Annotated in this window: 53 protein-coding genes and 1 tRNA gene (2 of these 54 running past the window's edge); 27 read left to right on the top strand and 27 right to left on the bottom strand. The window is 58.3% G+C overall.

All coding sequences use genetic code 11. From position 1 onward, the window contains the following. The 4 genes from ACMYSP_RS13040 to ACMYSP_RS13025 all read left to right on the top strand — a co-directional run. Window positions 1-1,090 carry the 3' portion of a nucleobase:cation symporter-2 family protein gene (locus ACMYSP_RS13040; protein WP_434582500.1) on the top strand. 302 nt of this gene lie to the left of the window's left edge, so the window shows 1,090 of its 1,392 coding nt (coding positions 303-1,392); its start codon lies beyond the left edge, outside the window; it ends in the stop codon at window positions 1,088-1,090. Between the two features lie 157 nt (window positions 1,091-1,247). After that, window positions 1,248-2,957, top strand: coding sequence for an AsmA family protein (locus ACMYSP_RS13035; protein ID WP_434582499.1), 1,710 nt, complete (start codon window positions 1,248-1,250; stop codon window positions 2,955-2,957). 204 nt (window positions 2,958-3,161) lie between these two features. Further along, window positions 3,162-4,721: a PTS transporter subunit EIIC gene (locus tag ACMYSP_RS13030; RefSeq protein WP_434582498.1), complete on the top strand. Its 1,560-nt coding sequence runs from the start codon at window positions 3,162-3,164 to the stop codon at window positions 4,719-4,721. Between the two features lie 13 nt (window positions 4,722-4,734). After that, entirely contained in the window at window positions 4,735-6,114 is a 1,380-nt protein-coding gene (locus tag ACMYSP_RS13025; protein ID WP_434582497.1) for a glycoside hydrolase, read from the top strand. Between the two features lie 79 nt (window positions 6,115-6,193). On the opposite strand, the gene ACMYSP_RS13020 is transcribed toward ACMYSP_RS13025, so the two are convergent. The 3 genes from ACMYSP_RS13020 to ACMYSP_RS13010 form a co-directional block, all read right to left on the bottom strand. After that, window positions 6,194-6,925: a MurR/RpiR family transcriptional regulator gene (locus ACMYSP_RS13020; RefSeq protein ID WP_434582495.1), complete on the bottom strand. Its 732-nt coding sequence runs from the start codon at window positions 6,923-6,925 to the stop codon at window positions 6,194-6,196. 158 nt (window positions 6,926-7,083) lie between these two features. Then, window positions 7,084-9,402, bottom strand: coding sequence for an alpha-xylosidase (gene yicI / locus ACMYSP_RS13015; protein ID WP_434582494.1), 2,319 nt, complete (start codon window positions 9,400-9,402; stop codon window positions 7,084-7,086). Window positions 9,403-9,561: 159 nt separating this feature from the next. Next, complete coding sequence (locus tag ACMYSP_RS13010; protein WP_434582492.1) at window positions 9,562-10,956, bottom strand: glycoside-pentoside-hexuronide family transporter; 1,395 nt, start codon at window positions 10,954-10,956, stop codon at window positions 9,562-9,564. 292 nt (window positions 10,957-11,248) lie between these two features. On the opposite strand from ACMYSP_RS13010, the gene ACMYSP_RS13005 reads away from it, so the two are divergent. Further along, window positions 11,249-11,343, top strand: a tRNA-Sec gene (locus tag ACMYSP_RS13005). An 89-nt stretch (window positions 11,344-11,432) separates the two neighbouring features. Here ACMYSP_RS13005 and ACMYSP_RS13000 read toward each other — a convergent pair. Both ACMYSP_RS13000 and ACMYSP_RS12995 read right to left on the bottom strand, forming a co-directional pair. Continuing rightward, window positions 11,433-12,008, bottom strand: coding sequence for a PIN domain-containing protein (locus tag ACMYSP_RS13000; protein ID WP_434582491.1), 576 nt, complete (start codon window positions 12,006-12,008; stop codon window positions 11,433-11,435). After that, window positions 12,008-12,463 carry a helix-turn-helix domain-containing protein gene (locus ACMYSP_RS12995; RefSeq protein ID WP_434582489.1) on the bottom strand — a complete coding sequence of 152 codons (456 nt, stop codon included), beginning with the start codon at window positions 12,461-12,463 and terminating at the stop codon, window positions 12,008-12,010. The genes ACMYSP_RS13000 and ACMYSP_RS12995 overlap by 1 nt, the downstream gene beginning before the upstream one ends. 263 nt (window positions 12,464-12,726) lie before the next feature. Between ACMYSP_RS12995 and ACMYSP_RS12990 the strand changes: the two genes are divergently transcribed. The 3 genes from ACMYSP_RS12990 (at window position 12,727) to ACMYSP_RS12980 (ending at window position 15,270) form a co-directional block, all read left to right on the top strand. Then, a complete protein-coding gene (locus tag ACMYSP_RS12990) occupies window positions 12,727-13,734 on the top strand; it encodes a zinc-binding alcohol dehydrogenase family protein (RefSeq protein WP_434582488.1) in 1,008 nt (335 codons plus the stop codon). Between the two features lies 1 nt (window position 13,735). Continuing rightward, the gene (locus ACMYSP_RS12985) at window positions 13,736-14,035 is read left to right on the top strand and encodes a putative quinol monooxygenase (RefSeq protein ID WP_434582486.1); all 300 of its coding nucleotides are present in this window, start codon (window positions 13,736-13,738) and stop codon (window positions 14,033-14,035) included. 185 nt (window positions 14,036-14,220) lie between these two features. Then, window positions 14,221-15,270: an NAD(P)-dependent alcohol dehydrogenase gene (locus tag ACMYSP_RS12980; protein ID WP_434582484.1), complete on the top strand. Its 1,050-nt coding sequence runs from the start codon at window positions 14,221-14,223 to the stop codon at window positions 15,268-15,270. Here ACMYSP_RS12980 and ACMYSP_RS12975 read toward each other — a convergent pair. After that, window positions 15,267-16,220, bottom strand: a complete 954-nt coding sequence (locus ACMYSP_RS12975; protein WP_434582483.1) for a GlxA family transcriptional regulator — start codon at window positions 16,218-16,220, stop codon at window positions 15,267-15,269. The genes ACMYSP_RS12980 and ACMYSP_RS12975 overlap by 4 nt on opposite strands. Window positions 16,221-16,245: 25 nt before the next feature. Beyond that, the gene (locus tag ACMYSP_RS12970; protein ID WP_434582481.1) at window positions 16,246-17,025 is read right to left on the bottom strand and encodes an MBL fold metallo-hydrolase; all 780 of its coding nucleotides are present in this window, start codon (window positions 17,023-17,025) and stop codon (window positions 16,246-16,248) included. Window positions 17,026-17,192: 167 nt separating this feature from the next. On the opposite strand from ACMYSP_RS12970, the gene ACMYSP_RS12965 reads away from it, so the two are divergent. Further along, complete coding sequence (locus ACMYSP_RS12965) at window positions 17,193-17,747, top strand: NUDIX domain-containing protein (protein WP_434582480.1); 555 nt, start codon at window positions 17,193-17,195, stop codon at window positions 17,745-17,747. 24 nt (window positions 17,748-17,771) lie between these two features. Here ACMYSP_RS12965 and nlpA read toward each other — a convergent pair whose 3' ends face one another. The 4 genes from nlpA to ACMYSP_RS12945 form a co-directional block, all read right to left on the bottom strand. After that, window positions 17,772-18,581 carry a lipoprotein NlpA gene (nlpA, locus tag ACMYSP_RS12960; RefSeq protein ID WP_434587081.1) on the bottom strand — a complete coding sequence of 270 codons (810 nt, stop codon included), beginning with the start codon at window positions 18,579-18,581 and terminating at the stop codon, window positions 17,772-17,774. 111 nt (window positions 18,582-18,692) lie between these two features. After that, window positions 18,693-19,739, bottom strand: coding sequence for a bifunctional transcriptional activator/DNA repair enzyme AdaA (locus ACMYSP_RS12955; protein WP_434582478.1), 1,047 nt, complete (start codon window positions 19,737-19,739; stop codon window positions 18,693-18,695). Further along, complete coding sequence (locus ACMYSP_RS12950) at window positions 19,726-20,499, bottom strand: isocitrate lyase/PEP mutase family protein (RefSeq protein ID WP_434582477.1); 774 nt, start codon at window positions 20,497-20,499, stop codon at window positions 19,726-19,728. The genes ACMYSP_RS12955 and ACMYSP_RS12950 overlap by 14 nt, the downstream gene beginning before the upstream one ends. A gap of 89 nt (window positions 20,500-20,588) precedes the next feature. Next, window positions 20,589-21,494, bottom strand: a complete 906-nt coding sequence (locus tag ACMYSP_RS12945) for an AraC family transcriptional regulator (protein WP_434582476.1) — start codon at window positions 21,492-21,494, stop codon at window positions 20,589-20,591. 118 nt (window positions 21,495-21,612) lie between these two features. On the opposite strand from ACMYSP_RS12945, the gene ACMYSP_RS12940 reads away from it, so the two are divergent. After that, window positions 21,613-22,149: a carboxymuconolactone decarboxylase family protein gene (locus ACMYSP_RS12940; RefSeq protein ID WP_434582475.1), complete on the top strand. Its 537-nt coding sequence runs from the start codon at window positions 21,613-21,615 to the stop codon at window positions 22,147-22,149. A gap of 16 nt (window positions 22,150-22,165) precedes the next feature. Here ACMYSP_RS12940 and ACMYSP_RS12935 read toward each other — a convergent pair whose 3' ends face one another. Together ACMYSP_RS12935 and ACMYSP_RS12930 are read right to left on the bottom strand one after the other, a co-directional pair. Next, a complete protein-coding gene (locus ACMYSP_RS12935) occupies window positions 22,166-22,636 on the bottom strand; it encodes a DUF1348 family protein (protein WP_434587080.1) in 471 nt (156 codons plus the stop codon). Beyond that, a complete protein-coding gene (locus ACMYSP_RS12930) occupies window positions 22,636-23,265 on the bottom strand; it encodes a pyridoxamine 5'-phosphate oxidase family protein (RefSeq protein ID WP_434582474.1) in 630 nt (209 codons plus the stop codon). The genes ACMYSP_RS12935 and ACMYSP_RS12930 overlap by 1 nt, the downstream gene beginning before the upstream one ends. Before the next feature lie 102 nt (window positions 23,266-23,367). Between ACMYSP_RS12930 and ACMYSP_RS12925 the strand changes: the two genes are divergently transcribed. Further along, window positions 23,368-24,282 carry a LysR family transcriptional regulator gene (locus ACMYSP_RS12925; protein WP_434582473.1) on the top strand — a complete coding sequence of 305 codons (915 nt, stop codon included), beginning with the start codon at window positions 23,368-23,370 and terminating at the stop codon, window positions 24,280-24,282. On the opposite strand, the gene ACMYSP_RS12920 is transcribed toward ACMYSP_RS12925, so the two are convergent. Then, window positions 24,279-25,772 (bottom strand): MDR family MFS transporter, encoded by a 1,494-nt coding sequence (locus tag ACMYSP_RS12920; protein WP_434582472.1) that lies wholly within the window; start codon window positions 25,770-25,772, stop codon window positions 24,279-24,281. The genes ACMYSP_RS12925 and ACMYSP_RS12920 overlap by 4 nt on opposite strands. Window positions 25,773-25,852: 80 nt before the next feature. Here ACMYSP_RS12920 and ACMYSP_RS12915 point away from each other — a divergent pair, with 80 nt between their 5' ends. Then, window positions 25,853-26,500 carry a TetR/AcrR family transcriptional regulator gene (locus ACMYSP_RS12915; protein WP_434582471.1) on the top strand — a complete coding sequence of 216 codons (648 nt, stop codon included), beginning with the start codon at window positions 25,853-25,855 and terminating at the stop codon, window positions 26,498-26,500. Between the two features lie 3 nt (window positions 26,501-26,503). Here the strand turns inward: ACMYSP_RS12915 and ACMYSP_RS12910 are convergent, their stop codons facing one another. Then, window positions 26,504-26,920 carry a GNAT family N-acetyltransferase gene (locus ACMYSP_RS12910; RefSeq protein WP_434582469.1) on the bottom strand — a complete coding sequence of 139 codons (417 nt, stop codon included), beginning with the start codon at window positions 26,918-26,920 and terminating at the stop codon, window positions 26,504-26,506. 199 nt (window positions 26,921-27,119) lie between these two features. Between ACMYSP_RS12910 and ACMYSP_RS12905 the strand changes: the two genes are divergently transcribed. From ACMYSP_RS12905 to ACMYSP_RS12865, 9 genes are all read left to right on the top strand, one after another. Then, on the top strand, window positions 27,120-27,689 hold the full coding sequence (locus ACMYSP_RS12905; protein WP_434582468.1) for a TetR/AcrR family transcriptional regulator: 570 nt from the start codon (window positions 27,120-27,122) through the stop codon (window positions 27,687-27,689). A 131-nt stretch (window positions 27,690-27,820) separates the two neighbouring features. Next, window positions 27,821-28,945 (top strand): efflux RND transporter periplasmic adaptor subunit, encoded by a 1,125-nt coding sequence (locus ACMYSP_RS12900; protein WP_434582467.1) that lies wholly within the window; start codon window positions 27,821-27,823, stop codon window positions 28,943-28,945. Next, window positions 28,945-32,052 carry an efflux RND transporter permease subunit gene (locus ACMYSP_RS12895; protein ID WP_434582466.1) on the top strand — a complete coding sequence of 1,036 codons (3,108 nt, stop codon included), beginning with the start codon at window positions 28,945-28,947 and terminating at the stop codon, window positions 32,050-32,052. The genes ACMYSP_RS12900 and ACMYSP_RS12895 overlap by 1 nt, the downstream gene beginning before the upstream one ends. A gap of 3 nt (window positions 32,053-32,055) precedes the next feature. Beyond that, on the top strand, window positions 32,056-33,420 hold the full coding sequence (locus ACMYSP_RS12890; protein WP_434582465.1) for an efflux transporter outer membrane subunit: 1,365 nt from the start codon (window positions 32,056-32,058) through the stop codon (window positions 33,418-33,420). Between the two features lie 67 nt (window positions 33,421-33,487). Then, a complete protein-coding gene (locus ACMYSP_RS12885) occupies window positions 33,488-34,651 on the top strand; it encodes a multidrug effflux MFS transporter (RefSeq protein ID WP_434582464.1) in 1,164 nt (387 codons plus the stop codon). Between the two features lie 164 nt (window positions 34,652-34,815). Continuing rightward, a complete protein-coding gene (gene murQ, locus ACMYSP_RS12880) occupies window positions 34,816-35,718 on the top strand; it encodes an N-acetylmuramic acid 6-phosphate etherase (protein WP_434587079.1) in 903 nt (300 codons plus the stop codon). A 24-nt stretch (window positions 35,719-35,742) separates the two neighbouring features. After that, on the top strand, window positions 35,743-37,176 hold the full coding sequence (murP, locus tag ACMYSP_RS12875; RefSeq protein WP_434582462.1) for a PTS N-acetylmuramic acid transporter subunit IIBC: 1,434 nt from the start codon (window positions 35,743-35,745) through the stop codon (window positions 37,174-37,176). Between the two features lie 219 nt (window positions 37,177-37,395). Then, the gene (locus ACMYSP_RS12870; RefSeq protein WP_434582460.1) at window positions 37,396-38,298 is read left to right on the top strand and encodes an EamA family transporter; all 903 of its coding nucleotides are present in this window, start codon (window positions 37,396-37,398) and stop codon (window positions 38,296-38,298) included. 102 nt (window positions 38,299-38,400) lie between these two features. After that, window positions 38,401-38,691, top strand: coding sequence for a YicS family protein (locus ACMYSP_RS12865; RefSeq protein WP_434582459.1), 291 nt, complete (start codon window positions 38,401-38,403; stop codon window positions 38,689-38,691). Here the strand turns inward: ACMYSP_RS12865 and ACMYSP_RS12860 are convergent, their stop codons facing one another. Genes ACMYSP_RS12860 through galB form a run of 4 tightly spaced genes read right to left on the bottom strand, consistent with a single transcriptional unit; the run spans window position 38,692 to window position 42,098 of the window. Further along, window positions 38,692-39,558: a DUF1932 domain-containing protein gene (locus tag ACMYSP_RS12860; RefSeq protein WP_434582458.1), complete on the bottom strand. Its 867-nt coding sequence runs from the start codon at window positions 39,556-39,558 to the stop codon at window positions 38,692-38,694. Between the two features lie 2 nt (window positions 39,559-39,560). Further along, window positions 39,561-40,646, bottom strand: a complete 1,086-nt coding sequence (locus tag ACMYSP_RS12855; RefSeq protein WP_434582457.1) for a 4-oxalomesaconate tautomerase — start codon at window positions 40,644-40,646, stop codon at window positions 39,561-39,563. A gap of 1 nt (window position 40,647) precedes the next feature. Further along, window positions 40,648-41,361, bottom strand: a complete 714-nt coding sequence (locus ACMYSP_RS12850) for a 4-carboxy-4-hydroxy-2-oxoadipate aldolase/oxaloacetate decarboxylase (protein ID WP_434582456.1) — start codon at window positions 41,359-41,361, stop codon at window positions 40,648-40,650. After that, window positions 41,358-42,098, bottom strand: a complete 741-nt coding sequence (galB, locus tag ACMYSP_RS12845) for a 4-oxalmesaconate hydratase (protein ID WP_434582455.1) — start codon at window positions 42,096-42,098, stop codon at window positions 41,358-41,360. Before galB ends, ACMYSP_RS12850 begins: the two co-directional genes overlap by 4 nt. 127 nt (window positions 42,099-42,225) lie before the next feature. On the opposite strand from galB, the gene ACMYSP_RS12840 reads away from it, so the two are divergent. Further along, window positions 42,226-43,452, top strand: a complete 1,227-nt coding sequence (locus ACMYSP_RS12840; RefSeq protein ID WP_434582454.1) for a LysR family transcriptional regulator — start codon at window positions 42,226-42,228, stop codon at window positions 43,450-43,452. Here the strand turns inward: ACMYSP_RS12840 and ACMYSP_RS12835 are convergent. The 3 genes from ACMYSP_RS12835 to ACMYSP_RS12825 form a co-directional block, all read right to left on the bottom strand. Next, entirely contained in the window at window positions 43,449-44,711 is a 1,263-nt protein-coding gene (locus ACMYSP_RS12835; RefSeq protein ID WP_434582452.1) for a gallate dioxygenase, read from the bottom strand. The two genes, ACMYSP_RS12840 and ACMYSP_RS12835, sit on opposite strands and share 4 nt — an antisense overlap. 13 nt (window positions 44,712-44,724) lie before the next feature. Continuing rightward, complete coding sequence (locus ACMYSP_RS12830; RefSeq protein ID WP_434582450.1) at window positions 44,725-46,095, bottom strand: MFS transporter; 1,371 nt, start codon at window positions 46,093-46,095, stop codon at window positions 44,725-44,727. Between the two features lie 232 nt (window positions 46,096-46,327). Beyond that, complete coding sequence (locus ACMYSP_RS12825) at window positions 46,328-47,269, bottom strand: LacI family DNA-binding transcriptional regulator (RefSeq protein WP_123757046.1); 942 nt, start codon at window positions 47,267-47,269, stop codon at window positions 46,328-46,330. A 293-nt stretch (window positions 47,270-47,562) separates the two neighbouring features. On the opposite strand from ACMYSP_RS12825, the gene ACMYSP_RS12820 reads away from it, so the two are divergent. The 4 genes from ACMYSP_RS12820 to ACMYSP_RS12805 all read left to right on the top strand — a co-directional run bounded on the left by ACMYSP_RS12820 (window position 47,563) and on the right by ACMYSP_RS12805 (window position 51,189). Further along, window positions 47,563-47,877, top strand: coding sequence for a PTS sugar transporter subunit IIB (locus tag ACMYSP_RS12820; RefSeq protein WP_123757045.1), 315 nt, complete (start codon window positions 47,563-47,565; stop codon window positions 47,875-47,877). Between the two features lie 11 nt (window positions 47,878-47,888). After that, complete coding sequence (locus tag ACMYSP_RS12815) at window positions 47,889-49,214, top strand: PTS sugar transporter subunit IIC (protein WP_434582448.1); 1,326 nt, start codon at window positions 47,889-47,891, stop codon at window positions 49,212-49,214. 136 nt (window positions 49,215-49,350) lie between these two features. Continuing rightward, window positions 49,351-49,653 carry a PTS lactose/cellobiose transporter subunit IIA gene (locus ACMYSP_RS12810; RefSeq protein ID WP_434582447.1) on the top strand — a complete coding sequence of 101 codons (303 nt, stop codon included), beginning with the start codon at window positions 49,351-49,353 and terminating at the stop codon, window positions 49,651-49,653. Window positions 49,654-49,809: 156 nt separating this feature from the next. Next, entirely contained in the window at window positions 49,810-51,189 is a 1,380-nt protein-coding gene (locus ACMYSP_RS12805; RefSeq protein WP_434582445.1) for a carbohydrate porin, read from the top strand. A 67-nt stretch (window positions 51,190-51,256) separates the two neighbouring features. Here the strand turns inward: ACMYSP_RS12805 and phnV are convergent, their stop codons facing one another. From phnV to phnR, 5 genes are all read right to left on the bottom strand, one after another. Beyond that, window positions 51,257-52,054 (bottom strand): 2-aminoethylphosphonate ABC transport system, membrane component PhnV, encoded by a 798-nt coding sequence (phnV, locus tag ACMYSP_RS12800; RefSeq protein WP_434582443.1) that lies wholly within the window; start codon window positions 52,052-52,054, stop codon window positions 51,257-51,259. Window positions 52,055-52,056: 2 nt separating this feature from the next. Further along, window positions 52,057-52,917, bottom strand: coding sequence for a 2-aminoethylphosphonate ABC transporter permease subunit (gene phnU, locus ACMYSP_RS12795; RefSeq protein ID WP_434582441.1), 861 nt, complete (start codon window positions 52,915-52,917; stop codon window positions 52,057-52,059). 2 nt (window positions 52,918-52,919) lie between these two features. Further along, a complete protein-coding gene (phnT, locus tag ACMYSP_RS12790; protein ID WP_434582440.1) occupies window positions 52,920-54,029 on the bottom strand; it encodes a 2-aminoethylphosphonate ABC transport system ATP-binding subunit PhnT in 1,110 nt (369 codons plus the stop codon). Window positions 54,030-54,034: 5 nt separating this feature from the next. Then, entirely contained in the window at window positions 54,035-55,048 is a 1,014-nt protein-coding gene (phnS, locus tag ACMYSP_RS12785; protein ID WP_434582438.1) for a 2-aminoethylphosphonate ABC transporter substrate-binding protein, read from the bottom strand. Between the two features lie 264 nt (window positions 55,049-55,312). Next, entirely contained in the window at window positions 55,313-56,032 is a 720-nt protein-coding gene (gene phnR, locus ACMYSP_RS12780; RefSeq protein ID WP_434582436.1) for a phosphonate utilization transcriptional regulator PhnR, read from the bottom strand. Window positions 56,033-56,174: 142 nt separating this feature from the next. On the opposite strand from phnR, the gene phnW reads away from it, so the two are divergent. Beyond that, window positions 56,175-56,487 carry the beginning of a 2-aminoethylphosphonate--pyruvate transaminase gene (gene phnW / locus ACMYSP_RS12775; protein ID WP_434582435.1) on the top strand. Its footprint extends 791 nt past the window's final position, so 313 of the gene's 1,104 nt are visible here — the first part of the coding sequence; it begins with the start codon at window positions 56,175-56,177; the stop codon falls past the right edge of the window.

Here is a 56,487-nt window from a genome sequence, read left to right as displayed (position 1 = left end):
GGGCACCAGTTTTAACTTCGTCGCCCCGCTGATTATGGGCGGAACCGCGCTAAAAACCGGCGGCGCCGACGTGCCAACGATGATGGCAGCGCTGTTCGGCACCCTGATGCTGGCAAGCTGCACGGAAATGGTCATTTCCCGCGTGCTGCACCTGGCCCGGCGAGTGATCACCCCGCTGGTCTCTGGCGTAGTGGTGATGATTATCGGCCTGTCGCTGATTCAGGTCGGCCTGACCTCAATTGGCGGCGGCTACGCGGCCATGGCGGACCATACTTTTGGCGCGCCGAAAAACCTGCTGCTGGCGGGCATCGTGCTGGCACTGATTATTATTCTTAACCGTCAGCGCAACCCGTACCTGCGCATCGCATCGCTGGTGATCGCCATGGCGGCGGGCTATCTGGCAGCCTGGCTGCTCGATATGCTGCCGACCAATGCCGCTCCGGCCAACGACAGCCTGATCATGGTTCCAACGCCGCTCTACTACGGCCTCGGCATTGACTGGAGCCTGCTGCTGCCGCTGATGCTGGTGTTTATGATCACCTCGCTGGAAACCATCGGCGACATCACCGCGACCTCCGACGTTTCCGAGCAGCCGGTTTCCGGCCCGCTGTATATGAAACGCCTGAAAGGTGGCGTGCTGGCGAACGGTCTGAACTCCTTTGTTTCTGCCGTCTTCAACACCTTCCCGAACTCCTGTTTTGGCCAGAATAACGGCGTGATCCAGCTGACCGGTGTAGCCAGCCGCTATGTCGGTTTTGTGGTGGCGCTGATGCTGATCGTGCTTGGCCTGTTCCCGGCGGTCAGCGGCTTTGTGCAGCACATTCCTGAGCCGGTACTGGGCGGCGCCACGCTGGTTATGTTCGGTACCATCGCCGCGTCCGGCGTGCGTATCGTCTCCCGCGAGCCGCTGAACCGTCGCGCGATCCTGATTATCGCCCTGTCGCTGGCCGTCGGTCTCGGCGTGTCCCAGCAGCCGCTGATTTTGCAGTTCGCCCCTGACTGGTTGAAGAACCTGCTCTCCTCCGGGATTGCTGCCGGCGGTATTACGGCGATTGTCCTGAACCTGGTCTTCCCACCAGAGAAAAACTGATCCTGCCTTAATTTCCCCGGTCGCATTCGGCGGCCGGGGCAACCTGCGTATGACCCCTGCGATAACCTCACATCATCTGATTACACAATTCCTGTCTTGAGGATTGCGCATAATTCGGGCATAACAGCCTTATGTACCTCGCTCAGGATGTAAGACCATGAAATTGCCTGGAAAGTTACTGCTCTGGCTGCTGACCGCCCTGCTGGTCGCGATCGTCGCCGCCTGGTTCCTGCTGCAGACCCATTGGGGGGCGCGTCAGGCCAGCGCCTGGCTGAGTGACGGCACCGGCTGGCAGGTCTCCTTTGACGAGATGGATCACGACTTCTCTTCACCGCTGCATCTGCAGCTGAAAAATGTGACGTTCGGGCGCGACGGCAAGCCGCCTACGCTGGTCGCCAAAACGGTCGATATTGGCTTCAGTACCCGCCAGTTCAGCGACCCGCTGCACGCCGACGAGATTGTGCTGAGCGACGGGACATTAAACCTTTCCCCCTCTTCTGCCTCCTTGCCTTTTGCCGCCGACCGCCTGCAGTTGCGCAATATGGCGTTTAACAGCCCGGAAACCGGCTGGGACCTGAGCGCCCAGCGCGTCACCGGCGGCGTCAGCCCCTGGGCGCCGGAAGCAGGCAATGTGCTGGGTAAAAAGGCGCAGATTCAGATGAGCGCCGGTTCGTTGACCCTCAACGGCGTTGATGCCAGCAACGTGTTGATTCAGGGCAGCCTCGATAACGGCGAGGTCACGCTCTCCACCCTCGGCGCCGATGTCGCGCGCGGGACGCTGACCGGTAACGCCAGACGCAACGCCGACGGCAGCTGGTTGGTGGATAATCTACAGCTCAACGAAATTCGCCTGCAGAGCGATAAATCACTGGCGGACTTCTTCACCCCGCTGACCAGCATTCCTTCGCTGCAAATTGGCCGCCTCGATATGACCGATGCGCGCCTGCAGGGGCCGGACTGGGCGGTGACGGACCTCGACCTTAACCTGCGGAACCTGACCCTGAGCCACGGCGACTGGCAGAGCGAAGAGGGAACCCTGTCGATGAACGCCAGCGAGTTCATTAACGGCTCGCTGCATCTGCTCGACCCGATCGCTAATGCCGAATTCTCCCCTCAGGGGATTGCCCTGCGCCAGTTTACGTCGCGCTGGGAAGGAGGAATGGTGCGCACTTCCGGTAACTGGTTACGCGCCGGTAACGCGTTGGTGCTGGATGACGCTGCCTTTGCCGGGCTGGAGTACACCCTTCCTGAGAACTGGAAACAGCTGTGGATGGAGCCGCTGCCAGCCTGGCTGCAAAGCCTGACGCTGAAAAAATTCAGCGCCAGCCGTAACCTGGTGATCGACATCGATCCTACGTTCCCGTGGCAGATCACCGCCCTTGACGGTTACGGTGGCGAATTGCAGCTGGTGAAAGATCGTCGCTGGGGCGTCTGGAACGGTAACGCCACGCTGAATGCCGCTGCCGCGACCTTTAACCGCGTGGATGTCCGTCGCCCCTCGTTAAAACTGAGCGCCAACGCCTCCACGGTCAATATTAATGAGCTGAGCGCCTTTACCGAGCGCGGCATTCTGCAGGCTACCGCCGCGGTATCGCAGCTTCCCCAGCGCCAGGTCACCCTGAGCCTCAACGGCCGCGGCGTGCCGCTGAATATTCTGCAACAGTGGGGCTGGCCGGCCTTGCCGATTACCGGCGATGGTAACTTCCAGCTGACCGCTGGCGGCAGCGTGCTGGCAGAGGCGCCGCTGAAACCGACGGTAAACGGCCAGCTCAGTGCAGTAAATATGGATAAACAGCCGGTTGCGCAGACCATGCGCAACGGCGAGGTCACGACCGCCCAGGCCGCGCCAGCCCCTGTCGCCCCTTAAATCGTTCTTTCTTTCAGCCTTCTCCCCACCGGGAGAAGGCCTCTCATGCCGTCCCGTCACTGAAACCTGTTGCCATATTGCGGCTGTTTGTACCTATTTCCCGCAACCTGTTCCTTTCAAATAGCGGAATTGCTATAACAAAAATACTGGAAGTAAAAAAAAATAATTAAAGTCCCTGTATCTACAAAAATAAAAGGAACAACTATGTCTGTAATACGTCAACATGCTCTGGAGAATATGCAAAAATTCTCCAGAGCAATGATCGGTGCAGTATTGTTCTTGCCAGTTATCGGTTTAATTCTGGCACTCAGCTCTGTCTTAACGAACCCCACATTAATTTCTGAAACCAGTTTCTTACATCAGCTTGGTCAGTTACTCGGCGATACCTTCTGGCCATTATTCGGCAATCTCGGATTACTGTTTTGCGTCGGTATTAGCTACGGTCTGGCAAAAGATAAAAAAACTGAAGTGGCACTGGTTTCGGTAATGTGCTTTATCATGTTCCTGGGCGCCAACCATTCGTGGCTGGAGCATACTCACGGCATTGCCGAAAAAATTAACGGCGAATATTACGGCACCGGCCAGACACAGCTTTTAGGGTTTGTGGTGGTCGATATGGGGGTTTTCCTCGGCATTATTCTCGGCTGCACTATCGCCTGGGTCCATAATAAAGTCTCAACGATAGAACTGCCCGGCGCGCTGTCGATGTACGGCGGCGCCAAGCTGACGCTGGTAGCCATGACGCCGGTGATCATCTTCTATGCTATCGCCTTCACCTGGATCTGGCCGTTTATGACGCACGGCATTGCGGCATTAACCGGGTTTATGAAAAATGCCGGCGTTGCGGGCGTCTTCGTCTACGGTTTCTTTGAAAAATTCCTCATCCCGACCGGCCTGCACCATTTCGTGTGGTCGCCGTTCCAGTTAACGCAAATCGGCGGCACGCTGAACGTTGACGGCCAGGTCGTTTCCGGCACCCAGGCCATTTTCCTCGCCTATATGCGCCATCCGGATCTGACCCCGGTGATGAACGACGCCCTACGCTTCTCGCAGCAAGGGATGACCACCATCTTCGGCCTTGCCGGAGCCTCACTGGCGTTCTACCACACCGCAAAACCCGAGAAGAAAATGCTGGCCAAAGCGATTCTGCTGCCCGCCATCATCACCTCAATGCTGACCGGTATTACCGAACCCATTGAGTTCACCTTCCTGTTTGTTTCACCGCTGCTGTGGGTTATTCACGCCACGCTCACCGCCGCATCCCAGGCAATTTGCGACATCTTTACCGTTCGTCCGTGGGGCGCATCAGGGTTGATCGAATTCCTGATTTATAACCTGCCACTGCCCGTGTCATTAACACGCTGGCCTGGCTATGTTCTTATCGGTATCGGCCAGTTTGGCGTCTACTACGTTATTTTCCGTACTCTGGTGGTTAAGCTGAATCTGAAAACACCAGGCCGCGAAGATGATGAAAACGTGAAGCTATATAGCAAAGCCGATTATCGCCAGAAGATGAATGATAAATCGGCGGTGACAGATGAGATTATTAATGGCTTAGGCGGTAAAGATAATATTATTTCCGTGGACAATTGTTTTACCCGCCTGCGGGTTGCAATACGGAATATGGATCTGGTTGACGATGTCATATTAAAAAGCACCGGTGCTAACGGCGTCGTGCGCAACAGAAATGAAGTACAGGTTATTTATGGCGTCAAAGTGGGACAAGTCCGTTCCCGGGTTGATAGCTGGCTTGCAGAAAATTAATCAGGAGTTATGTATGAAATTAACCGTATTAGGCGGGGGCGGCGTTCGCTCTGCGTTCCTGGCAAAGTCACTGGCTTATAACGCGCACCGCATTGGTTTAACGGAAGTGGTATTTCTCGACAGCTCCGCTGATAACCTGGCCATTTTTGGTGAGATCGCCCGCTATGTCTTTCAGGCTATCCGCCCGGATATTCATTTTAGCATTACCCGCGATCCGGTCGCGGCACTGACCGCAACTAACTACGTCATTACCACCCTAAGAGTGGGCGGCGATGAGAGCCGTATTCGCGACGAGCGTATTGCGCTGGAGCATAATACGTTGGGCCAGGAGACTACCGGTGCCGGTGGTTTTGCCATGGCGATGCGTTCGATACCGGCGATTCTGGACTACTGTCGCCTGATTGAAGAGCACGCCGCCGACGATGCGATTCTGTTTAACTTCACCAATCCGTCAGGGCTGGTGACCGAAGCGATTATCAAGTCGGGCTTTAAGCGCCGCGTGTACGGTATCTGCGATGCGCCATCGGAGCTGATCCGCGAGCTGCCTGAGATTCTGGGCTGCGACGAGCGTGACCTTAGCGTCGAGTGCTATGGCCTGAACCATTTCTCATGGTTTACCCACTTCACGGTGCGTGGGGAGGACGTAACCGAACGGCTGATCGCCAGCCCGGAGCTGTACCATAAAACGGCGATGCAGTATTTCTCGCCGGAGCTGGTGAAGCTGTGTGATAACCAGCTACTGAACGAATATCTCTATTACTACTACTACCGCGAAGTGGCGTTAAAGGCGATTCAGGACGCGCCGGAAACCCGCGGCGAACAGATCGCCCGCATCAACCGCGATATGCGCGATGAGCTGCACACCGTGGATGTCCATACCAACCCGGAAGCGGCGTTTAATATCTGGATGAAGCACTACCTGCGCCGGGAAAATAGCTATATGCAAAATGAGTCGCAGCAGGAGAAGTTCCATACCCGTGAACCGCTCACCCTGCAGCAGTTTATCGAAGAGCCGGATACCGGCGGCTACGCGGGCGTGGCGCTGGATATTCTCGAGGCGGTCAACAGCACCACCACCAAACGGATTGTCGTCTCGATATCCAATAACACCACCCTCGATTTTTTACGCCCTGATGACGTCATTGAGATCAGCTGCGATCTGAGCAGAGAAGGTCTGAAGCCGGTCACCCCGGCACAGGTGCCAACGGCGCAGAAGAACATGATCGCCTGCGTCAAAGAGTATGAACGTCTGGCGGTGGCGGCCATTCTACAGCGGGACAAATCGCTGGCGATCCGGGCATTGATGGCCCATCCGCTGGTCGGTTCCTGGTCGCTGGCGCAGAAGCTGGCTAACGCCTACCTCGACGATAAACTGTTTGCCGACTGGCAATAACGCCCCCTCCCGGTGGCGCTGCGCTGACCGGGCTACCGGCTCAGCGCGATGTTGTGACCTTGTAGCCCGGACAGGCGCATTAAGCGCCGCCTCCGGGGATCCCCATCTGGATAAACCACATCTTCAGAAAGCGCTCAAAACCTAATATGCAGTAGCCAAAAAACGGGTTGCTCCAGTAAATATCATCATCAAATTTCTGCGGGTCGTGGATAATGAACGCGGTATCCGCCGCCTGGGCCAGCGGGCTTTGATAATCGCCGGTAAAGCAGACCAGGTTAATCTCCTTGCCCTCCAGCGCCTTCACCCAATTTAGCGCCGAACTACTGCGTCCTGATTTAGAAATTATCCAGATAGAGTCAAATTTGGCGGCGTTCTTTTGCTCGAGAATTTCATAATCCGGCCACAGGGCGAGGCTGGCATTTACGCCGGTTACCAGGAACTTATTATAAATATATTGGGCAATCAGCTGCGAAAAGCCGCTGCCGTGGATCAGGATGCGATGCTGCTGAAGGCTTTCCAGCAGCGGGGTGACCTGCTCCGCCGGGAGAATGCTCATATAGTCGATATCATTGGTGACATCGAGCTTAGGCATCGTGATGTTGAATTTAATGAAATAGACCAGCTCCAGCCAGCCGCTGAACTTCAGCTTCTTTGCCAGACGCACCAGCGACGAAGGATTGCTGTAGCAACGCTCAGCAACCGCGCGGATCCCCTCTCGCACGCACTGTTCAGGATCGTTCTGAATAAAGCGCAGAACGGTCATTTCTGTTTTATTCAGCTTCACGTCACGAAAGATATTTTCTAAATCCATTCCTGGCTCCTCTCAGCGGCAAAGTACGCTATCACCGAACGACGGTACTGTCTGTGGGATCAATCACCGGAATGAAACAAACGTTACTTTCTTAGATAAAATGGAATAAAAAAACCCTCTCCGGCGACGAAGAGGGTCTCAGACGTTGATGAATTAACTCACAACATAATGGTCAACGCGTTGCCCTGCGCGGTCACCACCACGCCCAGCTCACTGCCGGTCTGCGTACCACCCTGCACGCCGGCAATCTGCGCAATATTACGCAGGCACAGCGTCCAGTCGCTGACCGTACCGTCGCCGCTGACGGCGATCGTGTTGCCCTGACGTTTCGCCCGCAGGGTGAAGACCACCGTGCCGTCCGCCGCCGGGAGCTGGCATACCGCCTCATGCCCGTCCGCCAGATGGAACAGCTGGAAGGCAGTGCCTTCGTTCCAGGCGTAATCCGGTTTCTGGTCGTTATTGCCCAGCGCCAGCAGGGTATTCTCGCGCACGTACACCGGCAGGCTCAGCACATCATGGGTCTGTTTAAGCCAGCGGCTACCCGACACTTCATCGTTGTGCCACAGGTGCGTCCAGCGGCCTTCCGGCAGGTAGAACTGCACCTCGCCCGCTTCGCTAAACACCGGAGCCACCAGCACCGAATCCCCCAGCATGTATTGACGATCCAGATAGTCACAGGCCGGGTCGTCCGGGAACTCGAGCATCATCGACCGCAGCATCGGCGTCCCGCACTCGCTGGCCAGTGCTGCCTGGCGATAGAGGTACGGCATCATGCGGCATTTCAGCTGCGTGAAGTGGCGCACCACATCGCAGGATTCATCATCATAAGCCCATGGCACCCGATAGGATTTGCTGCCATGCAGCCGGCTGTGGCTGGAGAGCAGACCGAACGCGCACCAGCGCTTGTAGACATGGGCCGGCGCGGTGTTTTCGAAGCCCCCGATATCGTGGCTCCAGAAGCCAAAGCCGGACATACCGATCGACAACCCGCCGCGCAGGCTCTCTGCCATCGATTCGTAGTTAGCGTAGCAGTCGCCGCCCCAGTGCACCGGGAACTGTTGCGCACCCACCGAAGCGGAACGGGCGAACAGCACCGCTTCTTGCTCACCAAGGTTGTCTTTCAGCACGTTCCACACCAGTTCGTTGTAGATAAAGGCGTAATGGTTATGCATTTTCTGCGGATCGGAACCGTCAAACCACTGCACATCGGTCGGGATACGCTCGCCAAAGTCGGTTTTGAAGCAGTCAACGCCGATGTCTATCAGGCCTTTCAGCTTATCGGCGTACCACTGGCAGGCTTCCGGGTTAGTGAAATCATAGATCGCCAGACCCGGCTGCCACTTATCCCACTGCCAGAGCGATCCGTCCGGGCGCTTGAGCAGATAGCCCTTCTCTTTCAGCTCTTTAAACACCGGCGAGCGCTGGCCGATGTAGGGGTTAATCCATACGCAGACCTTCAGTCCTTTGTCTTTCAACCGTTTGATCATCCCTTCCGGGTCCGGGAAAGTCACTGGATCCCACTCGAAATCGCACCACTGGAAGGCTTTCATCCAGAAGCAGTCGAAGTGGAACACGTGCAGCGGCAGGTTTCGCTCCGCCATTCCGTCGATAAAACTGTTCACCGTCGCTTCGTCATAGTTGGTGGTGAACGAGGTGGTCAGCCACAGGCCAAAGGACCAGGCCGGCGGCAGCGCCGGGCGCCCGGTAAAGCGGGTGTAGCGGTCGAGCACCGCTTTCGGCGTCGGGCCATCGATAACGAAATACTCGAGATACTCGCCTTCGACGCTGAACTGCACCTTAGAGACCTTCTCCGACCCGACCTCAAAGGAGACGCGCTGCGGATGGTTGACCAGCACGCCGTAGCCCCGGTTGGTCAGATAAAACGGGATATTTTTGTAGGATTGCTCGGTACTGGTGCCGCCATCTTCGTTCCAGGTTTCCACCGTCTGTCCGTTGCGAACCAGGGCGGTAAAGCGCTCACCGAGCCCGTAAACGGTTTCACCGACGCCAAGATCGAGGCGTTCAAACAGGTAATGACGGTTGGTGTTCGTATCCTGCACGTAGCCGTTGTTTTTCAGCTGGCTGCCGGTAATACGCACGCCGTTGCGCAAGAAATCCAGCGCCCAGAACTCCCCTTTCGTCACCCGTACGCTCAGGTTGCCGCTTTTCAGCTCGGCGAACGCTTCGGTGTTTTGGATCTCAACGTCGACATCGGGGAGGACATTCAGCGGATAGTGTGGGCCGTTATCCAGCGCCCCCTGGAAATGCTCCATCCGTACGCCGATGATGCCCGCCTGCGGAGAGAAAAAGCGCAGGGTAAACAGCGGGGTATCCAGCTGCCAGGTGCGTTCACGGACATCACGCGGAGCAGCATAGACCACCATCTCATTGCCCTGCTGTTCCACCTCGTAGACCTGTACGGGTTGGATCAGATTGAGTCCCGGTTGAATAAGCCAGTTTCCATCACTGATTTTCATTAAAACGTCCTCTTAGGGCCTATCTCGGTAGGCATACATTGTTGCAGCCAGTTTGGCCACGGACAGCGCGGAACCACCGGAGCGTACACGCAGTACGTGAGATGGCGAGCACTGACCAGGGCCAAAACGGCAAATAAAATAGCCTGATGGGCCAGGCTCTTAGTTTTGCAATTCTTTGCCGATCGGTGCTGAAGCGAAATCTTGTTCGTTACGACGTGCGCCCTGGGCCAGTTCGGCCATGATTTTTACCAGGAACGGCGTTTTCAGCGTGTAGTAGCGTTTGGCGATAACCGCGCTCAGCGCATAGCAGACTGCCGGTACGAGGGTAAAGAGCGCGATAATAATGGTGATGGTCGCGCCATTTTGGGTTTTGGCCGCCGCATCATAGCCACCGCCGGCCAGCATCCAGCCAATCATCGCGCCGCCCAGCGCCAGACCGAGCTTGAGCACAAACAGGGTGCCCGCGAAGCTGATACCCGTCAGCCGTTTACCGTTGCACCATTCGCCGTAGTCAACGGTGTCGGACATCATTACCCACTGAATAGGCGTAACCAGCTGGTGCAGCACACCAATCGCGAAGATAAAGACGAACATGGTGATTTCCGCATCGATCGGCACGAAGAACATCGCCACGCTCAGCACCGCCAGAATCGCGTTGGTCCACCAGAACACGCTGACTTTGCATTTCCAGTCCGTGAGCGGTTTTGCCAGTGCGGAGCCGATCAGGTTGCCGACGCAGTAAGTGGTCAGGAAGACGGTAAACAACGCCGCTGAGCCCATAATCCAGGTGGTGTAGTACATCATGGCGCCACCGCGGACGCAGACCGCGAGGATATTCAGGATGGTCAGCACGCCGACCACACGCCACTGGTCGTTGCGCCAGATGTCGCGCAGGTCTTCACGCATGGAGGTGGTGCTCGGTGGCGCCTGCACGCGCTCTTTGGTGGTAAAGAAGCAGAAGGTCAGCATCAGGAAGGCGATGACGGAGAGCACCGCAATGCCGCCCTGGAAGCCAAGCGCTTTGTCGTCGCCGCCGATAAAGTTGACCAGCGGCATCATCAGCACGGTGGAGAGCATGCCGCCCGCCGTCGCCAGCACGAAGCGCCAGGACTGCAGCGAGATACGCTGGGTTGGGTTATCGGTAATGACGCCGCCCAGCGCGCAGTAGGGAATATTCACCACGGTATAGAGCAGGGTCAGCAGGGTATAGGTGACGGCGGCGTAGATCAGTTTGCCGTTGTGGCTGAGGTCCGGTGAGCTGTAGGCCAGTACGCAGACCAGGCCAAACGGGATCGCGCCGAAGAGGATCCACGGGCGGAATTTCCCCCAGCGGCTGCGGGTACGGTCGGCGAGCAGCCCCATGCAGGGATCAGAAATCGCGTCCAACGCACGCGCCAGCAGGAACATGGTGCCAACAAAACCAGCGGGAATACCAAAAATATCGGTGTAGAAAAACATCATGTACAACATGACGTTATCAAAAATGATGTGGCTGGCGGCGTCACCCATGCCGTAGCCAATCTTCTCTTTGACGGACAATATATGTTCTTTCATGTGCGCACTCTTCCCCAAACGGTATCACGGGTTGGTACCGGTTACAGAATTTGTAAACGATCCGCTGAGTAAGATGAATTGCGATATCTCGTTATCAAATTATGTTTCTTGTTTTCTGTGATCGCGGTAGGCCGAATGCAGACGAAAAAGTGTAACCCTCGGATTTCGAAAGGGTTTATGTAAGACTGTTCTGTAATGTCCAGTTTTAACAGTAAAAAAGTGCGTTTAGGTATGTGGTAAATGGCGGAAAGTAGCTATAATGCGCCCCGCCTCCATGTAGCAATCGAGGCGCGGAAGATCGTCATCTCCGGTGAGGTGGCTGGACTTCAAATCCAGTTGGGGCCGCCAGCGGTCCCGGGCAGGTTCAACTCCTGTGATCTTCCGCCAGTTTGCTCCCCCTGGTTAGTCCTCCGTCGTACACCACACGAATCAATCATCTAAATATCAATGCGTTATTGATAGTCGTTTTTATCGATTTAAATGGCGTACGGATAATTCATCAGCGCTTTCACCGTCATGGGCAATCCCTGCTTTAACAGCATCGTGAGGAACTCATCTACCGTCATCGGTGGATTTTTTAGGGACTGCCGCTGACGCCTTACGGCCTCCAGTGCCAGGGCATGATTGAGGTCGAATAAATCAGAAATAAAGACATCCGGGTGAAGCGCTTCTATTTCAAAAGGGCGCAGCACTTCTGGCGGAAAGTCTTTGTGGTTAAGCGTGACGATAATTTCAGCTTTGGCTCTTATCGCTACTGCCAGCACATGCCTGTCGTGGGGATCGGGCATTTCCAGGCCCTTTATCAATCCCTTATATCCCGTCACATTGGCATCTGGTAAAGCAGAATTCATCAGTTTTACGGTCCGCTGAAGTGCCTGGGACGGGATGTCTGGCCGATTAGCGATCAGGTTTCTGCACCATTCATCCTGAATAGCATGACTCCATTTAGGCTGATAGAGCCCGGCAATCCCCAGGTGCATCAGCAAATCCCTGAGTCGCGCCGGATATAACACACACGCATCTAAAATCACCGGGTATGGTGAATGTCGCATTAATACATCCCTAAATCCTGCGCCTGATCGGCCAGCGACTGCATCGCGTCCAGGCTCTCCTGTTCCCTGCGTTTTTTATACGCCATAAGATCGGCGAACAACACCCGGCGATGCCGCCCCGTTTTGTGAAATGGAAGCTGCCTCGCTTCCAGCAGCTTCACCATATGCGGGCGAGAGACATTCAGTAAATTTGCCGCCTCCTGCGTGGTCAGTTCAGCTTGCACGGGAACGATCTGTACCGCATTACCGCAAGCCAGCTCCCCGAGGATATCCATCAGCAGAGTCAACGCGCTGGTCGGTAGCTCGATCGGATGGGCTTTATCATCCTCGCCGAGGATGGCAATACGCTGTGTTTCCAGCCCGCTAGAAAGATAGGCGGCGAGTTCACGCTGCCCGCGCTGCGCAAGTTCGCTTTCCTGGCGATCGGGAAGGCTGATATTCGTCAGTGTGGTCATAGATTGGACTCCTCTGGATCATGCTGGCGAGTATATTCGAAATAATCGAAATCCTCAATATTCGAAATAAACGAAACCACTCTGTCACTGACAGCCACTGTACAACGAACTCAATGACGCCTTTCTGCCTGAACCCACGCTCCCCCCTGATTTTCACTTTCTGCATATAACTGTTATCGCCGCCGGGGCGTTTTTCCCCTTCTCCCACCGGTCTATCCTTGATGCATGCCATTGATAAACCCTATTCCTTCTGCGGAGAAAATATGAAAGCGATCGCCATTACCCGTGCCGCCACAGACGGCAGCAACATTCCTTTTTTACGTGATATTGAACTACCGGTGCCGGTTGCCGTAGGGCATGACCTGCTGATCGAAATCAAGGCCATTTCCGTTAACCCGGTGGACACCAAAGTCCGCGCCGGGTTTACCGGCGATACCCCGCGCGTGCTGGGCTGGGACGCGGTTGGGGTAGTTAAGTCGGTCGGCGAAGCGGTCACGCTGTTCACGCCGGGGGATGAAGTCTGGTACGCCGGTGCGCTGGGCCGCGCGGGAAGCAACAGCGAGTTTCAGCTCGTTGATGAACGCCTGGTCGCGCTGAAGCCGCGCTCGCTGGATAACGCCTCTGCCGCCGCCCTGCCGCTGACCGCCATTACCGCATGGGAACTGCTGTTTGACCGGCTTGGCGTACAGGAAGGCGGCAATAGCGGGGACACGCTGCTGATTGTCGGCGCGGCGGGCGGCGTCGGTTCGATTCTCACCCAGTTGGCCAGCAAACTGACCGGAATGACGGTGATCGGCACCGCCTCGCGGCCGGAAAGCCAGAAATGGGTACGTGATGCGGGCGCGCACCATGTTATCGATCACAGCAAGCCGCTCAGCGAAGAGCTGGCGCGGATTGGGATCCCCGCGGTCACCCATGTCGCCAGCCTCAACAACACCGAACAGCATTACGCCCAGCTGATCGCCGCCCTCGCGCCGCAGGGTAAACTGGCGCTGATCGACGATCCGGAAACCCTCGATGCCCGGCCGCTGAAGGCCAAAAGCATCTCACTGCACTGGGAATTTATGTTCACCCGCTCGATGTTCACCACGCCGGATATGATTGCCCAACACCAGCTGCTGACCCGGGTTGCCAGCCTGATTGACGACCAGACCATCAAAACCACCCTGGGCGAGCATTACGGGCCAATTAACGCCAGCAACCTGCAAAAGGCCCATGCTCAGCTGGAAACCGGCCGCGCTGTCGGCAAAATCGTGCTGGAAGGCTTTTAAGATGAGCCACGACGCGATCTCGATTCTGGCGGTATTAAAAGCCAAACCAGGCCAGGTTGACGCACTTGGCAAAGCGCTGCAGGCACTCCTGCAGCCAACCCGCCAGGAGCCGGGCAACCTCGATTACGCCCTGTTCCAGCTGCGCGATGCCCCGGACACGTTCTATATGCGCGAATCGTGGCGCGACGCCTCCGCGCTGGAAACCCATATCTCGCTGCCGCATTTTCAGGCCTTTATCGCGCAGATGAACAGCCTGCTGGCCGAACCGTTGCGCCTGGACTACCTGACGCCGATCGAATAAACCTCCCGGCATGACGGATCCCCTGCCACGCGGGGGATTTGCCGTTGGTGCCGCCTTTTTCTTTTTAACACTCTGAGCTAATCGCGCCACGTCCGGCGCTGACCAGGCTACGCTTACCGTTGCCAACAACGATTCGTTCCCCCCTCCGGTTTCTTCAGCTCGTTCATTCAGAAAGAGGTTTCGCTATGCAGATCAACGCTATTGGTACGTACTCCGCCACCCAACCGCTGAAAGCAATGGCCATCTCACGCCGCGACCCAGGCCCTCATGATGTGCAGATCGCCATCGATTTCTGCGGCGTCTGCCACTCGGACCTGCATCAGGCGCGTTCCGAATGGGCCGGCACGCTCTACCCTTGCGTGCCGGGGCACGAAATCGTCGGCCAGGTCACCGCCATCGGCAATCAGGTCACGGGATTTAGCGTCGGCGACCTGGTGGGCGTCGGCTGCATGGTCGACAGCTGCAAAGCCTGTGAAGAGTGCGAAGCGGGGCTGGAAAACTACTGCGACCACATGGTGCTAACCTACAACGGTCCGACGGCCGATGAGCCCGGACACACTCTCGGCGGCTATTCGCAGCAGGTGGTGGTACACGAGCGCTATGTGCTCCACGTCCGCCATCCGAAAGCCCAACTCGCCGCCGTGGCACCGCTGCTCTGCGCCGGGATCACCACCTACTCTCCGCTGCGCCACTGGAAGGTCGGGCCGGGGAAAAAAGTCGGTATCGTTGGCATTGGCGGGTTAGGGCATATGGGGATCAAGTTGGCCCACGCCATGGGGGCCCACGTGGTGGCCTTCACCACCTCGGAATCCAAGCGTGAAGCGGCGAAAGAGCTGGGCGCCGATGAGGTAGTCGTCTCGCGCAACGACGACGAAATGGCCGCGCACCTGAAAAGCTTCGATTTTATTCTCAACACCGTGGCGGCACCGCACAACCTTGATGCCTTCACCACGCTGCTCAAGCGCGACGGTACGATGACCCTGGTTGGCGCCCCGGCGACCCCGCATCCGTCACCGGAAATCTTCAATTTGATCTTCCGCCGCCGCGCGATTGCCGGCTCGATGATTGGTGGGATCCCGGAAACCCAGGAGATGCTCGACTTCTGCGCCGAACACGACATCGTCGCCGATATCGAACTGATTCGCGGCGATCAGATCAACGAAGCCTGGGAGAGAATGGTCAAAGGGGACGTGAAGTATCGCTTCGTGATCGACAGCGCCACCCTCGCCGGTTAAGGGCCGCGCCGAAAGGTACGTCGCCACTCCCTCGGGCTCACGCCGAAGCGGGATTTAAATTGCTGGCGCCAGGTGACGGCGGAACGGAAGCCGACCATTTCCGCCACCTGCTCCACCGGCATATCTCCCGCTTCAAGCAGAAGCTGGCTGCGCCGCAGACGCTCGGCGGTCAGCCAGTCAGCGATGCTCATGCCGGTGGCGTGGGCGAAATGGCGGGTGAGCGTCCGGCGGCTCATCGCCACCACCTGCGCCAGCGTGTCGAGGTTGTGCGGCTCGTGAATATGCTGCTGGAGATACTCCAGCAGGCCATTAATCCGCGCATCGCGGGTGTTTTTCGGCACCGGTTGGGCAATAAACTGCGCCTGGCCGCCCTCGCGATGGGGCGGAACGATCAGCCGTCGGGCAATCTGGTTTGCCGCCAGGCTGCCAAAGCGCTGGCGGATAATGTACAGGCAGCAGTCCAGCGCCGCCGCCGTGCCCGCGGAGGTAATCATTCTCTGGTCATCCACGTACAGCGCGTTGATATCCAGCTGCACCTGAGGAAACAACTGCTGAAACGCCTGCTCAAACTCCCAGTGGGTGGCCGCCCGTTTGCCGTCCAGCAGCCCGGCATAGCCCAGCACAAAGGCGCCCAGGCACAGGCCGACAATCTCAGCGCCGTGCGCTCTGGCCCGCACCAGGCTGTCCAGCAGCGACTGCGGCGGGCGCTGATGCACCGCGCCCCAAAACGGCACCACCACGATATCGGCCTGCTCGAGAGCCTTAAAATCGGCGCTGGCGTTCAACGCAAAACCGTCGCGGGCGGTCAATAATCCCGGCTGCTCGGCACAAATCTGCAGGTTGAAACGCCGGGTGTCCGAAACACTGTCGCCAAACACCATGCAGGGAACCGAGTAGTGAAAAGGGCTAAAGCCGTCCACGGCGACAATCGCAACATCGGTGAGTTTCATGGTGCCCTCCGCTCCCTACAACCGGCTAAAAGAAAAGACTTTCTCCATCCTGCGGGATACTGACGACATCGGCAATCTGATTGTCAGCCACATACTCACGCAGCTCCGCGCGACTCAGCAAGCAGTGGTTAACCGCTTCGAGATGGATAGCCACAATATTTGCCTCCGGCAGCGTGAAATGCGCTTTCAGCACATCCTCTTTGCCCATGATGATCGGGCCAAAACCGATCACATGCGCGTAACCGGCGTTCAGCACCACCACGTCAGGGTGCAGTCGCCGCATGTCGGCTTCAACCTCCGGGCGCCAGATGGTATCGCCTACCAGCCACAGCGTTTTCTCCTGCGGATGGCGGAACACCACGCCGCAGGCCTCACCCAGGCGCTCCGCCATCGCTGGTACCGCGTAGGTGCGGTCGCTGCCGTGCTGCCCGGAGGTGGTTTTTTGTAGCACCACCCCGTCGAATTCGCTGTGCTCAGACAGCAGACGAACATCGCTGAACCCCTGTCCCCGCAGCAGCCCGGCATCGCCTTCATGCTGCACGAATACCGGCAGCGTTTTCGGGATCGCCGCGATCGCCGCCTCGTCCCAGTGATCTTCGTGGGTGTGGGTGACGATCGCGGCATCGACATCCACCAGCGTATCGACGGAAACAGGCAGTCCCACCAGCGGGTTACGCCGTTCGGCACGGGCGGTGCCGGCAAATCCAGGCCAGGCACCCTGCTGCGCCAGCATCGGGTCAATCAGGAATTTTTTACCTGCATACTCAATCAGTTGCGTTGCATTACGAATATGGGTCATTTTCATGATGTTCACTCCTCTTCACGGTCATCTGGCGAACATCGTACGTCCCACCAGCCTGGTACAATATGGGCATTTGGGCAATGATCGATGATATTGGGCCAACTTTGCGCGGTTGCCATCTGCCCCTGGCTATGGTGTTCTGAATATTCATGTTCTGAGGAAAAGTGACGATGAAAAAGAGACTGACCGCCGCCGATATGCACGATGCGGAAGTGATGGCGCAAACCCCGTGGTTCAGCATGCGTAAGGTGGCGATCGATATCACCGACAGCGAGCGCCGCGACTTTTACTCAATCCATTACCCGCGCCCGGCGGTGGGTATTGTGGCTATCCAGCAGGACAAAGTGCTGCTGATCCGCCACTACCGTTATCTGATCGATCAGGTGATGTGGGCCATTCCCTCCGGCGGCATTGATGAAGGGGAAGAGCCGCAAGCCGCCGCCCTGCGCGAGCTGCGGGAAGAGACCGGCTGGCAGGCGAAAAATGCCGAAGAAATTATCCGCTATAACCCCTCCTATGGCAGCAGCGACCAGCTGTTCATCACCTGGCTTGCTCGCGATCTGGAGTATGTCGGGATGGACGCGGATCAGGATGAGGTGATGGAAACAGGGTGGTTTACCTTTGACGAGATTGGCCAGCTCATCGCCCGCGGCGAGATGCCGGACGGGCTCTCTCTGGTACCGCTGCTGCATCTGATGGCGCAGCAGCGGGGCCGTTTAGCGTAGCGGAGTCACATCATAGGCAGAGGATCACCAACCGGGAACCGCGCCGCCGTTAAAGATAGTCTCTGCCGCTTTCGCCACTTCTGGTGACTGATAGGACTGGATGAATTCCTTCACGTTTTCGGCGTTTTTGTTCTCTTCGCGGGTCACAATGATATTCACGTACGGTGAGTTTTTATCTTCGATGAAAATCCCGTCATGCACCGGCGACAGCCCGGTTTGCTGCAGATAGGTGGTGCTGATGATCGCCACGTCGACTTTCGGGTCATCAATCACCCGCGGCAGCTGCGCGCCTTCCAGCTCCATAATATTCAGGTGATGCGGGTTGTCCGTGATATCGACCGCCGTCGGCAGCAGCCCGGTACCGGCCTTCAGGGTAATCAGCTTCTCCTGCTGTAACAGCAGCAGCGCGCGGCCAAGGTTGGTCGGATCGTTCGGAATGGCGATGGTCGCCCCGTCTTTCAGGTCGGCCACCGATTTAATTTTTCGCGAATAGCCGGCCATCGGGAACACGAAGGTATTACCGACGGCAACCAGATGATAGTTATGCGCTTTATTATCCTGCTCGAGGAACGGCCGGTGCTGGAAGACGTTAGCATCCAAATCCCCGGCGTTGGTCGATTCGTTCGGCAGCAGCGACCCGCTGAAGCCCACCAGTTCGACGTCCAGCCCGAACTTCTCTTTGGCGACCTTCTTCGCCACTTCCGCCACATCCTGTTCCGCGCCGTTAATCACGCCAACTTTAATGTGTTTCGCATCACCGCTTTTCTGGTCGCAACCTGCCAGCAGCAGGCCCGCCAGCATCACTGCGGCGGCTGTCCGTAAACGCAATTTCATCATTGTTATCCTGTCAGTCCATGAGAAAGTCATTATTATTTTCGACGAAAACTATAACGGCTTTAAGACCGGTTTTTAAACACTCAAAACAGCAACAGGAAATAAAATCATCTAGCGATATTTCGCTTCATGCGCCAGCAGCCACGCCTTGCGCGCCAGCCCGCCGCCGTAGCCGGTCAGCGAGCCATCTTTGCCGATAATACGATGGCAGGGAATGACGATCGCCACCCGATTGGCACCGTTGGCGTTGGCGACCGCCCGTACCGCACCGGCGTTGCCCATCTGCTGCGCCAGCCCCTGATAATGTTCAGTGGTACCGTATGTCACCGCCTGCAGCTGCTGCCACACCGTCTGCTGGAAATCGCTGCCCGGCGTCTCCAGGGTCAGGGAAAAATGGCGCCGCTGGCCGGCAAAATATTCGCCGATCTCCGCCACCGCCTGGCGCGTATGGTGATTCTCGCCGGCGATAATCCTCGCCGAAAGTAAGCGCTGGAGATCGCGAAACTCCGTCTCCAGCATCCGCCGGTCGACAAACTCCAGCAGGCAAACCCCGCGCTCGCTGGCGCAGACAAACATCGGGCCAATGGGCGTGGTAAAGCGGTGCAGCAGGATCACCTGCGCCGCCTCGCTGGGCGCGTGGCCGGTGAGTTTTTTACAGGTGTAGCCAAACCCGCTCAGCGAGTCGTATCCGCTGTCGAAGGCCACGTCGGTAGCACGCCGCCCGCCCTTTAGCTCCTGCAGGGCGGTATTCACCCGCAGCATCCGCTGAAAGGCCTGAAACGTCATGCCGTAATGATGGGTAAACCAGCGCCGGATCCGCTCGGGGCTGATGTGCTGCTGGCGCAGCTGGTCATCGCTGATCCGCGCTTTCGGGTTAGCCCGCAGCTGCTGCATCACCTGCTCCACCATCGGCGGCGCGGAGCTGGCATTTTCCGTGGGCCGGCAGATCTTACACGGGCGGAACCCGGCGCTCAGCGCAGCTTTAAAGTCGCGATAGAACTCGACGTTTTCCCGCTTCGGCTTGCGGGCGCGGCAGGTTGCCAGGCAAAACACACCGGTGGTTTTCACTCCCACGAAAAAAACGCCCGCGTAGCCGGAGTCGCGGGCCAGGAGTGCGTCGTACCAGGTATCGCATAACCCGCTATCAGTCACCTGCATGGTCAAATACCCCTTTAAACGATCGTTGCTGCCGGACGGTCTTCAGCAGCCGGTGCAGATGCCCTTGTTGCGCATCGTGCAGTACATTGCCCATCGAAATACGTTTCACACCCAGCTTCGCAAGCTGGTCATGATCGGGCAGCGCAGGCATCGCCATGACGTTCAGCGGCAGCGCCACCGCCGCAACAATTGCGGCGATATCCGCAGCCTCGGTCACGCAGGGAACAAACAGCCCGTCGGCGCCGTGCCCGGCATACAGCTGGCCCCGGGCCATCGTCTCCGCTAGCGCCTGAGGCCGGTTCAGCACGAAGGGGTCGGTGCGGACATTAACAAACAGCGACACCCCCGCCTGCGCCAGCCCTGTGGTTATCCCCTGCAGACGCCGGGCAAAAGCCTGCGCGTCCACCAAGGTCCGTACGCCCTCGTGCACTACGCTGTCTTCAAGATTAACGCCGACCACCCCGGTGCGCGCCAGGGCACGCAGATTTTCTACCACCTCTTCTACGCTGGCGCCATAGCCCGCTTCCATATCCACGCTGAGCGGTAACGCCACCCGGGCGCGAATGCGGGTGACCCGGTGCAGCAGTTCCGCAAACGGCAGCGCGTCGCCATCACTCAGCCCCAGACTGTGGGCAATCGCGGCGCTGGAAGTTCCTATCGCCGTATATCCGGCCTCGACGGCTGCGCTGGCGCTGGGGACGTCCCAGACGTTAGCCAGCAGCAATGGCGTGGCCTGGTGATGCTGTTGTGTGAAATCCATAGATGCTCCGGTGTTGTGGTGATACGACGGATTCTGGCCCGTTCGCCACAGGTGCAACAACCGAAAACCGGACGACTATTTTTTTGCTGTTAGCGACGCCGCCACTCGCCGGGCGTTACGCCATACAGCTTCTTAAAGGTCTTCGAGAACGACGCCTGCGACTGAAATCCGCAGCGCCCGGCAATCACCTCCAGGTTAGTCTGCCGCTCGATGCGCAGCAGGCGCGCGGCCATCGCCATCCGCAATTGAGAGAGCCACGCCTGCGGCGTCAGGTGATAAGCGCGGGTAAAGTGACGTGCGAAGGTGGCCCGTGACAGAAACGCACGGGCGGCCATGCTCTCCAGCGTCCACGGCTGCTCCGGCGCCGCCAGCACCGCAAAGACCGCAGGCATCAGCCGTTCATCACTCATCAGGCGCAGCAGCCCCTCCGGCGGAGTGTCGCTACCTAGCAGCGTGCGCAGCAGGAACACCAGCAGCGTATCACCGAGGCTGCGCACAATCGCCGCGCCGCCGGGGTGCTCCAGCAGACTTTCGCGCACCAGTACGTCAAGCAGCAGCGCCAGCTCCGGGCACTCCGCCCGCTCGTCGGTATGCAGGTGAATCAGATCGCTATCTTGCGCAAACAGCCAGCTGACGTGTGGCCCGAAGTAAAATTCCCCGCACAGCATCTCCAGCGCATCGTGGTCGCTGCCGGTGCGCACCTCGGTCACCGTGCCGTTAAAGCGGTGGGCGACGGGCAGGATCTGGCCCCACTCCACCAGGCTTTCCATCAAATGCGGCGAACCATGCGGCAGCAGGATCACATCCCCCGCCCGCATATGACGGCTTTGCTTGCCAACCGTCAGCCGCCCCTCGCCGTGCAGGACAAAATGCCACGGCACCACCCCGCGGCGCATCTGCTCATGACCGGCCTGCCAGCGGCCGCCAAACCGGCAGTGCAGATTAACTTCACAACGCGGCGCCAGCAGCGCCAACAGATGACTGAGACTGTCCATGCCACTCCCTGAGACGATAAGACATAAATATGAGACGTAGAGCCTCAGTCTAGCACGCGGAACTTCCCTAAGATGGCGTCATTGCCACGACACACCCTCACTCAGACAGGAGCACACCATGAGCCGTTTAACAGAGATTCATGAACAAGACGTCAGCGGCAAAGCCGCCGAGATTTTTGCCGGGATCAAGAAAGCGATGGGCAAGGTCCCGAATGCCTATCTGACCATTGGCGGCCATTCGCCGGCGGCGTTACAGCAGGCGCTGGCGCACAACGCGATGCTGAGCAAAGGCAGTCTGAACGCAAAAGAGCTGGAGGCTATTAACCTGGCGGTGAGCGAAGCCACTGGCTGTGATTATTGCCTGGCGGCACACACCCTGATGGCGAAAAAAGCGGGCTACAGCCGCGAGCAGATCCAGGCGCTGCGTCACGGTGATTATGCTGACGATGCCCGCATCAATACGCTGGTGACCTTCGTCCAGACCCTGGTAAGCACCCGCGGCACCCTGCCAGAAGCAGAGGTCAGCGCGGTGCGCCACGCTGGCTTCAGCGACCAGCAGGTGATTGAGATCATCAGCGCGGTGAGCGCCATTCTGTTCACCAACATGGTGAACCGGGTCAATGACACCGTCGTCGACTTCCCGAAAGCGGATTAACCCGCAGCGCGCCTGTCTACAGCCCCAGTTCGCTCAGTCCCGGATGCGTATCCGGGCGGCGTCCCTGAGGCCAGTGGAACAGGCGCTCGCTCGGCGCAATCGGCAGGTCGTTAATGCAGGCATAGCGCGTATGCATCAGCCCATGCTCATCGAAGGCCCAGTTTTCGTTGCCGTATGAGCGAAACCACTGGCCGCTGTCATCACACCACTCGTAGGCAAACCGCACCGCGATACGCTCATCGCTCCATGCCCACAGCTCCTTGATTAAGCGATATTCCTGTTCTTTGCTCCATTTTCGCGTCAGGAAGTCGATGATTTCAGCCCGGCCATGCACAAACTCGCTGCGGTTGCGCCACTCACTGTCGACGGTATAGGCCTGCGCCACCTTTTGCGCATCGCGGCTGTTCCAGCCATCTTCGGCGGCACGCACCTTTTGCATCGCGCTTTCACGGGTAAACGGCGGTAATGGCGGACGGTGATCGGTCATCATGGCTCTCCTTTGAGGGTTAACTGTTGTTGCAGCCGTTGGTTTTCCTGCTCCAGTTCATGGATGCGCTGCTGCAGCGTCTGGCTGTATTCCGCGATCTGCTGCGGGCTGTAGCGTGGCGTAATATGCTGCGGGCAGTTCCAGTCGAAGGCCTGTAGGTGAAAACGATAGATGCGCTCGACTCTGGCCCGATAGTTTTCCGGCGTCACCCGCGCCAGTAGTTCCGGCTCATCCTCCTTCGCCAGCACGTCAATGGTGGCATAAATTTTGAGCCTTGCACGCCGCGGATAATCCATCAGAAACAGGCAGGCCCGGTCGCTACCGCGCAGGTTGCCGGTGGTAATGTACTGCCGGTTACCGCCAAAATCGGCCATCGCCAGGGTGGTGTCATTCAGCAGATGAAGAAAACCAACGGGCCCGCCGCGATGCTGGATGTAGGGCCAGCCGGTCTGGGAGAGCGTCGCCAGGTAAAAGCTGTCGCGGCTGGTAATCATCTCCTCTTCGCTGTCAGAGAAGCGTTCGCCCCGGCGCGGACGGCGCGGGGACTGCCACATGCCGTCACTGCCCATTTCATGCTGCACATCCATCACATCAGGTGTGATGGCGATATCAAGAAAGTCGCCTGACATAACGCCTCCGGGTCCGGTATCACTGCGCTCATCATGGACTCTGCCGCCAATAATGATAATACTGGGATACTGAGAATCATCTTTCCGATAAACGGGATAATCATGGACCGCTTAAGCGCGATGGCACTGCTGGTGAAGGTCACGGAACTCGGCAGCATGTCGGCCGCGGCGCGCACGCTGCATATGCCGCTAACCACCGTCAGTCGCCAGATCGCCGAACTGGAAAGCGCGCTCGGGGTGCGCCTGCTGATCCGTACCACCCGCAAACTGACGCTGACCGATGCCGGGATCGATTATGTCACTGCCGCACGGCGGATTCTGGAAGAGGTGGAGCATGCTGAACGCCAGGCGGCGGGAGAGTATCAGCAGCCGAAAGGGGAACTGGTGATTGCGGCGCCGACGATGTTTGGCCGGCAACACGTTTTACCGATAGTTACTGATTTTCTTGCCAGTTACCCGCAAATTCGCATCCGTTTATTGCTGAGCGACCGCAATGCCGATCTGATCGACGATCATATTGACCTCGCGGTACGCATCGGGGTCCTGCCGGACAGCGGCATGGTCGCCATTCGCCTCGGCGAGATGCGTATCGTCACCTGCGCGCACCCGGCGCTGCTGGAAAAGCACGGGACGCCGCAGCGCCCCCGCGAGCTAAGTGCACTCCCGACGATCCATATTGAATCTCCGATGCCCTATAACGGCTGGCGTTTTAACGCGCCGGCGGCGGAAGACCGGCTGGTCATCCTGCAGCCGGTGCTCGGGGTCACCACCCCGGAGAGCGCGGCGGACGCAGCACGGTTGGGCACCGGCGTTGCACGCCTGCTGCACTATCAGGCTATCGATGGCCTGGCCTGCGGGGAGCTCAGGCTGGTACTGGAAACCCTCGAACCGCCAGCGGCGCCGGTCCATCTGCTGTACCCCGCTCGGGAACTGGCCCCCCTGAAGCTGCGGAAATTTCTCGATTTCGCCACTCCCGCGCTGCGTCAGGCGCTGCGACGGATTGCAGCAACCGGTTAGTCCATCGCCTTTTTCAACGGCACCTCTTTCAGCAGCCACGACAGCAGGAACGCCACCGCCATAATGCAGGCCGCCATCAGGAAGGCGGCATGGATCGCCGAGCCAAATGCGTCGAGGTAATCGAGGCGGATCTCAGACGGCAGGTTCTGCACCGCCGCCGGGTTCAGCGCCCGCGGCAGTTCGGCCCCTTCCGGCAACAGGCGCTGCAGGTTATTTTGCAGCACGTGGGTAAACACCGCGCCAAACAGCGCCACCCCAATGGAGCCGCCAATCGAGCGGAACAGCGTCACCCCGGAGGTCGCCACGCCGTACATCTGCGCCGGCATCGCGTTCTGCACGGCCAGCACCAGCACCTGCATCACCAGTCCCAGCCCCATGCCCAGCACGCCGGTAAACAGATACAGCTGCCACATCGGCGAGTGGATCGTTATCCGCGTCAGCAGCAACATCCCCACCATGCCTGTCAGCGTCCCGAGAATCGGAAACAGGCGGTATTTCCCGGTACGGCTGATAATGCGCCCGCTGATGATTGACGTCAGTAACAGGCCGCCCATCAGTGGGATCAGCTGTAGCCCGGCCTCCGTCGGGGTCGCCGCCTTCACTACCTGCAGATAGAGCGGCAGGAAGGTGACCGAGCCAAACAGCGCCATCCCGATGACAAAACCAATCATGCTGCACAACAGAAAGCTGCGGTTACGGAACAGGGAGAGCGGAATAATCGGTTCTGCGGCAATCCGCTCTTCATAAATAAAGCCGATTACCCCCACCACGCCAAAGGCCAGGATGCACCACAGCTGCGGATCGTTCCACGCGCGCACGCTGCCGCCTTCAGAGGTAAACAGGATAATGCACAGCAGCGCCATACTCAGGTAAATCGCGCCCAGCCAGTCAACCTGATGTTGACTACGTTTGTTACTGCTGTGGAACACCGCCCCGATTACCAGCAGCGCAAACAGCCCCAACGGCAGGTTGATATAGAAGATCCAGCGCCATGAAGCGTGCTGCACCAGGAACCCGCCGATGAGCGGTCCGATCACCGTTGCCAGGCCAAACACGCCGCCGAACAACCCCTGATAGCGGCCACGGTTAGCCGGTGGGATCACGTCGGCAACCGCCGCCATGCTAATGACCATCAGACCGCCGCCGCCGAGCCCCTGCAAGGCACGCATCAGCACCAGCTGTGTCATATTCTGCGCCACGCCGCACAGCGCGGAGCCGACCAGAAACAGGACGATCGCCACCTGGAGCACGATTTTTCGGCCAAACAGATCGCCAAATTTACCGTACAGCGGCACCACAATGGTCGAGCTAAGAATATAGGCGGTCACCACCCAGGAAAGCTTATCCAGCCCGCCCAGCTCGCCGACAATCGTCGGCAGCGCGGTTGAGACTATGGTCTGATCCAGCGCCGACAGCAGCATGACTAGCAGCAGCGCGCTGAACAGCAAACGAATCGACGGCGCAGGTTGGGTCGTGATTTGAGACGTCATCTCATCACTCACTTGAAATTAATTAAATGTATAATTAATATTTAGGGAAATGATGAATCACGTCAAGAGAACATTCCGAAATGCGCGCACAAAAAGACAATGATGTCCCTCGCCGCCCTGGCCGTCCGCGGGGTAAAAAACCCGGTACGGCCAACCGCGAACAGCTAATGGATATTGCCCTGGCGCTGTTTGCCCGTCAGGGTATCGGCCATACCTCGCTCAATGCCATTGCCAAAGAAGCCGGGGTCACCCCGGCGATGCTGCATTACTATTTCAGCTCGCGGGAAGCCCTGGTGGACCAGCTACTGGAAGAACGTTTCATGCCGCTGCGCCAGCAGATCAGCAAGATTTTCGTCGCCCATGCGGACGATCCGGTCACCGCCCTCACGCTGCTGATTGACGAGCTGGGCACCCTGGCGGAACAACACGCCTGGTTTGCCCCCCTGTGGATGCAGGAGGTCATCGGCGAGATGCCGGTGCTGCGCCAGCATATGGACGCCCGCTTCGGCGAAGAGCGTTATCACCTGATGCTGAATACGGTCACTCGCTGGCAGGCGGAGGGCAAAATCAATCCAGCCCTGTCGCCAGCGCTGCTGTTTACCTCGCTGATTAGCCTGGTTCTGGTTCCGTTCTCGCGCCTGCGCACCGATGAACGCTTAGCGGCTATCTCCCGTCAGACCATCGTTAACCATGCGCTGGCGCTGCTGCGACAGGGCATTGCGGGATAGGGGCTAGAGCGCCTTCGAGAGATAGTGGCGTTCCATGCCGACGTGGGGGAAATCCGGGAGCGACATCTGTAGCTGATAGCCCTGCTTTTGATAAAACGGCAGGGCCTGGAAGCTAAAGGTATCGACCAGCACATGGCGACATCCCGCCTCCCGCGCCTGGTTTTCTACTTCACGCATCAGCTGGCTACCCAGACCGCCGCCGCGCTGCGTCTCGCTGACCCACAAATACTCAACACACAACCAGTTACCCTTTCTTTTGGCAATCAGGCCGCCCAGCATCACCCCCGCTTCGTCGCGGATATAAACCCCGGTTTCACCAAATTGTGTCGCATCGAGATACCGCAAGTTATATTCTCGTAGTCCTGCGAGTAACTCTTCTTGATCTGCCGGATTAATGCTTTTTGTTATTATTAGTGCCATCTTAATTCTCCATAATTGAATATTTATAAGAAATACCTATACCTTAAATTCACAAAAAATACTTAATTTCTCCATTATTTGCTGCGTAAATTCCCTGTGCTTTTTTTTAATCAAAAAAACCTTTCCATCACTCGCTGAAACCGTATAATGACGAAAAATGAGAACGATCGTTCTCACTCTTCATCCCGAGGATAACACCATGAGCAGCGCACTGGCAGACCGACAAAAACGCCGACAGGATGAGATCATCGCTGCCGCACGCCACTGCTTCCGTCATCATGGTTTCCACGGGGCCAGCATGGCGAACATCGCCAGCCAGGCCAGCCTGAGCGTCGGGCAAATCTATCGTTACTTTGCCAACAAAGACGCCATCATTGAAGAAATGATCCGCCGTATCATTGATTACCGCATCACAAAAATGGACGGAAATACCCAGACGGATGAGATCCCCCGCGTGCTTGCCCACCGGGAAACGCTGGATGAAGATGATGACGCATTGATGTTAGAAATGGCGGCAGAAGCGACGCGTAACCCGCAAATCGCCGCCATGATGGTCGAGGCCGACAAACGTATGTTTGCTAACGCCTGCGCGCACATACAAAAGACCTATCCGCACCTGAGCGATGAACGTGTTCGTTGCTGTGTCGAAGTCACCGCAGTGATGATGGAAGGGACGATTTATCGGCGTCTGGTTCCACAAAACGTAGAACCAGAGATACTCGAGAAACTCTATCGGGAAATAACCACTATGTTATTAGCGGATAAATAATTAATCATCAATAAAACGGGAATATAGCATTCCCTTTTCGTCATTTCCGTTTCGCGGAAATGCGTCATCAGCTGGCCACAACCTCGTTATTGAAATAACGAGGAGGACGTCGTTCATCCTGAGAATATATAATGAAATATACTATACTCCCCATCGCAGCAGCACTATTACTCCTCAGCGGATGTGATAATGCGCAAACATCCGCTCCCCCGCAAATGACGCCGGAAGTTGGTGTTGTCACCCTGAAAAATCAATCGGTTTCAGTGATCAGCGAACTGACCGGACGCACCACGGCATCGCTTAGCGCTGAAGTGCGCCCGCAGGTTGGCGGCATTATTCAAAAACGCCTGTTTACCGAAGGGGATATGGTGAAAGCCGGACAGGCGCTGTATCAAATCGACCCCTCCAGCTATCGTGCGGCCTACAACGAAGCCGCCGCCGCCCTGAAACAGGCGCAGGCACTGGTGATCTCCGACTGTCAGAAAGCCCAGCGCTATGCGGTGCTGGTTAAAGACAACGGCGTATCGCGTCAGGATGCCGACGATGCAATGTCCACCTGTAATCAGGACAAAGCCAGCGTCGAGTCAAAAAAAGCGGCCCTCGAAAGCGCGCGCATTAACCTGGACTGGACCACCGTCACCTCGCCGATCGCCGGACGTATTGGTATCTCTTCCGTCACCCCGGGTGCTCTGGTTTCTGCCGATCAGGATACCGCGCTGGCTACCGTGCGCGGCCTCGACACCATGTATGTCGACCTTACCCGCTCCAGCGTCGATCTGCTGCGCTTGCGCAAGCAAACCCTGGCCACCAACAGCAACACGCTCAGCGTCTCTCTGACCCTGGAAGATGGCAGCACCTATAGCGAGAAAGGCCGCCTGGCGTTGACGGAAGTGGCGGTAGATGAGTCCACCGGCTCGGTCACGCTGCGCGCAGTCTTCCCTAACCCACAGCATGTCCTGTTACCTGGAATGTTCGTGCGCGCCCACGTCGATGAAGGGGTGATGGACGATGCGATCCTTGCGCCACAGCAAGGTATTACCCGCGATGCCAAAGGCACCGCCACTGCGCTGATCGTTGATAGCAGCAATAAAGTGGAACAACGTGAAGTGGAAACCGGCGAAACCTATGGCGACAAGTGGCTGGTGGTTAGCGGTCTGAAGGCCGGTGACAAACTGATTGTCGAAGGCACCTCAAAGGTCAGCATTGGCCAGCAAGTGAAAGCAGTCGAAGCCACTACTAACGGGGGCAACGCCTGATGTTCTCTCGTTTCTTCGTGCGACGCCCGGTCTTTGCCTGGGTGATCGCGATTCTGATTATGCTCGCCGGGGTCCTGGCCATCCGCACCTTGCCGGTTGCCCAGTATCCTGACGTCGCACCGCCGGCGGTGAAAATCTCCGCCACCTATACCGGGGCCTCTGCGGAAACCCTGGAAAACAGCGTAACCCAGGTTATCGAACAGCAGCTCACCGGGCTGGATAACCTGCTCTACTTTACCTCCACCAGCAGCTCCGACGGCTCGGTCAGCATTACCGTCACCTTCGAGCAGGGGACCGACCCGGATACCGCGCAGGTACAGGTACAGAACAAAGTTCAGCAGGCGGAATCGCGTCTGCCGAGCGAAGTACAGCAGTCCGGTGTAACGGTGGAAAAATCGCAGAGCAGCTTCCTGCTGATCCTCGCGGTGTATGACAAAACCAACCGTGCCACCAGCTCCGATATTTCCGACTGGCTGGTCAGTAATATGCAGGACCCGCTGGCGCGTATCGAAGGGGTCGGGAGCCTGCAGGTGTTCGGTGCCGAATACGCCATGCGTATCTGGATGGATCCGACCAAACTGGCTTCCTACGCGCTGATGCCGTCTGACGTGCAATCGGCCATTGAAGCGCAGAACGTGCAGGTCTCTGCGGGTAAGATCGGCGCCCTGCCGTCTTCGAACACACAGCAGCTCACCGCCACCGTTCGCGCCCAGTCGCGCCTGCAAACGGTCGATCAGTTCAAAAATATTATCGTCAAAAGTAAATCCGACGGCTCCGTCGTGCGCATCAGCGATGTCGCTCGCGTGGAGATGGGGAGCGAGGATTACACCGCGCTGGCTAACCTGAATGGCCACCCGGCGGCAGGTATCGCGGTGATGATGGCGCCAGGGGCCAACGCCCTTGATACCTCCACGCTGGTGAAGGACAAAATCAACGAGTACCGCCATCAGATGCCGGCGGGCTACGATATTGCCTACCCGAAAGACAGCACCGAATTTATTAAAATCTCCATCGAGGATGTGATTCAAACGCTGATTGAAGCCATCGTGCTGGTGATCTGCGTGATGTACCTGTTCCTGCAAAACTTCCGCGCCACGCTGATCCCGGCGGTGGCGGTACCGGTGGTGCTGCTCGGGACCTTCGGCGTGCTGGCGCTGTTCGGCTACTCCATCAACACCCTGACCCTGTTTGCGATGGTGCTGGCCATCGGCCTGCTGGTCGATGACGCCATCGTGGTGGTGGAGAACGTCGAACGTATCATGCGTGACGAAGGGCTTTCCGCCATCGAAGCCACCGAAAAATCTATGGGGGAAATCACCGGGGCACTGATCGCCATCGCCCTCGTACTGTCGGCGGTATTCTTGCCGATGGCCTTCTTCGGCGGTTCGACCGGGGTTATCTATCGCCAGTTCTCGGTAACCATTATTTCCGCGATGATGCTGTCGGTGGTGGTGGCGCTGACCTTAACCCCGGCGCTGTGCGGCGCGCTGCTCAGCCACTCCAAACCGCATACCACCGGCTTCTTTGGTGCCTTTAACCGCCTGTGGGGCCGTACCGAACAGGGCTATCAGCATCGTGTTATCGGCGGTCTGCGCCGCTCGGTGATCATGATGGGGGCCTTTGCGGTGATCTGCGGCGGGATGGCGCTGGCGATGTGGAAACTGCCGGGCAGCTTCCTGCCGGTAGAGGATCAGGGTGAAATCATGGTCCAGTACACCCTGCCGGCAGGTGCGACCGCGGTGCGTACCGCAGAGGTTCGCCGCCAGGTCACCGACTGGTTCCTGACCAAAGAGAAAGACAACACCGACGTTATCTTTACCGTTGATGGCTTCAGCTTCAGCGGCAGCGGACAAAACGCCGGGATGGCCTTCGTCTCGCTGAAAAACTGGTCCGAGCGTAAAGGGGCAGAAAACACCGCACAGGCGATTGCCCTGCGCGCCACCAAAGAGCTCGGCAGCATTCGTGATGCCTCCCTGTTTGCCATGATCCCGCCATCGGTGGACGGTTTAGGCCAAAGCAACGGCTTTACCTTCGAGCTGATGTCCAGCGGCGGTACCGATCGCGATAGCCTGATGAAGATGCGTACCCAGCTGCTGGCCGCGGCGAATCAAAGCACGGAACTCCAGTCGGTCCGTGCCAACGACCTGCCGCAGATGCCGCAGCTACAGGTGGACATCGACAACAACAAAGCCGTCTCGCTGGGCCTGTCGCTGAGCGATGTAACCGACACGCTCTCCAGCGCCTGGGGCGGGACCTACGTCAACGACTTTATCGACCGTGGTCGAGTGAAAAAGGTCTATATCCAGGGCGATAGCGAAGCGCGCGCCGTACCGTCGGATCTCAACAAATGGTTTGTCCGCGGCAGCGACGATAGCATGACGCCGTTCTCCTCCTTCGCCAGCACCCATTGGGAGTATGGCCCGGAAAGCCTGGTGCGCTACAACGGATCTGCCGCCTTTGAAATCCAGGGTGAGAACGCCAGCGGCTTCAGCTCTGGTGCGGCGATGGACAAAATGGAAGCGTTAGCCAACAACCTGCCTGCAGGAACCACCTGGGCGTGGAGCGGCTTGTCACTGCAGGAAAAACTGGCCAGCGGCCAGGCGATGAGCCTCTATGCCATCTCGATTCTGGTGGTGTTCCTGTGCCTGGCGGCACTGTATGAAAGCTGGTCGGTGCCATTCTCGGTGATCATGGTTATCCCGTTGGGTCTGCTCGGCGCCGCGCTGGCGGCCTGGATGCGCGATCTCAGCAACGATGTCTACTTCCAGGTCGCGTTGTTGACCACCATCGGTCTGTCGTCGAAGAACGCCATCCTGATCGTCGAGTTTGCAGAAGCGGCGGTCGATGAGGGCTACTCGCTGTCACGTGCCGCACTGCGCGCTGCGCAAACCCGTCTGCGCCCTATCGTGATGACCTCGCTGGCGTTTGTCGCCGGGGTGCTGCCGTTGGCGGTTGCTACCGGGGCCGGGGCCAACAGCCGCGTAGCGATCGGTACCGGTATTATCGGTGGGACCCTGACCGCCACGCTGCTGGCGATCTTCTTCGTTCCCCTGTTCTTTGTGCTGGTGAAACGTCTGTTCACCCGCAGACGCCCCACTCAGGAGTAAGTTATGTTTCGTTTTACGTTAGTTTTTGTCGCGCTCCTGACCGCCGGCTGTGTCTCGCTCGATCCGGATTACAGCCGCCCGGCGGCGCCGATCCCCGCGACGCTCCCCGGCACCCACGGTGAAGCCAGCGCGGTGGTCGGTAACTGGCAGCAGGTCGTTAACGATGCGCGGCTCAACAAAGTGGTCAGCATGGCGCTGACCAGTAACCGCGACGTGCAGAAAGCCATTGCCGACATCGAAGCCGCCCGCGCGCAACTCGGCGAAACCCGCGCTTCGCTGTTCCCGACCCTGGACGCTGAACTCAGCCATACCCGTAGTAAAACGGTCAGCAGCGGCCTGACCTCCTCATCGCAGGCCGATGGGGCGGTCTCCAGCTTCGAGCTGGACCTGTTCGGTAAAAATCAGAGCCTGACACGAGCGGCACGGGAAACCTGGCTTGCCAGCGAATACACCGCGCAGAATACCCGCCTGACGATGATTTCCGACCTGACCACCGCCTGGGTCACCCTCGCGGCGGACAACAGCAATCTGGCGTTGGCCCAGGAGACGCTGGCCAGCGCCGATAACTCGCGCAAAATTGTCGCCCGTCAGATGGCGGTCGGTACCGCCTCCGCCGGCGATCTCAGCGATGCGGAAAGCGTTTACCAACAGGCGCGCGCCAGCGTCGCCAGCTACCGTACTCAGGTCGCCCAGGATAAAAACGCCCTCAATCTGCTGGCCGGTTCTACCGTGCCAGACAGCTTGCTTCCGGGGACTCTGGAAAGCCTCGGCGACAACAGCATCGTTCTGGTGCCGGCTGGGGTGTCGTCATCGGTACTGCTGCGCCGTCCGGATATCCAGGAAGCAGAGCACAACCTGAAAAGCGCCAACGCCGACATTGGTTCAGCGCGGGCCAACTTCTTCCCGACCATTTCCCTGACCGCCAGCGCTGGCGTCGGCAGCGACTCGCTGTCGTCCCTGTTCAGCCACGGGATGTCGGTGTGGTCATTCGCCCCGTCAATCAGCCTGCCGCTGTTCAGCGGCGGCAGCAATCTGGCGAAGTTACGCTATGCCGAAGCAGAGAAAAAAGGGCTGATTGCCACCTACGAGAAAACTATCCAGAGCGCCTTTAAGGACGTTGCCGATGCGCTGGCTCGCCGGGAAACCTTAAGCGAGCAGCTGGATGCCCAGCGTCAGTATGTGGCCGCAGAGCAGACCTCACTGGACATTGCGATGAAGCGATATCAGACCGGTGTCGGCGATTATCTGTCGGTCCTGACCGCCCAGCGCACGCTGTGGTCGGCGCAGGCAACGCTGATTTCGCTGCAACAAACCGATCTGGAAAACCGCATTACCCTCTGGCAATCGCTGGGCGGTGGCGCCAGCTAAGTCATTCCTGCCGGGCTCTCGCCCGGCAGAAACCGGTGCCAGTCTCATTAGATCCTAAGGAATTTTTATGCCACGCATCTCCCTTTCATGGGTGCTCATTCTCGGTCTGCTCACCGCCATCGGCCCGCTGTGCACCGACTTTTATCTGCCCGCGTTACCGGACATTACCCAGCAGTTAAGCGCCACCGGCACCCAGACCCAGCTCTCCCTGACCGCCGCGCTGATTGGCCTGGGCGTGGGCCAACTGTTTTTTGGTCCGCTGAGCGATCGTATCGGGCGCAAAAAACCGCTGGCGCTGTCGCTGCTGCTGTTTATCTTCTCATCGGCGATGTGCGCCATGACCTACGACGTACATATGCTGATCGGCTGGCGTTTCCTGCAGGGCTTCGCCGGGGCGGGCGGCTCGGTACTTTCCCGCTCGATTGCCCGCGATAAATATCAGGGCACCCAGCTGACCCAGTTCTTCGCCCTGCTGATGGCCGTCAACGGCATCGCCCCGGTGGTGTCACCGGTGATCGGGGGCTATATCACCACCTCCTTCGACTGGCGCTTTCTGTTCTGGGCGATGGCCGGAATCGGCGCCGTGTTGCTGATCCTCAGCCTGGCGGTGCTGCAAGAAACGCGTCCCGCCCAGAGCGCCGCGACGGCAGCGCAGCAAAGCGACGCCCCGGTGCTGAAAAACCGCCGCTTTATGCGCTACTGTCTGATTCAGGCCTTTATGATGGCGGGGCTGTTCTCGTACATCGGTTCATCGTCGTTCGTGATCCAGAGCGAATACGGCATGAGCGCCCTGCAGTTCAGCCTGCTGTTCGGTCTGAACGGTATCGGGTTGATCATCGCCGCGCAGATTTTTTCCCGCCTCTCGCACCGTTACGATGCGGATATGCTGCTGCGTCGCGGCCTGACGCTGGCCGTACTGTGCGCGACGCTGACGCTGCTCCTCACCTGGCTTCAGCTGCCGCGGCTGGCACTGATTGGCCTGTTTTTCACGGTGTCATTTATGAGCGGCATCAGCACGATTTCCGGCTCCAGAGCAATGAGCGAAGTCAGCAGCGCCCAGTCTGGCACCGCATCAGCCCTGATGGGCACCCTGATGTTCGTCTGCGGCGGTATCGCCGCACCGCTGGCCGGGATCGGCGGTGAAACGATGCTCAAAATGAGCATCGCGATGACAATCAGCTATCTGATCGCCTTGTTTTTCGGCCTGCAAAAAGCGCATCCCAACCGCTAAATCATCGTGCAGTAATAAAATATTCCAATATTATTACTGCAAGACACCCCGTAATACCTATGAATATCCGTTTATCTCTTCTGCCTCAATCGTGATACCCTTCACATGAAAGGAATAATTAATTCCTTAGAATCTATCTCAACTGTGACTGATGAGGTTTTATGATGAGTATCGACCTGAGCGCATTGCTGACCGAGCGCCGCAATGCCAATAGCGCCAATATAGACACCCTGTCCACCGTCGACATGCTGACGGTAATCAACCAGGAGGACCAACTGGTAGCCCAGGCGATCGCCCCCTATTTGCCACAGGTTGCCCAGGTGGTGGATAAAGTCGCTGCCGCCATCCAGGACGGCGGGCGCCTGATCTACATCGGTGCCGGCACCTCCGGCCGCCTCGGGATCCTCGATGCCAGCGAATGCCCGCCGACGTTCGGCACGCGCCCGGAGCAGGTAGTGGGGATCATCGCCGGCGGTCATAAAGCGATTCTCAGCGCCGTCGAAAACGTCGAAGACAACAAAGCGCAGGGCGCGCTGGATCTGCAAAACCTGAACTTCAGCAAGCGCGACGTGCTGGTTGGCCTGGCCGCCAGCGGGCGCACCCCTTATGTGATTGGCGCGATGGAATATGCCCACAGCCAGAACGCTTTTGTCGCGATTGTCAGCTGCAACCCGCATGGCGAAATGGCGCGCCTGGCCGATGTCGCCATCACGCCGGTCGTTGGCCCGGAAGTGGTCACCGGCTCTACCCGCCTGAAAGCCGGCACCGCTCAGAAGCTGGTGCTGAACATGATCTCCACCGGCGCGATGATCCGCGTGGGCAAGGTCTACAGCAACCTGATGGTTGACGTCGAAGCCACCAACGCCAAGCTTATCGAACGCCAGGTTTCTATCGTGATGGAGGCGACCGACTGCGATCGCGCCACCGCACAAGCCGCGCTGGACGCCTGTGGCCGCCACTGTAAAACGGCCATTGTGATGGTACTGGCGGATCTGAGCGCCGCAGACGCGCAATCACTGTTGAGCAAAAATAACGGCTATATCCGCCAGGCGCTGAGCAATACCTAAGCGCCGACAACCAGGTAACGTGCAATGGCAAAAATAAATAAAGAGATGATAGCGCGGATCCTTACCCATGTTGGCGGAGCCGGAAACGTCGCCCAGGCGGGGAACTGCATGACCCGCCTGCGCTTAACTTTACGTGATGAACAGCTCGCCGATAGCGCCGCCATCCGCCAGATTGAAGGCGTGATGGGCGTTATCGTCAGCGACGAGCAGTTCCAGGTGGTGCTCGGCCCCGGCAAAGCACAAACCGCCGCGGAGATGATGAACGGATTACTGGAGGATGCCCCCGCGGACGCCCCTTCTCTGGCGGATGTCGCGGCAGAGAAAAAGCAGGCGCTGAAGAGCAAACAAACCAGCGGCGTGCAGAAGTTTCTCGCCAAATTCGCCACCATTTTTACCCCGCTGATCCCCGGCTTTATCGCGGTAGGCCTGCTGCTCGGCTTCGCGACGTTGGCGGAGCAGATGTTCGTGCTGGAAAACGCCCATCCCAACGCCTCTCTGGTGGCGCTGATCGGCTACATGAAAGTCTTCAGCAAGGGCATGTTCACCTTCCTGAGTATCTTGATTGGCTATAACGCCCAGAAGGCGTTTGGCGGTTCCGGGGTCAACGGCGCGATCATCGCCTCGCTGTTCGTCCTTGGCTACAACCCCGAAGCCACCAGCGGATTTTATGCCGGGATCACTACCTTCTTTGGCCACGGCATTGACCCGCGCGGCAATATTATCGGCGTGCTGATTGCCTCAATTCTCGGCGCGTGGGTGGAAAAACAGGTGCGGCGGATAATGCCGGCCAACCTCGATATGATCCTCACCTCGGCGGTGACGCTGCTGATTATGGGCGCGGTGACCTTTACCGTGATCATGCCGATTGGCGGCTGGCTGTTTACCGGGATGTCGTGGTTATTCCTGCATCTTAACGGCAACCCGTTCGGCTCTGCCGTGCTGGCCGGTCTGTTCCTGCTGGCGGTGATGTTCGGCGTGCACCAGGGCTTCGTGCCGGTCTATTTTGCGCTGGTCGATGCCCAGGGCTTTAACTCGCTGTTCCCGATCCTGGCGATGGCGGGAGCCGGGCAGGTCGGCGCCGCGCTGGCGCTGTACTGGCGGGCAAAGCACGGCTCGCTGCTGCGTACGCAGATTAAAGGGGCGATTATTCCCGGCTTCCTCGGCATTGGCGAACCGCTGATTTACGGCGTAACCCTGCCGCGCATGAAGCCGTTTATCACCGCCTGTATCGGCGGGGCCTGCGGCGGCTTCTTCCTCGGTCTGGTGGCCTGGCTGGGGCTGCCGGTGGGTCTGAACACGGTGTTCGGTCCGTCTGGCCTGGTGGCGCTGCCGCTGATGACCTCCGCCAGCGGGATCTACGCCGGTATGGCGGTTTATGCCGCAGGGCTGGCGGTGGCCTATCTGTGCGGCTTCATCTGCACCTGGCTGTTCGGCAGCAAAAACGTTGATTTGAGCTAGCGCGCGGATCGGATATATCAGGGAGTACATTATTTAACCCGCCACATGGCGTAATATGGCGTAATGCTGGTCACTTAAGGTGGCCGGCATTTTTTTATGATTTACCCCATACCTGGCTTTTCACCAGCACACCTGTGACCCGACTACCATTTCCTGCCCGTTGCTCCTCGCTGGCTCATGCTATGATGCCCGCTTTGCGTTATTTCACTCGAGGAAAAGATGGGCTCCAGCAAAAAAGGGATGCTGAACGTACTGATAGCCGCCGTGCTATGGGGTAGCTCCGGCGTTTGTGCACAGTACATTATGCAGCAAAGCCAGATGTCATCGCCGTTTCTGACCATGACGCGCCTGCTGTTTGCTGGCCTGATTCTGTTGATGCTCGCCTTCGTTCACGGCGATAAAATTTTCCGCGTCCTGCAAAACCGTAAAGATGCCCTGAGCCTGCTGATCTTCTCGCTGTTCGGCGCACTGACCGTGCAATACACCTTCCTGATGACCATCGAGAAATCGAACGCCGCGACCGCCACGGTGCTGCAGTTTCTGTCGCCGACCATTATCGTCGCTTGGTTCGCGCTGGCGCGCAAAACCCGCCCTCGCCCGCTGGTGCTGGCGGCGATCGGGACGTCGCTGGCCGGGACGTTTCTGCTGGTGACCCACGGCAATCCGACCACGCTGTCTATTTCCCCCTCGGCGCTGCTCTGGGGCGTGGCTTCGGCCTTTGCTGCCGCGTTTTACACCACTTACCCTTCGACGCTTATCGCCCGGTACGGCACGCTGCCGATCGTTGGCTGGAGTATGCTGCTGGGCGGCGCCATGCTGCTGCCGTTCTACGGCGGCCAGGGCAGCAACTTTGTGGTCAACGGCCGCCTGCTGCTGGCCTTTTTCTATCTGGTGGTGATCGGCACCTCGCTGACCTTCAGCCTCTATTTAAACGGCGCGCAGATGATTGGCGGCGCGAAGGCGGGGATCCTCAGCTGCGCGGAGCCGCTGAGTAGCGCCCTGCTATCCCTTCTGCTGCTGGGTATTACCTTCACGCTGCCGGACTGGCTCGGCACGCTGCTGATTCTCTCGTCGGTGGTGCTGATCGCCGTGGATTCGCGGCGTAAAGTGCGGGTAACATAGAAAGCAATCACCTGATTTTAAACAACTTAATCTCAGCGCCATTTGCGTGTTTCGCCGCCTGAGCATATAGTTGACTGAAGCGACTAGTTAAGGAGAAGCACCATGAAAGCGTGTTGGATACTGTGTCTGGTTACCACTCTCAGCGCGACGGCGGCCTGGGCCGAATCACCGTTGAAAAGCCTGCAGTTCGAGCAACAAAAGCAGTTGGTGTTAAAGGCGGTGAAGGAAAAATGCGCCCCGCAGTCCACCATCAGCGATACCGATTTTGCCAATAAAATCCTCGCAACCCAGGCCAATCAGGAATCGGTACGCGAAGCAACGCTGGCAAAAGAGCGCAATAACCAGAAGGGCTACCAGGCAGCCATCGATAAAATCAGCTGCCCGGCGAAGTAATCACTTCAGCTGAGCCGCCAGCGCTTTCCAGTCGAACGGCGTCAGTTGCCCGTAGGTCAGGCCGCACGCGGCCATGCTCTGCGGCAGCTGGCGCTGAGTATGCGCCGTGGCCTGGCTCATCAGCCCCGCGCCGCCCGCATCGCGCAGCGTTTTCACCACTTCTTCCATCTCTTCGCTACGGCGAATACCGTGTTCTGCCACCCGGCTGATGAGATATCCCGCAAAGGCGCCGTCCCAGCCCAGCGACGGGAAGCTGGCATGCAAAGACGCCAGCACCTCCTCTTCCACGCCGTACTCCCGAGCGGCAAACAGGCACTCGGTAGTCAATGCTTCCAGCCCCTTGATCATCACGCTGCGACACATTTTTATCGCCGATACGTCGCCGATCGCCTCACCGCCAGCGCGGGCGCTCAGCCCTAAAGCATTTAGCGTTTCCGTGATGGAATGCGCCTGCGGCCCGCCGATCAACAGTGGGGTTTTCAGCCGTGCCGGCGGCACCGGCGCCATCACCGCCACATCGACATAGCCTCCCGGACGGAACGCCTTCGCCGCCTGGCGTTTGGTATCTGGCGCGACCGAATTGAGGTCGAGAAAATAGCTCCCCTCGCCTACCCAGGCCGCCGCCGAGCGCGCCACCTCGAGTGCCGACCCTGCCGTCACGGTAGAGAAGATCAGCGTCGCCCCTTCCAGCGCCTGCGCCAGCGAACCCGCCGCCCGGACTCCAGCCTGGCGCGCGTGCTCCCGCATCGCGTCACCTTCCGGACCGTTGAGTTTACAATCCCAGATAGTGACGTCGTTGCTGCGCGCTAAATCACGCGCCAGAATGCCGCCCGCCTCACCAAAACCAATAAACGTAATTGCCGTCATCCTTACTCCTCCAGAGGCCAGACGCGGGCCGGAACACACACGTCGCCGGAAAACAACAGCCGGGCCGTACGCAGCAGGCCGCAGCCCACCAGTTCGCCCTGCTGGTTGCGCTGCAATGCCACGCTGAACTCGCCGCTCGGGTGCTCCACGCTGACCACCGGCTGCTCACCGTCAACGCCCCGGGCCACCCCTTCGGCGACAGTGCCGGGGATCAGGCAGGCGCTGGCGACGCTGACCGCCCCAAAGACGCCAATGGAGGCATGACAGCGATGCGGGATAAACGTCCGGCTGGACACGGTGCCGCCGTCGCGCGGGGCGGCGATCAGCGTCATTTTCGGCACCGTTCGCTGGCTCACATCGCCCAGATTCATTCGCGGGCCGAGCTGCAGACGTATCGACTCCAGCCGTTGCTTCAGCTCCTCGTCGCTATCGAGCTGCTCGCGGGTTTCATAGCCGCTGCGCCCAAGGTCGCTGGCGCGGACGATCGCCACCGGCATCCCGTTATCGATGCAGGTCACGTCGATGCCATCCACACGGTCGACCGCCTGGCCGGTGGGCAACAACGCCCCGCAGCTGGACCCTGCCACATCAAGAAAATTCAGGACGATTTTGCTGGCGTAGCCCGGCACGCCGTCAATGCGCGTCTCGCCTTCATAGTCCACGCCATCATCGCCGCACGGGATCTCGGCGATCGCCAGCTGGCGGGTGTTCTCCATGAAGATCCGCACCTGGGTCAGCGGCGCCGCGTGCGCCACCAGTCCGCGCTCGATGGCAAACGGGCCAACGGCGGCGAGAATGTTGCCGCAGTTCTGTCCGTAATCCACCACCGCGCGATCGACATTCACCTGGGCAAACAGATAATCGACATCCGCATCGGCGCGGGTGGAACGGCGGATTATCGCCACTTTGCTGGTCAACGGGTCGGCCCCGCCAATACCGTCAATCTGCCGGGCATCCGGCGACCCCATCACCGCCAGCAGTACCGCATCTCGCAGTACCGCATCCGCAGGCAGGTCCTCGGCCAGAAAGCAGGCCGCTTTCGAGGTGCCGCCGCGCATCAACAGACAGGGTATTTTGCGTTGTGCCATCTTAGCCCTCTACATCATCCGCATTGTCATAGTAGCGCAGCCCTTTCTCCGCCAGGCGCGGGCGCATGGCGTAGATATCCAGCCCCAGTTCGCCGTTTCGCATCCGCTCACGCTTCGCCACTTCATTAGCCATACGGGTTTCCGCTTTTCCCAGCACCGTGCTGGCCTGCGCATGCGGCACCACGACCACGCCGTCGTCGTCAGCCACCACCACATCGCCCGGCTGAACCAACTGGCCGGCGCAGATCAGCGGGATGTTGACCGAGCCCAGCGTCTCCTTCACCGTCCCCTGGGCATAAACATGGCGTGACCACACGGCAAAGCCCATTTCACGTAAGGTGTGCGAATCGCGAATACCGATATCGCCCACCAGGCCCACCACGCCACGTGACTGCAGCGAGGTGGCCAGCAGGTCGCCAAAGAACCCGTCGCCGCAGGGTGAGGTTGGCGCCACCACCAGAATATCGCCGGGTTGGCACTGCTCGACCGCGACGTGGAACATCCAGTTATCGCCCGGCGTGACCAGCACCGTCACCGCGTTACCGGCGCGGCTGATACCCTGCTGGATCGGCCGGATATCCGGGGCCATCAGCCCCTGCCGGTCATACGCTTCGTGGATCGTCGCCACACCGGCGGCGGCGAACTGGCTCAGCGTTGCCGCGTCATGGCGCGGCAGGTGGCGAATGACAATGCCTTTTTTATTCAACAGGTTCATGACAGATTCTCCGTCACCCGCGGGAAGATGCTGTGGAACGCTTCGCCGTGGACGATATCGCGGGCCGCGGTGATGCCGATATTACGTTTCGCCTGCACTCCGCGCTGCAACGCTACCCGGGTGTAGTACTCCCAGAGGTGTTCCTGGCCCTGCATGCACTGAATCGCCTGGTATTTTTGTTCCCACACGCTGGTGATATCCAGCAGCACGTCCGGCTTCCAGTTGCACTGCTCCGGCTGGTGCGGTTCAAAGCAGTACACCGGCGGCGCGGCGACAATCGTTTCCCCCGGGCGATACCCTTCCGCCTGGGCGATGATGCGTGCTTCCTGAGCCAGGTTGGAAGCCATGGGGTGGTCGTAGTTGTAGGGATCCTGCAGGGAGTGGGTCAGCACAAAATGTGGCTGTACGCGACGGTAAACGTCCGCCAGGCGAAACAACGTCTCTTTATCGGCGCGCAGTGGATAATCACCGATATCAAAAAATTCGACGCTGGCGCCGAGAATATCGGCAGCGGCCTGCGCTTCTTCGCGGCGGACCTGCTTCACCGTCGCTTCGGTCATATTGCCTTTACGCCACAATTTTGCGGATTCACCGCGCTCGCCGAACGACAGGCAAACAATATGCACCTGATAGCCCTGACGAGCGTGCAGGGCAATCGCACCGCCCGCACGCCAGACAAAATCGGCAGAGTGAGCGCTGACAACCAGGGCACTTTTGGGATGATGCGAATGAGACATGATGGCTTCCTCTGTTGTTTTTTTCAGCTTGTCATGTCGTGGCGAGGGTGGGTAATTCGTTAACTTGCGAAGGCTATGATTTTTATTTATGTTGTCGTTACGCTCACATTCCGGGACCCGGTGAGAAATGCTGAAGAGAAAGTACGATAAGACAATAAATATCATGCAGCTACGCTTCTTCTGCCAGGTAGCACAGCGCGGCAGCGTCTCGCGCGCGGCTGATGACTTATTCCGCACGCAGTCGGCGATCACCCGGGCAATTCGCGATCTGGAAGCGGCGCTGAACGTCACGCTGTTCGAACGCCACTACAGCGGAATGGTGGCCACGGAATATGGCCGCTGCATTCTGCCACGGGCGCTGCGTGCCATTGAGGACCTTCAGGCTATTCCCGCGCTGATGCAAAAGCTCCATGCGCGCAGCACCGCCTCCGGCGCGCTGCCTGATTCCGGCTGGCTGTTCAACACCCGACGGCTGGAGATTTTCCTGCAGCTGTATCACGTCAACCACACCCAAACGGTCGCCAGCCAGCTGGGGATCACCCAGCCCGCGGTCAGCGCCGCGCTGAAAATTCTTGAAAAGGGCGCCGGCTCGGCGCTGTTTCGCCGCACGCCGGAAGGGGTGCGCCCCACTCCGGCGGCGGACCTGCTCTATCCGCCGATCAGCCGGGCATTGAACGAACTGGAAAATATCTGGAGCGATCTCGCCGCCCGTCGTGGGGTGCTGGAGGGCAGCGTGCGTATTGGCGCCCTGCCGCTCAGCCGGACCCAGCTGCTGCCCGCGGCGATTAGCGCCTTTCTGGCGCGTTATCCCGGCATTATGGTGATGACCAACGAAAGCCCGTATGAGTCGCTGGTGTCCGACATGCGGGCGGGACATATCGATTTTATTATCGGCGCGCTGCGCCAGGACGAGGATCTGCCGGACCTGCGCTGCGAAGCGCTGTTTGAAGAAGATATGCTTATTTTGCTGCGCAACGGCCACCCGCTGCTGCACCACCCCGACCCACAAAGCCAGCTGGCGACGGCCCAGTGGGTGCTGCCCCGCTCCAATGCTCCGGCGCGGCACCTGCTGGAGAAAGCATTTTTAACGCTGGGATTGCCCCTACCGCAGCCGACGGTGGAAACCGGTGATGCCGCCATGGTGCGCGGCCTGCTGAGAGACTCCGACATGCTGGCGGCGGTCTCCGCCAGCCAGATGCGCTTTGAAATCGACAACCGCCTGCTCACCGTTCTGCCGGTGCCGCTGCCCGATACCACTCGCCGCATCGGGCTGACCTTTCGCGCCGGGAGCCTGCCTTCACCGGCGACCCAGGCCCTGCTGCAGTTTATCCAGCAGCACGTGGCGCAGGGTTAACGGGTGCCCGCCACCGAATAGGTGACCTGCTGGTTACGTGTTTTCTGGAAATCCTCCAGCGTCTGCCCGCGCATGGCGGCGTAGATATGCAGGTTAGAGACGCCAACCACGGCGCCCATTTTTTCCAGCAGGAAAAAGCTGGCGCCATACTGAATCAGCCCGCGCCAGTCGCGATCGTCGAGCAGCTTCTGCTCTTGTTCGCTCAGCCCCGCTTCGGCATACAGCGCCTGCGGCTGGGTGAGGAAACGGTCGCGCCACGCAGGCTGGATCAGCTGATGCAGGAAACGGTTCAGCCGCAGGCCGTTGAGGCTACGCTCCTGGGTAAACGGGTAGGTGCCCGGCAGCGCCTCAACGCCGGCTAGCTGCTGGGCCATATGCTGACGGTGGCGGCTCAGGGTATCTACCGGCGGGGTGCGGGCATTATTTTCCAGGATCAGCGTGGCGATGCCGGTCATCGACGGCAGGTAGTAATCGCGCCAGGTTTCGCTGACGTTCGCCGATAGCGCGCCGCGCATCACCAGCCACATAATGACTTCCGCACCTTCCATGCCACCGAGGGTGGCAAATTCACCGAGGGTCATTTCCGTCAGTTTTTCCGGATCGTTGACCAGCATATCCACAAACTCCGCGTCCCATTGCGGGTTGTTGAAACCGCAGCGCTCACCGTGCACCTGATGCGACAGGCCGCCGGTGGCAACGATCGCCACGTCGATATCTTCCGGGTAGCTCTCAATCGCCCGGCGCAGCGCCTGGCCGAGCTTGTAGCAGCGCCGGGCGCTGGGTATCGGGAATTGCAGGACGCCAATTTGCAACGGGATAACCCGCGTCGGCCAGCCGGCGTCCTGCTGCCACGGTAGCAGCGCCGACAGCGGCGAGAACAGCCCGTGATCGAGTTTTTTATTCATAAAGAACGACATATCAAACTCATCGGCCATCAGGCTGGCGCCGATATGCCTGGAGAGCGCCGCGTCACCTTTTACCGGCGGTAAATCACGCGGGCCGCCGCCCTCGTCGGCCACGCCGTATTCGTTATCAATCCCGAGGGTAAACGTCGAGTAGTGATCGAAGAAAAAGGCGGTCACATGATCATTGAAGATATAGACCAGTGCATCCGGTTTTTTCTCATCAAGCCAGCGTTGCAGCGGCTCAAAGCTCTGGAAAATCGGCGCCCATGCGGCGTCCTGTTGTTTATGATGATCGACAGCAAAGCCGATGGTCGGGGTATGAGAAACGGCGATCCCGCCGAGTATTCTGGCCATGAAGAGACTCCACTTATCGGTTATGCACTGTGCCTGACGGCGCGCTAAGATCGGCCTCTGTTTGCCGAGGCTTCGGGTGGTTCATACGGTGCAGTAAAATCGCGGCCCCCGCCAGACAGGCAGGTAACGCCAGCACCAAAAAGATCGAAGAGTGGCCCGGTACCGCCAGCATAATCACGCCGCCCAGCGTTGAGCTGAGTATCGCCCCGGTACGCCCGATGCCGTGCATCCAGCTCACGCCGGTGGCGCGGATTTCCGTCTGGTAATAGGCTGGCGAGTAGGCCTGCAGGCCATTCTGCGCGCCGTTAATGCACATACCGCTGATAAAGATCAGCACCGACAGCGCGGCGGAGCCAAAATCCATCAGCCCCTGCGTCAGCAGACATACACAGCCCAGGAAATAGGTTACCGCAATCACCGCTTTTGCTGACGTGCGGTCCATCAGATATCCCACCAGAATGCCACCCAGCGGACCACCAAGCTGGAACAGGCCGGTAATGATTGCCGCCTGCTGCAGCGATAATCCGCCGGAGCGCAGAATGGTCGGCAGCCAGCCATTAAGCAGATAAATCACAAACAGGCCCATAAAGTAGGTCAGCCACAGGGCGACGGTACCGCGGGCGTAACCGTTGCGAAAGAGCTGCGCCACTTTATTGTGCCGCGAGATTTGCGGGGCATTCAGCTGGAAACGCGTTTCACTGCTGAAGCTACCGCCAAGACGGTTCAGCACCCCGGCAATCTGCCCGGACGGTAGCCGACGGGCCACCATATTCATCGCCGACTCCGGCAGCATCACTATCATAAACGGCAGGACCACCAGCGGCAGCACGCCGCCGAAAATCAGCGCCGAATGCCAGCTGTAGTGCGACAGCAGCCCGGCGGCAATAAAGCCCCCCAGCCCGGAACCGACGTTAAAGCCGCTGTACATCAGGGTGATCATCAGCCCCTTGCGACGCTCAGGCATATATTCCGCCACCAGCGTGACGCAGTTCGGCATGACCGCCCCCAGACCCAGCCCGGTCAGAAAACGCATCAGCGCCAGCTGCGACGGACTTTGCGCCAGTGCTCCGGCAAGGCTGAAGAGGGCGAAAAGCGCCACCGACCACAGCAGGATGCGTTTACGACCGTAGCGATCGGAGAGCGGACCGGCCACCAGCGCGCCAATAGCCACACCAAACATGGCCGCACCGAGCACCGGGCCCATTTGCGCTCGGCTGATGCCCCAGTCTTCAATCAGAGCAGGGGCGATAAAACCCATCACCGCCGCGTCATAGCCATCAAGCATGATGATGACAAAACACAGCAGCAGGACGTTCCATTGAAAGCGCGAGATCGGTCGGGCATCGATCCACGCCTTCACATCGACAACACGAGAGTGGTTCATAGGGTCACTTCCTTAAGCAGGCGGTACGAATGTTCTGGTGACTGTTTTTTTTGGATTGAACTTTCGTATTCAACTTAAGGCAGTCCCCGGGCGCTGTCTGGTTCAAAAAACCGGCGTCAGCTATGAGTTCTGTTTATATTGTGAAGTGGACGACAAAAAAGAGGGGCATAAAAAAACCCACAGCGCGACGGCTGTGGGTGGTGATTATCGGCGATAACGGTGGCGAGTGGTATCAGCGGTTCGGAATGATTAAATCGCCGCGCAGCATACTGCCGCCGAGCATTTGCGTTTTTTCCGTCAGCCAGCTGACAATGCGCGTTGCCATCGCATCCATCGAATACTCAATGGCCGGAATCGTCGGGATGCCGGGCAGCTGTAACGATCCGGCCAGGCTAAAGACCATCACTTTTTCCGGCACCGCCCGGTTGAACGCCATCAGCTGCGGCACGACATGCTGCGCCTGCTGCTCATCAGCCACCAGTAAGGCATTGAAGTTCAAGGTAGTCGCATTGTTGACCAGCTCCTGAACCGCCACCGACGGCGAGGTGCTGTCGAGGAACACCAGGTTGCGATTAAACGGCAGGAAGTTTTTCTCCAGCGCGTGCTTGTAGCCCAGCAGCACCTGCTCGGCAAATCCCCCCCCTTCCGGATGGATCAGCGCAATCTGCCGACGTCCCTGGCTAATCAGATAGTTACAGGCCGTTTCCGCCGCAAACGCGTGGTCAAACTGAATGCTGTTGGCCCCTTCACTCTCCAGGCAGTCAATCAGCGCCACGTCCGGACGATCGATATTCAATGGGAAGCGTGCGCCAATAATCAGTACATCGTCACACAGCCCACAGCTCAGCTCTTCCAGCGAGTTCATTACCCCGGCACGGGTATTGGCAAAGCGCAGCAGCAAATGTTTTTGATGCTGGCTCAGTTGCTTTTCCAGGGCATACAGGTAGCTGGTGGTTTGATTGATATTGTCCTGCGCACAGATCACGCCAATGCAGCCGGTAGTCTGGCTCAGCAGCGACTGGGCGATCATATTGGGCCGGTAGTTGAGCTCTTCCGCCGCCTGCAGCACCGCCTGACGACTGGCCTCTTTTACGCCGCGCGTACCGCTCAACACTCGAGAGACGGTCGCTTTGGATACTCCAGCTAAACGTGAAACATCATTGATTGTAGACATCATTATCCCCTGACAGGGTCCGTCCGATCCCCGTAAATTCCTGGTCCTGAATCGCTTCAATAATAACCATCGCAGTATATCCGTTTCTATTTTCATTTGGAAACCGATTCTCCATTTCATGGAAAAACATCGCAAAACTGGCCGATTTCTGTGAGCGAAATCCAATTAATTAGCGGCATAAGGAGAAGATCTTGACAGTCGTCACAGTTCTGTTTTTTATGAATGGAAACCGGTTTCCGTCTGATATCAAATCATCCACGCAATAACTTTTTACATTTTGAGGATAAGTGTCGATGTACAAGATTATGCTGTGCTGCTCTGCAGGAATGTCCACCAGCTTACTGGTCAGAAAGATGGTGGATGTGGCAAAGGAACGTAACCTGCCGGTGCAGATTGACGCCTATGGCGTTTCCGAATTTGACATGCAGTTTCCGCAGTACCAGGTGGTGCTTCTTGGCCCTCAGGTGAAATACATGCTGAAAACCTTGTCTGACAAAGCCGCTTCGCTGAATATTCCGGTCCAGCCGATTAACACGATGGACTACGGCATGCAGCGAGGAGATAACGTTCTGGATTATGCCCTGTCGCTGATTAACCCGGCGCAATAAGAGGTGTTCAAATGAGTTCTCTGTATCAGTCCATGATTGCCGTGATCGAGCAATCTATTACTCCGCTGGCAGGACGCCTTGGGCAGCAGAAATATGTTATCGCGATTCGCGATGGCTTCACTGCCGCATTGCCGTTTATGATCATCGGCTCTTTCATGCTGGTATTTATCTTTCCTCCTTTTTCACCGGACACCACTAACGGTTTTGCCCGCGGCTGGCTCGATTTCTCTCAGCAGTATCGCGAACAGCTGATGCTGCCGTTCAACCTCAGCATGGGGGTGATGACGTTCTTTATTTCCGTCGGGATTGGCGCAAGCCTCGGGCGCCAGTTTCAGCTGGACCCGGTGATGTCCGGCCTGCTGGCGTTTATGGCCTTCTTACTGGTCGCCGCCCCGTATGCTGATGGCAAAATCTCTACCCAGTACCTGTCAGGCCAGGGGATCTTCACGGCGTTAATTACCGCGATTTACTCCACCCGCATTTATGCGTGGCTGAAGCAGAACAACATCACTATTCGCCTGCCGAAAGAGGTTCCGACCGGCGTGGCCCGCTCTTTCGAAATTCTGATCCCGGTACTGGTGGTCATTGGTACCCTGCATCCACTGAACCTGTTTATCGAAGCACAGACCGGCATGATTCTGCCGCAGGCGATTATGCACCTGCTGGAACCGCTGGTTTCCGCCTCTGACTCCCTGCCGGCGATTCTGCTCTCCGTGCTGATGTGCCAGATTTTCTGGTTTGCCGGGATCCACGGCTCGCTGATTGTCACCGGGATCATGAACCCGTTCTGGATGGCGAACCTGTCGGCCAACCAGGCCGCACTGGCCGCCGGTGCCGCGCTGCCGCATGTCTATCTGCAGGGTTTCTGGGACCACTATCTGCTGATTGGCGGCGTTGGCTCAACCTTACCGCTGGCCTTCCTGCTGCTGCGTAGCCGTGTGGCGCATCTGCGGACCATCGGAAAAATGGGCATCGTGCCAAGCTTCTTCAATATTAATGAACCGATTCTGTTCGGCGCCCCGATTATCATGAACCCGATGATGTTTATCCCGTTCGTGTTCGTCCCGATGATCAACGCCATCCTTGCCTATGGCGCCACCCGCCTCGGCTGGCTGTCACAGGTGGTTTCCCTGACACCGTGGACCACACCGGCACCGATCGGCGCCTCCTGGGCCGCCAACTGGACGCTCAGCCCGGTGGTCATGTGCGTGATTTGCATGGTGATGTCTGCGGTTATCTACCTGCCATTCCTGCGTGCCTATGAGCGCTCATTGCTGAAAACTGAAGTCGAAAAAGCCAAAAACGTCGTTCCGGTTGCCGAAACCGTTGGTCAGTAATCATCGGGGAATACACTCTTAATTGTATTTCCCAGGTTTCCTAAATAATAAATCGACAACACTTTCTGGAATAATGCGAAAAAGGAATTTTCGCTACATTCTTTAATATATAAATTTAATCACCTCAGGATTAATTATGATTGAACTAGAAGAAGCGGTAATGGAAATTATCGTGAATGCGGGACAGTCACGCTCATTATGTTTTGAAGCGTTACATGCGGCCCGTAGCGGTAATATCGATGAAGCCAAATTACTCCTTAATGAAGCCGATGGTTATGCTCGTCGCGCGCACCAGATGCAGACCCAGCTCATCGAGCAGGATGCCGGTGAGGCGCGCCAGCCGATGACCTTAATCATGGTGCATGCGCAGGATCATTTAATGAACTCACTGCTTGCCCGTGAATTTTCAGAAGAGATGATTCACCTGTATCAGCGTTAATTTATTAATAAAACCACACTGAATAATAAGCCCCTTTATTCTTCAGCGTAGCTGTACCCTAAATAAACCGGATCAGCTTGCCCCGATCGTGATATTTCATTCGGAGCGGGATGGTTATTGTCTGAACATCAATAAAATATTAAATGTGAGATAACCATGAAAACAATAAAAAGACTGCCATTAGCCATGGCGGTAGTCGCCGCGCTGTGCCCAATTTCTGTACTCGCACAAGATTTTACTCAGGACCAAATCGACGCCATTGTGGCAAAAGCCGTTGATAAAGCGCTGGCCGACCGCCAGGCCAAAATCGATGCTGCCGCCGATAAGAAAGTGGATGTGGTGACCAACCCGCAGACCACCGCCGCCTCCCCGGATATGGCGATTCCGTTCGGCCTCAAATTCAGCGGCTACGCCCGTTACGGCGCGCAGTTCCAGACCGGCGATCAGAAGTTTGTCGGCGTGGACGGCTCCTATAACGGCGCCTCGGCGATCGGTCGTCTGGGTAACGAAGGCAACGGCGGCGAATTCCAGATCACCAAAGCCTTTAAGAGCAGCCAGGGCGCGATCTGGGATATCAACGTGATGTTCGACCACTGGAGTGACGAAGTTAACCTGAAAAAGGCCTACGTCGGCGTGACCAACGTGCTGGAATCCAACCCGAATGCCTATATTTGGGCCGGTCGTGACTTCCACCAGCGTCCGCAACAGGGTATCAACGACTACTTCTGGATGAACCACGACGGCCAGGGTGCCGGGGTGAAAAACTTCGATATCGGCGGCGTGCAGTTTGACGTAGCGACGGTGTCGCAGGTGGAATCCTGTAGCCCGGAAGTGATGGCCGATGAGTCGAACCCATCGCGCATCACCTGTACCGGCGGGTCCGGCACCGGTGACGATGGCCACTATGCGCTGACCTCAAAAATTCACAACATGAAAGCCGGCCCGATCGATGTCGAGGTGTACGCCAACTATGGCTTTGACTCGAAAGCGGTGGACGGTGATGAGCGCCTCGATGCCTGGCAAGGCGGCCTGGTGCTGAGCCATACCAACGACAGCGGCGTCAACAAGGTTATCCTGCGATACTCCGATAATTCGGATAACAGCGTGTATAACAAAACCGACGACCTGACGACGGTGTATGCCAGCTTTGAAGGTAGCCATAAGTTCACCCCGCAGGCGCAGGTCGATTACCTGCTGGCATTCCACGATTATGACGACGGCAAAGACAATACCGACAACCGTAAGAACTACGGCGTGATCGTGCGTCCGATGTACTTCTGGAACGACGTGCATTCCACCTGGCTGGAAGCCGGCTACCAGCGTGTTGACTACGATCAGGGCGGGGATAACAAAGGCTGGAAGCTGACGCTGTCGCAGAACATCTCCATCGGTATGGGTCCGGAATTCCGTCCGATGCTGCGCTTCTACGTCACCGGCGGTCAGGTGGATAACAAACATACTGCAAAAGTGAACAACACCGACGACAGCCAACTGGATTCGCTGAACGTCGGCGGGATGTTCGAAGCCTGGTTCTAAGATCCGTTCCCGGGCCGCGGCGTTAGCGGCGTGCCCGGGCGACTCGGTGTCCCACAGCGGTGTGACGTTATTTCTGGCTCAGGCGGCGGGCGATACGCTCAAGCTTGATCATCAGTAATAGCGTCACCCCCGCCAGCACGATGGTAAGCGCCGAACCATCCGCAATATTGCCGCGGTCGGTCAGGCTGAAAATCGTCACCGGCAGCGTCGTCCAGCCTGGCGGATAGATCATCACCGTAGCTCCCAGCTCCCCCATCGACAGCGACAGGCTCAGCGCCAGCGCGGAGATCATCCACGGCATCATCAGCGGCAACGTCACATGGCGCAGGCGATACCACGGCGATGCACCCAGGCTTGAGGCGACATTTTCAATATCCGGCGAAATACGCGCCAGCCCGGTGGAGACGTTGCTGAACGTGAAGGCGGAAATCAGTACGAAGTGCGCCGCCAGCACGATCCCGAAGGTCCCGTTCATCTGCAACGGCCCCTGGCTGAAAGCCACCAGAATCCCCAACCCCACCGACACCGACGGAATCGCGCTGGGCAGATAAAACGCCAGCCCCAGATAACGCTGCAGGCGGGCGCTGAACTGACGCAGAGAGAGCGCCGCCCACATGCCGCACAACAGGGCAAACAGGCTGGCGCAAAAGCCCACCACCAGGCTTGAAAACAGGGAATCCCAGGCGGCGCCCCGAAACGCATTCACAAAATGACCGAAGGTAAACCCCGACGGCAGCAGACCGTTCCACTGCTGGCTCAGGCTGGACATCAGGATCACCGCCAGCGGCAGGAAGAAAAAGCCGGCAAACAGCACCACCGCCAGCCCACCCGCCGCCGCACGGCCTTTACGCGACCAGATTAACATCGTTAGCTCCTCACGCCGGTACGTGCGGCGGCCAGTCGGTAGAGCATAAACAGCCCCAACGACAGCAGAATATTGATCAGCGCAATCATGCAGGCCACGCTGTAATCGGACTCAAGAATCGCCTTGCTGTAGACCATCATCGGCAGGGTATTCACCCCTTTGGCGCCGATAAACAACACGATACCGAACTCATTGGTCGTCAGCAGCAGACACAGGCTGCCCCCCGCCATCAGCGCCGGTAGCGCCGCCGGGAAAATCACCTGGGCGATCACCCGCAGCGGATGGGCTCCGAGAATGCTGGCCGCCTCCAGTTGGCTTTTATCGATCTGTCGCAGCCCGGCCATCAGCGGGCGCATCACCAACGGCGTGAACACGGTGATTTCCGCCAGGATCACCCCCTGAATTGAGTAAAGAAAATCGACCGGCGGCAAGGCGAAATCGAACAGCGACATCAGCGTGCCGTTTAACAGCCCCGCCGAACCGTAGATAAAGGTGAAGGCCAGGGTGATCAGAAACGTCGGCAGAGCAATAAAGGTATCGATCACCCGGCCAATCAGCGCGCTGCCGGGGAACGGAATAAAGACCAGAATCAGCGCCAGCAGGCTCCCGAGCACCAGACAGCCAAGCGTGGCGCATACCGCGATTTGCAGGGTATTCAGCAGGGCACCAATAAAACGCCGTGAGTCGATAACCTGCCAGAAGGTCCCGAGGCTCAGATGACCGCTGTCATCGCGCAGCGCCTGTTCAGCAATCAGCAGCAGCGGGTAGAAAAACAGCGTCGCCAGTACCAGCAGCGGCAGCAGCAGCCACAGGAAGGGCCGCAGGTTCAGGACCGGGCGCGAAAGCGTAAGCATGTGCGACATCGTTATACCTCAATCAGGACCGCATCGTTCGGTTCAAAGTAAAGCGTCAGCTTGTCGCCCGCACGGGGCAGTGGATTGACATGTGTCATCACAATACGCACCGCTTCGCCGGCAACGTCGCACAGCAGATGGGTCAAATCGCCCTGCCAGTGTACTGAGGTCAGCGTGGCATGGAGCCGGTTACTGGCCGCCGAGCGCGGCGCCAGGCTCATATGCTGCGGGCGAATACACAACAGCTTGTTATTGCCGTGCTGGCCACCCTGGCTGAAAGCCTGGATCAGCCCACCGCCGCAGCTGACACTGACCAGCCCTGGGCCGACCATATCGCTCAGTGCCGTGGCCTGCAGGATATTGGCGCGACCGAGGAATTCGGCACTAAAGCGGTTAGGCGGATTGTGATACAGCTGATGGGTCTCTCCATGGGCAATCATCGAACCGTCTTTCATGATGCCAATCTTGTCCGCGAGGGTCAGGGCTTCGGTCTGATCGTGGGTGACATAGAGAATAGTCAGTTCCGGCAGTTCACGATGCAGACGGGCAATCTCCTCCACCATGTTGTGGCGGATTTGCGCATCCAGCGCCGATAGCGGTTCGTCGAGCAGCAGCACCCGCGGGCGAACGGCAATGGCCCGCGCAATGGCGACACGTTGCTGCTGGCCGCCGGAAAGCTGGTGCGGATAGCGAGTGGCATAGTCCGCCATCCCGACAATTTTCAGCGCCTCCTTGACCCGGTCGACTATCAGCGCTTTTGGCTGCTTTTGCGCCCGCAGGCCGAAGGCGACGTTATCTTCCACCTTCATGTGTGGAAACAGGGCGTAGTTTTGCACCACCATCGCCAGGCCGCGCTTGTAGGGCGGCAGCCCGGTAACATCGGTATCACCGATCAGAATGCGCCCGCCCGCCGGTTGCACAAACCCGGCAATCGCCCGCAGCACCGTGGTTTTTCCGGAACCGGAGGGGCCGATCAGCGCCAGCACTTCCCCGGGTTCGATGGTCAATGACAGCGGTTTCAGCACCACGTTGCCGTGATAGGACACGCGCAATGCGTCGAGGGTTATCCCGGAGGTCCCCGCCTGCGCCGGGGAATGGGAAGCAGTGGTTTTCATCAGCATCAGGCTTACTCGCTGTCGGTCACTTGATGCCAGCGGGCAATGTCTGCCGATAGCGATACGGCCACATCGTCCCAGTTCGGTTCCCAGCTTTTCACCCCTTCGAGCGCTGCTTTTGCAGCCTGATAATTGCCGTCGGTTGGCGTGACATCGCTACGCACCGGCAGGCCCCAGGAGAGTGCGCTGACGTGGCTCTGCGCCGGTTTATCCAGCAGGAAGTTGATCAGCTTTTTGCCGTTTTCGCTCTGCGGGCCGTTTTTGACCAGGCCCACGGTGTACGGCAGGGCCAGGGCGCTGCGCTCGCCGTTCTCGTCCGCCGGCCAGAAGATTTTCACGTTGGGATTGCGGGCAATCTGCGACAGGTTCATCTGCAGGTCGCCGTTAGCCACAAACAGTTCGCCTTTATTCACCAGCGCGGTCAGTTTGCCGGTGGAAGCGGACGGGCCGACGTTATTGGCCTGTAGTTTGCCGAGATAGGCAAAGCCCGCATCTTTACCGCCGAGGCTGTGGAAAGCCTGTAGCATCACCGCGGTACCATCGCCGGCCTGGCCCGGGGTGGAGTACTGGAGTTTGTTTTTAAAGCTGTTGTCCAGCAGCGCCTGCCAGCTGGCCGGGGCGCTTTTTAACAGCTGGCTGTTATAGATGAAGGTCAGGTAGTTATTCACCAGCGGCGAGTAGTGGGCATTGGCGCCGGGGATCGCGTCACTGCCCTGCGGGGTAAATTCGGCGAGCAGGTTTTCTTTGGCGGCGCGCTGGATAAACGGCGGCACGGTAACCAGCACGTCGGCCTGCGGGTTGGTCCGCTCTTTCGCCAGACGTTCGACAATCGCCCCGGAGCCGCCTTCCACGTACTGAACTTTGATGCCCGTCGCTTTGGTGAAGGCGTCGAACTGGTTCTGATACCAGCTGTTGTCGCCATCATGCAGGCCGTCAGCGGAATAAACCGTGACCACGCCATCGGCCCAAACCGGGGTACTGGCGAGTGCGAAAGCGGAGAGCAGAGCAAGTCGGGAGAGTTTCATCGTATCAGCCTCATTGGGTGGTGATGTCAAATGGTCTATACCAGATTGAGTGTCACGCTACCGGGGATTTATGACAGAACGATGAACGAAGTGTGTCCGGTGGATGAAAAACGGAGGCAACAGAGAGGGAGAGCAGCGCGTGGAATTTCCCCGGAGGCGGCGCCTGCCGCGCCTTGTCCGGGCTACCTGACGACCCAGCGGCAAGAATCGTAGCCCGGTCAGCGCAGCGCCACCGGGGAGAGACCGCACCCAGGGCCGAAAAAATCAGTGGGTATCGACTTCGATGCGCAGGCTGTCGTGGCGCCAGTACTCAATATCGTAATCCAGAATGCGCCCGTGCTGATCGTAGTTGAGGCGGCGCAGCAGCAGCGCCGGACGGCCTTCCATCACCCCCAGCGCCTGCGCGGCCTGCGGCGGCATCGAGGTGGGATAGAACGACAGATGCATACTGGTATATATCAGGTCGTAATGGGCCTGATAAATCTCGGTCAGGCTGCCGTTCAGATCGTGGCGCAGCAGCTCCGGCACCCGCGCCGGCAGACAGTGATTTTCGCTGTAGCAGATCGCCCGCCCGTCGGCGTAGCGCAGACGCGTCAGCAGATACACCTGATCGAACGGCTGCAGCGCCAGCGGCGCCATCACATCCAGCGGCACCGCGGCGAGCCGGCCATTCAGCAGAACCGTTTTCGGCTCCCGCCCCTGCTCCAGGCACAGCTTGTGGAAGTTGGTGTTTTGCGTCGGGTCTAACCACAGGCGCTCCGGCGTCACAAACCAGCCGCGGCGATCGGCACGATAAATCACGCCGCTGGCCTCCAGCTGCGCGAGGCTCTCACGCACCGTAATCCGCGTGGTGTTGAACAGGCTACACAGTTCGCGTTCTGACGGCAGTTTGTCGCCGCTTTTCAACGCGCCGTTTTCGATACGAGCCTGCAATTGCGCCTTAATCAACAGGTATTGCGGCGTCTCGCCAGAGGGTGATTTCATGATGTCTCGCACACAGATTGGATAGCGCCATTATACCCATGGAGATGAATTTTTTGTTGCAGCGCGATCTTTTCTTTGACCTTTTGCCACCATTATCACCATTATAAAACCAATCTGGTATAGACCAAAAATGGTGAGACAAATGACGTCACGTAATTACCTGCTGCTGACCCCTGGCCCGTTAACCACCTCTCGCACGGTGAAAGAGGCGATGCTCTTCGATAGCTGCACCTGGGATGATGACTACAACCTCGGGGTGGTGCAGACCATTCGCCAGCAGCTGGTCCAGCTGGCAACCCCTGCGGAAGGCTACACCTCGGTGCTGCTGCAGGGCAGCGGCAGCTACGCGGTGGAGGCGGTGCTCGGCAGTGCCCTCAGCGCGCAGGACAAAGTGCTGATCGTCAGCAACGGCGCCTACGGTGCGCGGATGATTGAAATGGCGCAGCGCATGGGCG

It is taken from the genome of Klebsiella sp. R390 (assembly GCF_051131745.1).
In the GTDB taxonomy this organism is placed as follows: domain Bacteria; phylum Pseudomonadota; class Gammaproteobacteria; order Enterobacterales; family Enterobacteriaceae; genus Klebsiella.
The sequence above is the reverse complement of the archived record's forward strand: the minus strand, read 5'-3'. Positions and strand labels throughout refer to the sequence as shown.

Bases quoted from the DNA above. Each gene is read 5' to 3' on its own strand.
- phnR (WP_434582436.1), bottom strand. From the start codon at position 56,032: ATGAAATCACCCTCTGGCGAGACGCCGCAATACCTGTTGATTAAGGCG.
- ACMYSP_RS12900 (WP_434582467.1), top strand. From the start codon at position 27,821: ATGAAATATACTATACTCCCCATCGCAGCAGCACTATTACTCCTCAGC.
- ACMYSP_RS13030 (WP_434582498.1), top strand. From the start codon at position 3,162: ATGTCTGTAATACGTCAACATGCTCTGGAGAATATGCAAAAATTCTCC.
- ACMYSP_RS13020 (WP_434582495.1), bottom strand. From the start codon at position 6,925: ATGGATTTAGAAAATATCTTTCGTGACGTGAAGCTGAATAAAACAGAA.
- ACMYSP_RS12915 (WP_434582471.1), top strand. From the start codon at position 25,853: ATGCGCGCACAAAAAGACAATGATGTCCCTCGCCGCCCTGGCCGTCCG.
- ACMYSP_RS12980 (WP_434582484.1), top strand. From the start codon at position 14,221: ATGCAGATCAACGCTATTGGTACGTACTCCGCCACCCAACCGCTGAAA.
- ACMYSP_RS12830 (WP_434582450.1), bottom strand. From the start codon at position 46,095: ATGAACCACTCTCGTGTTGTCGATGTGAAGGCGTGGATCGATGCCCGA.
- ACMYSP_RS13025 (WP_434582497.1), top strand. From the start codon at position 4,735: ATGAAATTAACCGTATTAGGCGGGGGCGGCGTTCGCTCTGCGTTCCTG.
- ACMYSP_RS12905 (WP_434582468.1), top strand. From the start codon at position 27,120: ATGAGCAGCGCACTGGCAGACCGACAAAAACGCCGACAGGATGAGATC.
- ACMYSP_RS12965 (WP_434582480.1), top strand. From the start codon at position 17,193: ATGAAAAAGAGACTGACCGCCGCCGATATGCACGATGCGGAAGTGATG.
- murP (WP_434582462.1), top strand. From the start codon at position 35,743: ATGGCAAAAATAAATAAAGAGATGATAGCGCGGATCCTTACCCATGTT.
- ACMYSP_RS12865 (WP_434582459.1), top strand. From the start codon at position 38,401: ATGAAAGCGTGTTGGATACTGTGTCTGGTTACCACTCTCAGCGCGACG.
- ACMYSP_RS12955 (WP_434582478.1), bottom strand. From the start codon at position 19,739: ATGCAGGTGACTGATAGCGGGTTATGCGATACCTGGTACGACGCACTC.
- phnT (WP_434582440.1), bottom strand. From the start codon at position 54,029: ATGCTGATGAAAACCACTGCTTCCCATTCCCCGGCGCAGGCGGGGACC.
- ACMYSP_RS12990 (WP_434582488.1), top strand. From the start codon at position 12,727: ATGAAAGCGATCGCCATTACCCGTGCCGCCACAGACGGCAGCAACATT.
- phnU (WP_434582441.1), bottom strand. From the start codon at position 52,917: ATGTCGCACATGCTTACGCTTTCGCGCCCGGTCCTGAACCTGCGGCCC.
- ACMYSP_RS12825 (WP_123757046.1), bottom strand. From the start codon at position 47,269: ATGTCTACAATCAATGATGTTTCACGTTTAGCTGGAGTATCCAAAGCG.
- ACMYSP_RS12950 (WP_434582477.1), bottom strand. From the start codon at position 20,499: ATGGATTTCACACAACAGCATCACCAGGCCACGCCATTGCTGCTGGCT.
- ACMYSP_RS12910 (WP_434582469.1), bottom strand. From the start codon at position 26,920: ATGGCACTAATAATAACAAAAAGCATTAATCCGGCAGATCAAGAAGAG.
- ACMYSP_RS12840 (WP_434582454.1), top strand. From the start codon at position 42,226: ATGCTGAAGAGAAAGTACGATAAGACAATAAATATCATGCAGCTACGC.
- ACMYSP_RS12930 (WP_434582474.1), bottom strand. From the start codon at position 23,265: ATGTCAGGCGACTTTCTTGATATCGCCATCACACCTGATGTGATGGAT.
- ACMYSP_RS12975 (WP_434582483.1), bottom strand. From the start codon at position 16,220: ATGAAACTCACCGATGTTGCGATTGTCGCCGTGGACGGCTTTAGCCCT.
- yicI (WP_434582494.1), bottom strand. From the start codon at position 9,402: ATGAAAATCAGTGATGGAAACTGGCTTATTCAACCGGGACTCAATCTG.
- ACMYSP_RS12805 (WP_434582445.1), top strand. From the start codon at position 49,810: ATGAAAACAATAAAAAGACTGCCATTAGCCATGGCGGTAGTCGCCGCG.
- ACMYSP_RS12895 (WP_434582466.1), top strand. From the start codon at position 28,945: ATGTTCTCTCGTTTCTTCGTGCGACGCCCGGTCTTTGCCTGGGTGATC.
- ACMYSP_RS12855 (WP_434582457.1), bottom strand. From the start codon at position 40,646: ATGGCACAACGCAAAATACCCTGTCTGTTGATGCGCGGCGGCACCTCG.
- ACMYSP_RS12945 (WP_434582476.1), bottom strand. From the start codon at position 21,494: ATGGACAGTCTCAGTCATCTGTTGGCGCTGCTGGCGCCGCGTTGTGAA.
- ACMYSP_RS12820 (WP_123757045.1), top strand. From the start codon at position 47,563: ATGTACAAGATTATGCTGTGCTGCTCTGCAGGAATGTCCACCAGCTTA.
- ACMYSP_RS12935 (WP_434587080.1), bottom strand. From the start codon at position 22,636: ATGACCGATCACCGTCCGCCATTACCGCCGTTTACCCGTGAAAGCGCG.
- ACMYSP_RS12995 (WP_434582489.1), bottom strand. From the start codon at position 12,463: ATGACCACACTGACGAATATCAGCCTTCCCGATCGCCAGGAAAGCGAA.
- ACMYSP_RS13035 (WP_434582499.1), top strand. From the start codon at position 1,248: ATGAAATTGCCTGGAAAGTTACTGCTCTGGCTGCTGACCGCCCTGCTG.
- phnS (WP_434582438.1), bottom strand. From the start codon at position 55,048: ATGAAACTCTCCCGACTTGCTCTGCTCTCCGCTTTCGCACTCGCCAGT.
- ACMYSP_RS12815 (WP_434582448.1), top strand. From the start codon at position 47,889: ATGAGTTCTCTGTATCAGTCCATGATTGCCGTGATCGAGCAATCTATT.
- ACMYSP_RS12890 (WP_434582465.1), top strand. From the start codon at position 32,056: ATGTTTCGTTTTACGTTAGTTTTTGTCGCGCTCCTGACCGCCGGCTGT.
- ACMYSP_RS13010 (WP_434582492.1), bottom strand. From the start codon at position 10,956: ATGAAAGAACATATATTGTCCGTCAAAGAGAAGATTGGCTACGGCATG.
- ACMYSP_RS12940 (WP_434582475.1), top strand. From the start codon at position 21,613: ATGAGCCGTTTAACAGAGATTCATGAACAAGACGTCAGCGGCAAAGCC.
- phnV (WP_434582443.1), bottom strand. From the start codon at position 52,054: ATGTTAATCTGGTCGCGTAAAGGCCGTGCGGCGGCGGGTGGGCTGGCG.
- ACMYSP_RS12885 (WP_434582464.1), top strand. From the start codon at position 33,488: ATGCCACGCATCTCCCTTTCATGGGTGCTCATTCTCGGTCTGCTCACC.
- ACMYSP_RS12985 (WP_434582486.1), top strand. From the start codon at position 13,736: ATGAGCCACGACGCGATCTCGATTCTGGCGGTATTAAAAGCCAAACCA.
- nlpA (WP_434587081.1), bottom strand. From the start codon at position 18,581: ATGAAATTGCGTTTACGGACAGCCGCCGCAGTGATGCTGGCGGGCCTG.
- ACMYSP_RS12835 (WP_434582452.1), bottom strand. From the start codon at position 44,711: ATGGCCAGAATACTCGGCGGGATCGCCGTTTCTCATACCCCGACCATC.
- ACMYSP_RS12850 (WP_434582456.1), bottom strand. From the start codon at position 41,361: ATGAACCTGTTGAATAAAAAAGGCATTGTCATTCGCCACCTGCCGCGC.
- ACMYSP_RS12970 (WP_434582481.1), bottom strand. From the start codon at position 17,025: ATGAAAATGACCCATATTCGTAATGCAACGCAACTGATTGAGTATGCA.
- ACMYSP_RS12920 (WP_434582472.1), bottom strand. From the start codon at position 25,772: ATGACGTCTCAAATCACGACCCAACCTGCGCCGTCGATTCGTTTGCTG.
- ACMYSP_RS12925 (WP_434582473.1), top strand. From the start codon at position 23,368: ATGGACCGCTTAAGCGCGATGGCACTGCTGGTGAAGGTCACGGAACTC.
- ACMYSP_RS12810 (WP_434582447.1), top strand. From the start codon at position 49,351: ATGATTGAACTAGAAGAAGCGGTAATGGAAATTATCGTGAATGCGGGA.
- ACMYSP_RS13000 (WP_434582491.1), bottom strand. From the start codon at position 12,008: ATGCGACATTCACCATACCCGGTGATTTTAGATGCGTGTGTGTTATAT.
- murQ (WP_434587079.1), top strand. From the start codon at position 34,816: ATGAGTATCGACCTGAGCGCATTGCTGACCGAGCGCCGCAATGCCAAT.
- galB (WP_434582455.1), bottom strand. From the start codon at position 42,098: ATGTCTCATTCGCATCATCCCAAAAGTGCCCTGGTTGTCAGCGCTCAC.
- ACMYSP_RS12870 (WP_434582460.1), top strand. From the start codon at position 37,396: ATGGGCTCCAGCAAAAAAGGGATGCTGAACGTACTGATAGCCGCCGTG.
- ACMYSP_RS12860 (WP_434582458.1), bottom strand. From the start codon at position 39,558: ATGACGGCAATTACGTTTATTGGTTTTGGTGAGGCGGGCGGCATTCTG.